Source organism: Micromonospora sp. NPDC049201, assembly GCF_055586805.1.
On the sequence record NZ_JBVJHM010000012.1, the window covers coordinates 1 to 57,089 of the forward strand.

Here is a 57,089-nt window from a genome sequence, read left to right on the forward strand (position 1 = left end):
GCTGCTGGAAAGCCACCGACCGCTGCGCCACCGAGACACCCGCACTGACCACCCGCGACGGCGGCACCCAACTCACCGCCTGCCACCACCCGGAGGCGGGTCCGGTGGCGGTCGGCGTCGCCGACGCCGAACACGCGCAGGAGGTGACGGAATGAGTCTGTCCCCGGTCGAGGGCGTGGCCCTCGCCGAGATCGAGACGCCCGCCGACGGCGGCGAGCGGCGGGACGAGGAGTTCGTCGGCCGCTCGCCGGGCCAGCTCGCCCTGGCACGGCTGCGCCGCGACCGTACCGCCCTGGTCAGCGGCGGTCTGCTCGTCTTCTTCGTGCTTGTCGCGCTGGCCGTGCCGCTGATCGAGGCGCTGTACGGGATGGGGCCGAAGGAGCAGTTCCAGGGCCGCCTCGACGGCTACGGCATGCCGCTGGGCTATGCCGGCGGCGTCACCGGCGAGCACTGGTTCGGGCTGGAGCCCGGTCTCGGCCGGGACATCTTCATCCGGATGGTGCACGGACTGCGCACGTCGCTGTTCATCGCGTTCGCCGCGGCCGTGCTGACCGCCGCGATCGGCGTGACCCTGGGCACCCTGGCCGGCTACCTGGGCGGCTGGCTCGACTCGGTGATCAACTGGATCACCGACCTGACGCTGGCCATGCCGTTCCTGATCATCGCGCTGGCGCTGATGCCGACCGTGGCGTTGCGCTTCTACGGCCAGCGGGAGGCCGTGCCGGCGTACTTCCAGATCGGGGTGCTCATCGCGATCTTCGCGCTGTTCGGCTGGACCAGCACGGCCCGGCTGGTCCGGGGTCAGATCATCGCGCTGCGCGAGCGGGAGTTCGTGGAGGCGGCGCGCGCCAGCGGCGCCGGGTTGGGGCACATGCTGTTCCGCCAGTTGCTGCCGAACGTCTGGGCACCGATCCTGGTGGCCTTCTCGCTGGCGGTCCCGCAGTACATCACCAGCGAGGCGGCGCTGTCGTTCATCGGCGTCGGGCTGACGGACGCGACGCCGAGCTTCGGGCGGATGATCTACCGCAGCCTCGACTACCTCCAGACCGACCCGGCGTACGTCTTCTTCCCCGGCATCACGATCTTCGCGCTCGTGTTCGCCTTCAACCTCTTCGGCGACGCGCTGCGCGACGCGCTCGACCCGAAGTCGTCCCGGTAGGAGGCCGGCCATGACGCGTTTCCTCATCCGCCGGCTGCTGTCCGCCGCGCTCACGCTCTTCGCGGTCAGCGTGCTCAGCTTCCTGATGTTCTTCGCCCTGCCGCGTGACCCGGTGACCGGCATGTGCCCGAAGAACTGCAACCCGGAGCGGCTGGAGCGGGTCCGCCAGGAGTTGGGCCTGCGCGACCCGCTGATCAGCCAGTACGCCGGCTACATGAAGGGCATCGTCACCGGGCGGGACCTGGGCAGCGCCCAGGGCGGCCGGTGCGACGCGCCCTGTCTCGGCTGGTCGTACGTCTCCAACGAGGCGGTCTCGGACACCATCGCCCGGGTGCTGCCGGTGACGCTGAGCATCGTCATCCCGGCGGCGGTCCTGTGGCTGCTGCTCGGCGTCGGCCTCGGCATGCTCTCGGCGCTGCGCCGGGGTAGTTGGCTGGACCGGGCGGCGATCGGCTTCTCGCTGACCGGCGCCTCGTTGCAGCTCTACTTCGTCGGCGCGGTGCTGCTCATCGTGTTCGTCTACAACCTGCGGCTGCTGCCGGTGCCGAGCTACACCTCGTTGTTCGACGATCCGCTCAGGTGGAGCAGTGGGCTGGTGCTGGCCTGGTTGGCGCTGGCCTTCCTCTTCTCCGCCATCTACGCCCGACTGTCCCGGGCACAGATGCTGGAGACGCTGTCCGAGGACTTCGTCCGCACGGCGCGGGCCAAGGGCCTGGCCAAACGGACCGTCTACGGGCGGCACGCGCTACGCGCCGCGATCACGCCGGTGGTGACCATCGCCGGCCTGGACGTGGGCGGGGCGTTGGGCGGCACCGTGATCACCGAGACGACGTTCGGGCTCAACGGGATGGGCCGGACGGCGGTGGACGCGGTCCGCGCCGGTGACCTGCCGACCATCATGGCGACCGTGCTGATCGCGGCGGTCTTCGTGGTGCTGGCCAACGTGGTGGTGGACCTGCTCTACGCGGTGATCGATCCCCGGGTGCGGCTGGGCTGAGTCTCCGGGCTGAGCCTCCGGGCTGAGCCTCCGGGCTGAGCCTCCGGGCCGACGAAATTTATCGAGAACTGTTACACAACTCGTAGTTTTTTTTCTTTACGATCCTCGGGACGTCGGGCGATGCGCCAGGCGTACGGGTGGAGGAGGTAGAAGATGCGACCACGTGCAGCGGCCGCCGTCGGCGGCGCCATCGCACTGGTGGTGGGGCTGGGCGCCTGCTCGGAGAACACGGGCGAAGGCACCAAGGTGGACGGCAACCGGCAGCAGACCGGCGTCATCGCGACCGACCCGAAGGACTCCCAGGGGCCCGCGGCGGAGGTGGACGGCGCGGCCAAGGGTGGCACGTTCACCATCATCCGGGAGACCCCCATCTCCCACCTGGACCCGCAGCGGACGTACTCGTTCGCCGGCCTGATGGCCAACCCGCTCTTCGCCCGCTACCTGACCACCTGGAAGGACGACGGCAAGGGCGGCCTGGTGCTGGTCGGCGACCTGGCCGAGACCCCAGGCAAGAACGTCAACAACGACTGCAAGGTCTGGGAATTCACCGTCAAGGACGGGGTGAAGTTCGAGGACGGCAGCCCGATCACCGCCAAGGAGATCGCGTACGGCATCGCCCGCTCGTTCGACCCGGACCTCACCGGCGGCCCGACCTACCTCCAGGAGTGGCTGGCCGACACCCCGCAGTTCGACACCAAGTGGGACTTCAAGAAGAACAAGACGTCGCTGCCGCCGGGCCTGACCACGCCGGACGACAAGACGCTGCGCTTCGAGTTCGCCAAGCCCCGCTGCGACCTGCCGTTCGCGGTCTCGCTGCCGACCACCGCGCCGCTCAGGCCGGACAAGGACACCGGCGTCAACCTGGACCAGAAGCCGTTCTCGTCCGGCCCGTACAAGATCGCCAAGAACCAGGTGGGTGTCCAGCTCACGCTGGACCGCAACCCGAACTGGGACGCGAAGACCGACCCGGTCCGCCACCAGTACCCGGACCAGTTCGTGTGGACCTTCGGCCCGACCCAGGACGCCGCGAACAACCGGGTGATCGCCGACAACGGCGCCGACCAGAGCGCGCTGGCCTTCAACTCGGTGCCGCCCTCGCTGGTCGCGAAGGTGGCCGGTGACCCGGCGCTGAAGTCCCGGACGCTGCTCTCCCCGACCCCGAGCGCCAACCAGCTCGTGATCAACACGCAGCGGGTCAAGGACCTGAAGGTCCGCCAGGCGCTCAACTACGCGATCGACCGTGAGGGCCTGGTCAAGGCACTCGGCGGCCAGACCATCGCCCAGCCGATGACCACGCTGATGCCGTCGTCGACCATCGGCTACAAGGCGTACGACGCCTACCCGGCGGGTGCCAACGGCAACCCGGAGAAGGCGAAGGAGTTGCTCGGCGGCCAGACGCCCGAGCTGGTCCTCGGCGTCGCCGACAACACCAACGAGCAGCAGATCGCGGTCCAGCTCAAGGGAAACCTGGAGCGCGCCGGCTTCAAGATCACTGTGCGGAACATCCCGGACGACTCGAAGCTGGACGAGGTCAAGAAGAAGAACAACCCCTGGGACCTCTACATCGGCAACTGGGCCGCGGACTGGCCCAGCGGCGCGTCGATCCTGCCGGTGCTCTACGACGGCCGCACCATCAAGGCCGAGGGCAACAGCAACCAGTCGTACTTCAACGACGACGCGATCAACGCCGAGATGGACCGGATCCAGGCCATGCCCCCGGCCGAGCAGGGCCCGGAGTGGGGCAAGCTCGACGAGCGGATCATGAAGGAGTTCGCGCCGGTGGTGCCGCTCTTCGTCGACGTGGCGTACAACGTGCACGGCTCGAAGGCCGGCGGTGTCTTCATCTCCTCCGTCTTCGGCTACCCGAACTTCGTCAACGCGTACGTCAAGCAGTAGCCCTCGGCCCTGAGTAAGGAGGGGCCCCCTCTTAACACGTGAGTGTGAGAGGGGGCCCCTTCTCTACTTGAGGCGTTAACAGGGGGCCCCTCCTTACACCAGGTAGCGGCGGAGGAAGTCCAGCTCCAGGCGGAGCAGGCGCTCGGATGCGCCGCCGGCGGCCAGGTGAGTCGCGCCGGTGAGCGGCAGCACCGCGTGGGGGCGGCCGGTGGCCAGCAGCGCGGCGGAGAGCCGCAGCGTGTGCGCGGCCAGCACGTTGTCGTCGACCAGGCCGTGCACCAGCAGCATGGGTCGGGCGTCGGCCGGGGCGCCGAGCGGCTCGGCGGCCAGCTCCACCAGCGAGTGATGCGCGTAGACGTCCATGCCGTCCTCCGGCATGCCCAGGTACCGCTCGCTGTACGCGGTGTCGTACAGCGCCCAGTCGGTGACCGGCGCGCCCACGATCGCGCACTTGAACAGCTCCGGATGGCGCAGCACCGCCAGGCCGGCGAGCCAGCCGCCGAACGACCAGCCCCGCACCGCCACCCGGTCCAGGTCCAGGTCGGGGTGTTTGCCGGCGAGCGCGGTCAGCGCGTCCACCTGGTCGGTCAGGATCACGTCCGCCACCCGGCGGTGGATCGCCTTCTCGAACGACGGCGCGATGCCGGGCGTACCCCGGTTGTCCACGGTCACCACCGCGAAGCCCTGCTCGGCCCACCACTGCCGCTCCAGCCAGGCGCCGCGCGCCGCGACCACCTCCTGGTGGCCCGGCCCGCCGTAGACGTCCACCAGCACCGGCAGCCGGGTGCCCTTGACGTGCTCGGCCGGGTACAGCACCGCGCTGGGCAGCCGCCGGTCGGTCACCCGCACCAGCGTCGGGCGCGGCGCGTACGAGCAGGTGGCGGCCAGCGAGCGCAGCTCACCCACCTCGCGGTCGCCGTGCCACACCCGCCAGCGGACCCCCGCGTACTCCAGCGAGGCGGTCCCCACCGCCAGCGTGGCCCCGCCGATGGCGGCGGTGTGCCAGCCCGGGTCGCTGCCCATCCGGCGGGCGTCCATCCCACCGCCGATGGTGGTCCGCACCCGGTAGAGGTGGCGTTGGCTCGGTTCGCCCTCACTCGCCTCGACCAGCAGGTCGGCCGCCGTGTCGGGGCCGGCCGGCAGCCGCCCGACCACCCGCCGCACGTACAGCGAGGGCGGGGTCAGCAGCGTGCCGTCGGCGAACAGGCAGCGGGCGTCGTACCCGTCGTGGGCCAGCTCGCCGCCGACCAGCACCCGCCCGTCGGGCAGGTGTGCCGGGGTGCCCGGGACCGGTTCCACCCAGCGCGGGTCGGCCAGCTCGGCGTGCACCTGCGTCTCCCCGGTCCGCGGGTCCACCGCGAGCACCAGCCCGTGCTGCTGCGAGCGGCGCAGCACCGTGATCAGCGGCCCGCCGTCCGCCCACTCCACCGCGCTCAGGTAGGGGTAGGTCTCCCGGTCCCAGTGCACGTCGACCCAGCCGCCGTCGAGGTCGAGCAGGTGCAGGCTGACCTCCGCGTTCGGGCCACCCGCCACCGGGTACGCCAGCGACGTCGGCGGGGTCGCCGGCTCGGCCGGGTCGTGCAGGTACCACCGGGGCAGGCGGGACTCGTCGACCCGGGCGGCCAGCACCGCGCGCCCGTCCGGGGCCCACCAGTAACCCCGGTACCGGTGGAACTCCTCGGCCGCGATGTGCTCGGCCAGCCCCCAGGTCACGCCGCTGTCCTCGCCGGCGAGCAGGTTGTCCGTGCCGTCCGGCTCGACCACCCGGAGCTGACCCCGGCGGACGCCGTCGGCGGCGTCGGTGACGTAGGCCAGCCGCTCACCGGTCGGGTCCGGACGCGGATCGATCACCGGCCCGACGGTGGCCACCTCGACCACGTCGCCATGCCGCAGGTCGGCCCGGAACAGCCGCCCGGCCAGCGCGAACGCGGCCACCCGGCCGGTCGCGTCCAGCGCGTACCCGCCGATGCCGCCGGCGCTGAGCCGCAGCCGCTCGCGCAGCGCCCGCTCGCCGGGGGCCGGTCGGGCCGGTTCCGCGTCCGTGCCGAGCAGCACCGCCGGGTCGGCGACCAGGCGTTCCTCGCCGGTGTCGGCGTCGAGCAGCCAGAGCGCGTCGGCCGGGTCCTCCGGGCCCGCGGAACGCAGGAAGAGCACCCGGGAGCCGTCACCGGCGACGGTCACGGCGCGCGGCGCCCCCAGGCTGAACCGACGGGTACGGGCGGCCAGCTCGGGAAAGTCCACGCCTGCAGATCGTAGGCGGGCACCGGGCGTGATGTGGCCGACCTGGGCGGACGCATGACCGTCGGACGGGCAGGACCGCCGGTTAGAGTGACGGGCGTGACGACGCTGCCCGACCGACGCCTGCTGCTGGTCCACGCGCATCCCGACGACGAGTCGATCGGCACCGGCGCGACGATGGCGCACTACGCCGCCGCCGGCGCCCACGTCACGCTGGTGACCTGCACGCTGGGTGAGGAGGGCGAGATCCACGTGCCGGCGCTGGCCGGGCTCGCCGCGGCCGAGGCCGACCAGCTCGGCGGCTACCGCATCGGCGAGCTGACCGCGGCCTGTGCCGCGCTCGGCGTCACCGACCACCGGTTCCTCGGCGGCGCGGGCCGCTACCGCGACTCCGGGATGATGGGGATGGCCACCAACGAGCACCCGCGGGCGTTCTGGGGGGCCGACCTGGACGCCGCCGCCGGGCACCTGTTGGAGGTGATCCGCGAGGTCCGCCCCCAGGTCGTGGTCACGTACGACCCGAACGGCTTCTACGGCCATCCCGACCACATCCAGGCGCACCGGGTGACGATGCGGGCGGTGGAGCTGGCGGCGGCCGAGGGGACCGCCCCGGCGAAGGTCTACTGGACGGCCATGCCGCGCAGCGTGCTCGACGCCGGCCTGGAGACGTTCACCGAGTCGTCGGACAATCCCTTCGCCGGCATCTCCAGCGCCGACGAGCTGCCGTTCGGCACGCCGGACGCGCAGATCGCGGCGCGGGTGGACGCCACCGAGCAGCACGCCGCCAAGGAGGCGGCGATGCGCGCCCACGCCACGCAGATCCCGGCCGACTCCTGGCTCTACGCGATCGCCGGCAACTTCGGCGCCGAGTTCATGGGGGTGGAGTACTTCACGCTCGCGGTCGGCGAGAAGGGGCCCGGCGGCGGCCGGTACGGCTGGGAGGACGACCTCTTCGCCGGGCTGGCGCTGGACGGGTCGGACCGTGCCCCGGTCGCGGCCGGCGTCCGGTGACGTCGCCCGCCGCGCCCGTGTCGGTCCTTCCTGAGCAGCAGCCGCCCGCACCGCCCAGCGCGGTGGAGCGGGCGCTGGACCGCGCGCTGCGGGTGGCCGGCGGCGTGGTGTCGGTCTGGGCCGGCGCGCTGTTCGCGCTGCTCGATCTGATCTTCGCCACCTGGGCCTGGGCGGCGGTGCAGGGCCGGTCCGGGGGCGCGCAGGCGCTCGTCGGCATCGGCCTGGCGGTCGCCGGGATCGCCGCGGTGGCGGCGTCGACGGTGCTGCTGGGCTGGTTCGCGCACCTGTCGACGGGCAGCCGGTGGGGGGTGGCGCTGGCCGCGCTGCCGTGGTTCCTGGTGATCGTCGTGGGCGGGTTCCGGACCACCGAGGGGGATCTGGCGCTCGCCGGCGACAACGTGCTCGGCCTGGCGCTGATCGTCTCCGGGGCGGTCACCTTCGCGGTGCTCGGCTTCCGGCACGTGGTGACGCCGCCACCGGTGGACCGCTGAGGTGCTGACGCCGCACCGGCGGCGGTGGTAGACATTCCTGCCAGAGGCTCGCCGCCGGGGCGGGCGGTACGTGCGGGAGGCGTGCGATGGGTCAGCGGTGGCGTGCGGTCGGGGTACTGACGGCCGCGTTGTTCGCGGTCAACGTGGTGGCCCGGCTGGTCCTCAGGTTCGCCTTCCCGGACGACGACACCGCCGCCAGCCGGGTCTCGCTGGTGATGTTCCTGGCGATCGGTCTGATCCTGGCCGGCGTGTCGTTCCGCTGGGGTGCCGGCCGGCCGGTCGGGCACTGGGCCGGTGACCTGGCCGTCGCGGTGGTGGCGGCGCTGGCGCTGACCGTCTTCGTCGGCCCGCTGCTGGTCGGCGAGAACCCGTTCGGCGGGGGCGCCGGCCTGTTCTTCGCCCAGATCTGGCTCTACCTCGCGGCCGCAGCGGCCGGGGTGCTGGTCGGCTACCTGACGCTCACCGCGCTGGGCCGTGACTTCCGCTCCCGCCAGCTCAAGCGGTACGCCGAGCTGAAGGCGTCCCGGCCCCGCCGGATCGTCCGCCGCTGACGTCAGGGCGCCACCCGGGTCAGGTAGGTGTGGTGGGTGGTGAAGCCGAGCCGGTGGTAGAGCGCCACCGCGCCGACGTTGCGCTGCTCGACCTGGAGGAACGCCCGGGTGGCCCCCTCGGCCGAGGCCCAGCCGGCCAGTGCGCGGACGACCGCGGCGGCGTACCCGCGCCGGCGGGCCTCCGGCAGCACTTCGAGCAGGCTCACGCCGAGCCATCGTCCCCCGCCGGTGACGGTGCCGCGCCCCACCGCGAGCAGTCGGCCGTCGACCCTCAGCTCGGCGAAGCGGATCCGGTCCACGGCGGTGAGCACGTGCCGCGCGGCCTCCGGGAGCCCGCCCTTGCGGTCGGCGGCGATCGCCAGCCAGTCGTCGGTGGGCGCGACGGCCAGCGCCACCGGCGGCAGGTCGGTGGCGGCCGGCGGGGCGGTCAGGGTGGTGAGCGGCACGGTCTGGACCAGCACCGGCGGGCGGGCCGTCCAGCCGCGCGCGTCGAGTTCCGCGCCGACCGGGGCGGCCAGCGGCAGCGGCGTGTTCACCAGGGCCGGCTGGCCGAGGTCGGCGTACCAGCGCTGCACCGCGTCCAGCGCCGCCGGCAGGGGCCGGTCGGGGTCGCCGATCGGGAGCGCGCTGTTCGCCCGGCCGGTCCAACCGGCCGCGGAACGCAGCCGCCAGTCGCCGAGCCGGCCGCGAATCGGGGCCGGCCACGCCTCATCGCTTGCGCTTTCCAGGTCGACCACGGCGACGGCGGTCGGCCGGCGAGCCGGTGGCACCCGCTTCGCCCGGTGCACCTCACCGACCGGCACGCGGAGCGGCCCACCGTCCGTGACCAGCGTAATGTGCGTCTCACTCAGCTCGACCAGATCGCCGAGCGCGTCGGAGAACAGCGGCCGGCCCTCCCGGATCCCCACGATTCGGCGGACCACGATCCGGTGTCCCACATCCTGCTGTCGGAGCACGATCGACCTCCTCCCCGGCGAGATACTAGGCTCTTACCGTTGCGGATGATCGCGACGAGTCTTGCGGAGGAGAAGACCGGTGACCTACATCATCGCCGAGCCGTGCGTGGATGTGCTCGACAAGGCATGCATCGAGGAGTGCCCGGTCGACTGCATCTACGAGGGCAACCGGATGCTCTACATCCACCCCGACGAGTGCGTCGACTGTGGGGCCTGCGAGCCGGTCTGCCCGGTGGAAGCGATCTTCTACGAGGACGACGTGCCGGAGCAGTGGAAGGACTACACCGGCGCGAACTACGAGTTCTTCGAGGATCTGGGTTCGCCCGGGGGCGCCTCCAAGGTCGGCAAGGTGGAGAAGGACGCCACCTTCGTCGCCGCGCAGCCACCGCGCGGCGAGGACCACTGAGCCGGTCCGCGCCGGTTTCGGCACGGCTGCCCGAGTTCACCTGGGACACGCTGGACGCCGCGGCCGCCACGGCCGCGGCGCACCCGGACGGTCTCATCAACCTCTCCATGGGTACGCCTGTCGACCCGGTGCCACCGCTGATCCGGCAGGCGCTGGCCGACGCGTCGGACGCACCCGGCTACCCACTGACCGCGGGCACGCCCGCCCTGCGGGACGCGATCGCGGCCTGGGTGGCCCGGGCCTGCGGCGCGGGCGTCGACGGGTTGGGTGTGCTGCCGACCATCGGCTCCAAGGAGCTGGTGGCCTGGCTGCCGACGCTGCTCGGGCTCGGCCCCGGTGACGTGGTCGTGGTGCCGACCGTCGCGTACCCGACGTACGAGGACGGGGCCCGGCTGGCGGGCGCCACGACGGTGCGCAGCGACTCGTTGACCGCGCTCGGCCCGGACCCCCGGGTCCGCCTGGTCTGGGTGAACTCGCCGGGCAACCCGACCGGGCGGGTGCTGCCCGCCGCCCACCTGCGCAAGGTGGTCGAGTGGGCCCGGGAGCGCGGCGCGGTGGTCGCCAGCGACGAGTGCTACCTGCCGCTGGGTTGGGACGCCGAGCCCGTCTCGGTGCTGTCCCCGCAGGTGTGCGGCGGGGACTACACGGGCGTGCTGGCGGTGCACTCGCTCTCCAAGCGCTCCAACCTGGCCGGCTACCGGGCCGGGTTCGTGGCCGGTGACCCGGCGCTGGTGGCCGAGCTGCTCAAGGTGCGTAAGCACGCCGGGATGATCGTGCCCGCACCGGTGCAGGCCGCCATGGTGGCCGCACTCGGTGACCAGGCGCACGCCGACGCCCAGCGGGAGCGCTACCGGGTGCGGCGGGAGAAGCTGCGGGCCGCGTTCACCGGCGCCGGCTTCACGGTCGAGCACTCCGAGGCCGGGCTCTACCTCTGGCTGACCCGCGACGAGGACTGCTGGGACACGGTCGACTGGTTGGCCCGGCGGGGCATCCTGGTGGCCGCCGGCGTCTTCTACGGCCCGGCCGGCGCCCAACACGTCCGCGTGGCCCTGACGGAGTCCGACGCGAACATCAACGCCGTAACCGCCCGCCTGAAAGGCGGGGCCCCCGCTTAACGGTTCCGGTAGAGGCGGGGCCCCCGCTTGACACCGTGCGCCCCGCTGGCGTGCCGGGCGATATCCTCGGCGGGACTTCCCGCGGGGCCACCCGGGCTCCGCCGACGACGCGGACCCGAGGTGCACCGATGGTGGGCGAGGCGGGCGGGCTGGCACGCGCGGCGGTGGTCGGCACCGGGCTGATCGGCGGCTCGATCCTGCTCCGGCTCCGCGACACCGGCCTCGGCGTCGCCGGCTGGGATCCGGATCCGGCCGTCCGGGGGCGGCTACGCGAGCGGGGCGTCGCGGTCGCCGACACCGTCGAGGAGGCGGTGGCCGGCCGGGACGTGGTGTTCGTCTGCGGCCCGCTGCCCACGCTGCCCACCACGCTGGCCCGGGTGGCCGCCGCCACCGACGACCGGTGCGTGCTCACGGACGTGGGCAGCGTCAAGGCGGAGGTGGCCACCGCCGCGACCGCGCAGGGGCTCGGGCACCGGTTCGTGCCGGGTCACCCGATGGCCGGCGCGGATCGGGCCGGGCTCGGCGCGGCCGGCCCGGAACTGCTCGACGGCGCGGCCTGGGTGCTCTGCCCGGGGCCGACCGGGCTGACCGCGTTCCGGCGGCTGGCCGAGCTGCTCGTCGACGTCTTCCACGCCCGGGTGGTGCCGATGTCCGCGCCGGAGCACGACGCCGCCGCCGCGCTCGCGTCACACGTGCCGCACGTGCTCGCCGGCGCGCTGGCCGGCACGGTGCAGCGCTCGGCGCTGCGGGACGCGGTGCTGGCGCTGGCCGCCGGCAGCTTCTCCGACGGCACCCGGGTCGCCGGGGGGCCGCCCGAGCGGACCGCGAACATGCTGCTCGGCAACCGGGACCGGGTGCTCGCCGAGCTGACCGGCGTCGGTGACTTCCTGACCGAGCTGACCGCCGCGCTGCGGGCCGGGGACGCCGAGGCGCTGGCCGGCCGGCTGGCCGAGGGGCGGGCGGCGCGCGCCGCGCTGCGCGGCCGGGAGTTCGGCACGCACCGCCGGGAGTTCCCGGCCGATGCGGACCACGCCGGCGAGCTGGCCTACCTGCGGGAGTTGGGCGCGGCGGGCGGCCATCTGACCGGGTGCCTGGTGACGGCCGGCGCGGTCGGGTACACCGCGCACCTGCCGGCCACCCCGCGGTTAGGCTGAGCGGCATGGCGGACGCACCGGTCGTGGCGGTACGCGGCGAGGCGTACCGGGAGGTCGCTCCCGAGCTGGCCCGGTTCACGGTGACGGCGGCGGTGCGGGACCGCGACCGGGAGACCACGCTGACCCGGCTGGCCGAGCGGGCCGCCGCGGTGCGGGCGCTGCTCGACGCCGCCGGGCCGACGGTGGCGCGGCGGGAGACCGGTCAGGTCAACGTCTGGCCGGTGACCAGGCGCTCGGGCGACCGGGTGGTGGCCTACCAGGGCAGCGTGAGCACCACGGTCACCGTCACCGACTTCAGCGCGCTCGGCGAGCTGATGCTCCGCCTGGCCGACCACGAGCAGGTCGAGGTGGCCGGTCCGGTGTGGTCGCTGCGGCCGGACAGTCCGGCGTACCGGGAGGTGCGGCACGCCGCGATCGCGGACGCGCTGGCCCGGGCCCGGGAGTACGCGGAGGCCCTCGGCGCCCGCGTCACCGCACTGCGGGAGCTGGCCGACACCGGCCTGACCGCGTCCCCGCCGATGCTGGCCAAGGCGGCGTACGCCCGGTCCGGCGAGTCCGCGCCGGAGCTGGAGCTGGATCCCGCGCCGCAGCCGGTGCACGCGGCGGTCGAGGCGCGGTTCACCATCAGCGACCCGGTGCTCGGCTGATGCCGCCGGCCCAGGTGTTCCCGCTGGCCGAGCTGGTCGCCCGGGCGCGGGCGCTCGCCGGGGACGGCCCGCGGCAACTGCTCGGCATCGCCGGCGCGCCCGGCGCGGGCAAGTCCACGCTGGCGGAGCGGATCGTCGCCGAGGTGGGCCCGACCGCCCGGCTGGTGCCGATGGACGGCTTCCACCTGGCCGGGGCGGCGTTGAACCGGCTGGGCCGGGCGGCACGCAAGGGCGCGCCGGACACCTTCGACGTCAACGGCTTCGTCGCCACGCTGCGCCGGTTGCGGCGGCTGGAGCCGACCTCGGTGTGGGCGCCGGAGTTCCGCCGCGACCTGGAGGAGCCGGTCGCCGGGGCGATCGAGGTACCGCCCGAGGTGCGGCTGGTGGTCACCGAGGGCAACTACCTGCTGCTGCGGGACGACCCGTGGGAGGAGGTGCGGTCGCTGCTGCACCAGGCCTGGTTCCTCGACCTGGACGCCGAGCTGCGGCTGCGCCGCCTCACCGCCCGGCACCAGGCGTACGGGAGGTCCGCGGAGCAGGCCCGCGCCTGGGCGCTCGGCAGCGACGAGGAGAACGCCCGGCTGGTCGCCGGCACGGCCGGGCACGCCGACCTGGTGGTCCGGCTGGCCGAGCCGCCGCCGGCGTGACGCCGGTCGGGTGACGACGGCGGGCCGTGGTGTCAGCCGACGCCGGGCCGGGGTGACGGCACGCTCCGGCGCAGCAGGCGGGCCACCACGGCTCGTTCGCGGGCGAACTCGACCGCCTCCGGGTAGCCGCTGTGGCTGCGGATCGGCGGGTCGGCCACCTCGCCGCCGGTCGGGTGCAGCGCCTCCGGGTCGGCCACCGCCACGTCCCGCTGCCCGGCGCTGACCTGCCAGCCGAGCGGGTCGGTGTCCCGCCAGAAGTTCGTCCAGGCGACGTGGCCGCCGGGCCAGGTGACCGCCCGGGCCAGCGTGCGCAGCCGCTCCGGCCCGAAGTAGGACGGGAAGACCCGGCCGTAGAGCCGGGTGAGCTGGCAGCCGTAGGAGAAGAACCAGGTCCGCCGCCGCCACCGGCGGGGCAGGTGCAGCAGCACCGCGGCGCAGATGACGGTGCCCTGGCTGTGCCCGGAGAGGATCACGCCGTCCATCCGGTCCGGGTGGTGGGGCGGCAGCGCCAGCAGCCCGGCGACCCGGGTCTGGAGTTCCGGTACGGCGCGTTCGGCGTAGCTGGGCGGGGCGAGCGGGTGTGCGGCCCGCGGCCAGAACGTGCACACGTCCCAGACCACGCCGACCGAGCGGCGGACCGAGTCGGTGCGGTAGACCATCAGCCCGAGCGCGCTCGTCACCACCGGCAGCCAGCCGAGCACCGCGTCGCCGAGTTCGGCGGCCCAGTGGATCGCGGTCTGCCACCCGGCGGGGGAGAGCGGGCTGGGCCGGTGGCCGGAGAGCGCGGCGGTGCAGCACAGGATGATCAGGATCGCGGCCCCGGCCGCGAACCAGCCGATCAGCCGGACCGCGTGCTCGCCCACCAGGCGGTGCAGCGCCCGGTAGGTGCTGACGTCGCGGCAGCGGCGCAGGTCGTGCGCGGAGAGGCCGTCGGCGGAGGTCAGTCGCGCGTACTCGGCGCGGCGCAGCCGGTGCAGCAGGTACGCGGCGCGGACCAGCAGCCCGAGCAGGAGGGCCAGCCCGATGACGCAGGCCAGCCCGGCCCAGAAGACGGCGAGTGGCGGCACCACGCGCCCGGGGCCGGCGGGGTCGACCGGACCGTCGAGCCGCTCACTGACCCAGTAGAGCAGTCCGGCGCAGTACGCGACCGCCATCATCCAGCCGAACCCGGCGATGACGGCCGGCGCGCAGCCGTGCCAGGCGAGCCCGGTGTACGCGCCGAGCGGCTGGGCCGGCACGGCGGGCCGCAGGCGCGGCATGACCAGCCCGGCGACGGCCAGCGCGATGGCCGGGCCGACGAGCATCCAGGTGTGCAGCCCGACCGGCGCGGCCGGCAGGCCGGGCAGGCCGCGTTCGATCCAGGCCACCGCGAGCGGCAGCAGCACGCCGGCGGCGGCCGGCCCGGCCAGGGCCCGCCGGCCGGAGCGGTTCGCCGCGCCGATGGCCACCAGCAGCAGCACCTGGTAGGTGACGAGCCAGGCGAGCGCGGTCTCGTAGCCGGGCAACGGGCGGGCGGCGCGGCAGCCGGCGAGGTCCGGGACCGCCGGGCAGCCGACAGGTGGCCGGTACGTCGCCAGTGGACGGCCGGCCGGGCCGTCCGGGAGCAGCAGAAGGACGAACGTGCCGAGCAGCCCGAGCGCGGTGAGCACCGCCACCGCGATGCTCCACCGGCCGAGTGGGGTGGCGCCCTGGCGACGGGTCAGCCAGGGGCGACCGACCGCGACCACGGCGATCGTCACCACGGCGACGAACAGCACCACGGTCGGCCAGGCGACCGCGGCCCGCAGTCCGCGCGGCGGGTCCATCAGCAGCACCGCGGCGACCGGCACGGCGGCGGCGGTCACCGCCCCGGTGCACAGGTGCAGCACCGCGGCGCGGCGCAGTTGCCCCTCCCCGTTCCAGAACGTCGGGTCCTGCAACGGGTTCTCCAGCGGTTCCGGCGGTTCGGCCCGGTCCGGGCGGGCGCGGGGGTCGGCCGGCATCTCCGCCTCGTACTGGTAGGTGCGCCAGGCGACCAGCCCGATCGCGCCCAGCACGAGCAGCGGCAGCAGCAGCCCGAGGGCCAGCGCCCGGGTGTCCCGGCGCCACCAGGCGTTGCCGAGGAACTCCCACGGGCCGGGGAGCTGGCCCAGGCACTCCCGGCCCACGCACTGCCAGCCGATGAGGTCGACGCCGATCCCGGTCACGGCGATGACCAGGGTGCAGGTCAGGCTGAGGCAGAACAGCCGGATGAGCCAGGCGGTGATGCCGGAGCGGCTGGCCCAACGCTCCCGGTCCGGGTCCGCCGGAATGCCGGCCCGGGCGTGCAGCGCGACGTTCGCCAGCGCGAAGGGCAGCAGCAGCGTCCAGAGCGCGCGTTCGATGTCCCGCCGGGTCCGTGCGCCGGAGGTCAACTTCCCCCAGCTGTACGCCTCGACGCTGATCGGGTCGTCCCGCGCGGCCCGGGACGAACGGTAGAAACCGGTCACCTGTCCGCCGGCGACCAGCTCCGGTTGGGGGCCGTCATCGCCCGGCCCGGGGCCGAGGCCCAGCAACTGATCCGGTGGGGTGTTGGACACCCCGTGCACCCGTAGTTCCAGCACGCGCTCCATCGGGGCCTCCCCAGAGTGAGCATCTCACTACCCAGAGTGCTCGCTCATTCTGGAATCCGCATCCCCCCGAGGGGTTGTTTCGGCAGCTCAGGGCTCAGGCCACCGGTTTGATCGGCCGGGCCGGGTTACCCACCGCCACCACGTTCGCCGGCAGGTCCCGCGTCACCACCGCGCCGGCGCCGACCACCGTGTTCTCGCCGATGGTCACGCCGGCGAGCACGATCACGCCGCCGCCGAGCCAGACGTTGTCGCCGATGGTGATCGGCTTCGCCGCCTCCCACTTGGCCCGGCGCGCCTCCGGCTCCACCGGGTGGGTGGCGGTGAGGAGCTGCACGTTCGGTCCCATCTGGACGTCGGCGCCGATGGTGATCCGGGCGACGTCGAGGAAGACCGCGTTGAAGTTGACGAAGGTGCGCGGCCCGAGGTGGGTCTGGAAGCCGTAGTCGCAGTGGAACGGGGGGCGGATCCAGGCGTCCTCGCCGAGCGTGCCGAGCAGTTCGCGCAGCGCGGCGAGGCGGCCCTGCGGGTCGTCGGCGTCGCTGCGGTTGAAGCGTTCGGTGAGTCGGGCGGCGCGGTCCAGGTCGGCGACGATCGCGGGGTCGTCGGCGAGGTACAGCTCGCCGGCCAGCATTCGGTCCCTCATGGCGCTCATCGGTGGATCATCCCCGGTTCGGCCACCCGAGGGGAACCGGTTCGGTCGGATAAGCGACTTCCGATTGCATACGCGGTATGCAATTCTGATAACCCGCATCGATGTGCTTCCTGTCGATGAAACGCTCACCGAGGAGAAAAGGTTGCCCCAGAACCGCAGAAGACTGGCCGCGCTCGGCCTCACCCTGGGCCTGGCGCTCGGCCTGCCCGTGCCCGCCCACGCCACCACGTCGGCGGCCCCGACCGGTACGCCGGCCCCGGCCGGGTCGTCGACCCGGCCGGCCACCGTCACCCTGATCACCGGTGACCGGGTCACCGTCGCCGCCGGCGGTCGCGCCGCGGTCCGCCCCGGCGCCGGTCGCGCCAAGCTCCAGTTCGTGGTCCGCCGCGAGCACACCGGCCTCAGCGTGATCCCCCAGGACGCGTTGGCGCTGATCCGTTCCGGCCGGCTCGACCGGCGACTGTTCGACGTCACCGGCCTGATCGCGGCCGGCTACGACGACGCGCACCGCGACACCGTGCCGCTGCTGGTGTCGTACCGGCCGGGGGTGGCCCGGCGGGCGGCGGCCCCGCTCGCCGGCACCCGGGTGATCCGCGACCTGCCGGCGATCGGCGGCGCGGCGCTCACCGCGACCAAGGCCGACACCGGCTCGCTCTGGCGGGCGGTCGCCGCGGACCGCTCCGGCGCCCGGCTCGACGCGGCGGGGGGTGTCGACCGGATCTGGCTCGACGGGCGGCGGCGGCTGACGCTGGACCACAGCGTGCCGCAGATCGGTGCGCCGGCCGCGTGGGCCGCCGGATACACCGGCAAGGGCGTGAAGGTCGCGGTGCTCGACACCGGCGTCGACCTCACCCACCCGGACCTGGCCGGCAAGGTCGCCGAGTCGCGCAACTTCAGCGAGGAGGCGGACCCGGACGACATCGTCGGGCACGGCACCCACGTCGCCTCGATCATCGCCGGCAGCGGCGCCGCCTCCGGCGGGAAGTACCGGGGCGTCGCCCCGGACGCCACGCTGCTGTCCGGAAAGGTCTGCGAGCAGTACGGCTGCACCGAGTCGGCGATCCTGGCCGGCATGCAGTGGGCCGCGGCCGAGCAGCACGCCACCGTGATCAACATGAGCCTGGGTGGCTTCGACACCCCGGAGGTCGACCCGCTGGAGCAGGCGGTCGAGTCGCTCACCGCGCAGACCGGCTCGCTCTTCGTGGTCGCCGCCGGAAACGACGGCGCCGACGGCTCGGTCGGCTCGCCGTCCACCGCCGACGCCGCGCTGTCGGTCGGCGCCGTCGACCGCAACGACGACCTGGCCGACTTCTCCAGCCGCGGGCCTCGGGTCGGCGACGGGGCGATCAAGCCGGACATCACCGCGCCCGGCGTGGACATCGTGGCCGCCCGCGCCGCGCACGGCCAGATCGGCGACCCGGTGGGGGACCGGTACGTCTCCCTCTCCGGCACCTCGATGGCGACCCCGCACGTGGTCGGCGCGGTGGCGCTGATCGCCCAGCAGCACCCGGGCTGGAACGCCGGCCGCTACAAGGCCACGCTGATGGCCTCGGCCCGGCCGCACCCCGAGCAGACCGCCTTCCAGCAGGGCGCTGGCCGGGTCGACGTGGCGCACGCGATCACCGAGCAGGTGACAAGCGAACCGTCCTCGGTCTCGTTCGGCGTCGCGGTCTGGCCGCACGCCGACGACAAGCCGATCAGCCGGACCGTCACCTACCGCAACGGCGGCACGACCCCGCTCACGCTGGAGCTGAGCGCCGGGTTCACCGGCCCGGGCGGGCGGTCCGCGCCGGCCGGGATGCTCACCCTCAGCGCCTCCCGGCTCACCGTCCCGGCCGGCGGCACCGCCCAGGTCACCGTCGTGGTGGACACCCGGCTCGGCGGCGCCGACGGGTACTGGACCGGCCGGCTGACCGCCCGGTCCGGCGACACCGTCGCGGTCACCCCGCTGGCGGTCAACCGGGAGGTGGAGAGCTACGACCTGACGCTCACCCACCGCAACCGGGCCGGCGCGCTCACCGGTGACTTCTACACCACCCTGATCGGGCTCGACGACGGCGCGGCCCGGGACGTGTTCGACGCCGACGGCGAGGCCACGATCCGGGTGCCCAAGGGCCGGTACGGCGTGCAGAGCCTGCTCTTCGTGGACGGCGACGAGGGCTGGTCGGAGATCTCCATGCTCACCCAGCCGGAGCTGGTGGTGACCGGGAACCAGCGGCTCACCCTGGACGCCCGGCGGGCGAAGCCGGTCCGCACCACCGTGCCGCAGCGCGGCGCGGCCCCGCTGTTGATCGACTTCACCGCAGCCTGGAACTTCGGTGACTACTACGCCAGCTTCGGGCTCTGGACCGACCGCTTCGACGGCCTCTACTCGGCCCAGCTCGGTCGCAGCGTCTCGGACCAGGTCTTCGTCGGCTCGCTGGCCAGCCAGTGGACCGAAGCGACCGCGCCGGAGCGCAGCCCGTACTTCTACGGGCTGAGTGACGTGTTCCCGGGCCGGTTCCCGACCGGCTTCGTCCGGCACTACCAGCCGGCCGACCTGGCGCACGTCACCAGCCGCTTCGCGAACGGCTACGCGGGGCTGGAGAACGAGCGGATCGTGTACCCGGAGCCCGACTACAACATGGGCGGCTCGGCGGTCGTCGTGCCGGTCCAGGTGCCCGGCCGGCGGATCGAGCACCTGAGCACGGCCCGGACCCGCTGGAACTTCGAGCTGGACTTCGGCAAGCGCGACGAGGAGGGCTGGCTGAACACGCAGGCGGTGCTGGAGTCCGGGCCGACCCGCTACCGGGCCGGTCACAGCTACGCCGAGACGTGGAACGCGGCGCCGTACGGGCCGTCCTTCCCCCCGCCGCGCTGGCCCGAACAGGGCATCACCCGCACCGGTGACACCGTGGTGGTCTCCCTGCCGCTGCACAGCGACGCGGCCGGGCACGGAGGCGGTTCGCTCAACGACACCGAACGCACCGCGCTCTACCGCAACGGCAAGCTGGTCGGCGAGGTCGCCGCACCCGGGTACGGCGAGTTCGAGGTGCCCCCGGGGCTCGCGAACTACCGGCTGGACACCGTCGCGAAGCGTTCCTTCACCGACCTCGGCACCGAGGTCTCGGCGAGCTGGACGTTCCGCTCGAAGCGGGTGCCGGGCGAGCAGCCGGCCCGGTTGCCGGCGATGGCGGTCCGGTTCACCCCGTCGCTCACGGCGGACGGCACCGCGCCGGCCGGCCGCACGTTCGCCGTCCCGGTGGCGGTGCAGCGTCAGCCCGGCGCACCGGCCGGCACGGTCGCGGCGCTCACCGTCGACGTCTCCTACGACGGCGGGAAGACGTGGCGGAAGGCGCCGCTGAAGAAGCAGGGCACCGGGTGGACGGCGACGGTCGTGCACCCGGCCGGTCCCGGCTACGCGTCGCTGCGGGCCACGGCCCGCGACGACGCCGGCAACACGGTCACCCAGCGGATCATCCAGGCGTACCGCCTGCGGTGAGCCGGCCGTCCGGGTCCGTGGCGGTCGCGCCATGGACCCGGACGGGGTGGCTCAGTGCCGACTCTGTTCGCGACTGCGGGGCTCGCAGACCCGGCTCACTCCTCGCGGCGAACGTCAGCTCGCGGCGAACGTCAGTTGGCGTGCAGGGCGGCGTTCAGCTCGATGCCCCGGCCGGTGCGCGGTCGGGCCTCCAGCGCGCCGGTCACCGAGTTGCGCCAGAACAGCAGCCCGTCCACGCCGGACAGCTCGCGGGCCTTGACCACCCGGCCGTCCGGGAGGGTGATCTTGGAGGCCGCGGTGATGTAGCAGCCGGCCTCCACCACGCAGTCGTCGCCGAGCGAGATGCCGACGCCCGCGTTCGCGCCGACCAGGCTCCGCTCGCCGATCCGGACCCGGTCCTTGCCGCCGCCGGACAGCGTGCCCATGAGCGAGGCGCCGCCGCCGATGTCGGAGCCGTCACCGACCACCACACCCTGCACGATCCGCCCCTCGACCATCGAGGTGCCCAGCGTGCCGGCGTTGAAGTTGACGAAGCCCTCGTGCATGACCGTGGTGCCGGCGGCCAGGTGCGCGCCGAGCCGGACCCGGTCCGCGTCGGCGATCCGCACCCCGCCCGGCACCACGTAGTCGGTCATCCGGGGGAACTTGTCCACCCCGTGCACGACCAGGTGGCGGCCGGCGGCCCGCTCGATCACCCGCAGCTCGTCCACCCGCTCCGGCGGGCACGGCCCGGCCGAGGTCCAGGCCACGTTGGCCAGCTTGCCGAAGACGCCGTCGAGGTTCAGCTCGTTGGGCCGCACCAGGCGGTGGGAGAGCAGGTGCAACCGGAGGTACGCGTCGGCAGCGTCCTTGATCGGGTCGTCGAGCGAGCCGATCACCGTGGTCACCTCGACGGTACGCAGGCCGGGCAGCGCCCGCTCGCCGACCGCGCCCGGCGGCAGGTCGAGCACGTCGGCCTGGTCCTCCCCGGGCACCAGGGGCAGCTCGCCGAGGCCCAGCTTGCCGGTCGGGTACCAGGTGTCGAGCACCTGGTCGTCGGCGGTGACGGTGGCCAGGCCGATGCCCCAGGCGGATGGTGCGGACGTCACGGTGTCACCTCTCGTTCCGGCGGCGGCGTCCGCCGCTGCTCGCGGCCGCGGGCGCGGAACGTGTCCCTCGCACCCACCGAGGATGACGGTACCGTGCGAGACATGCAGAACCCGTTGACCCCCGAGGTCCTGGCCGATCCGGTGGCACTGACCCGTGCCCTGGTCGACATCGAGTCGGTCTCCCTCAACGAGAAGGCGATCACCGACTGCGTCGAGGAGGTGCTGCGCGGCGTACCCCACCTGAGCACCCAACGGCACTCGAACACGCTGATGGCCCGTACCGACCTGGGCCGCCCGCAGCGGGTGGTGCTCGCCGGCCACCTGGACACCGTGCCGCTCAACGGCAACTTCCCGTCGAGCATGCGCGGCGACCTGATGTACGGCTGCGGCACCTCCGACATGAAGTCCGGGGTGGCCTTCGCGCTGCACCTGGCCGTGACGCTGCCCGACCCGCGCTACGACGTCACCTACTTCTTCTACGAGGCCGAGGAGATCGAGTCCCGTTACAACGGCCTCACGCTGGTGTCGCAGAGCCACCCCGAGTGGCTGACGGCCGACTTCGCGGTGCTGCTGGAGCCCACGTACGGGATCGTCGAGGCGGGCTGCCAGGGCACGATGCGGGCCGTCGTCACCACGCACGGCGAGCGGGCCCACGCCGCCCGCTCCTGGCACGGGGTGAACGCCATCCACGGCGCCGGTGAGGTGTTGCGCCGGCTGGGCGCGTACGAGGCGCGTCGGGTGACCATCGAGGGCTGCGACTACCGCGAGGGGCTCAACGCCACCGGGATCCACGGCGGGGTGGCCGGCAACGTCATCCCGGACCGCTGCGACATCGAGATCAACTACCGGTACGCCCCGGACCGGGACCCGGCGCAGGCCGAGGCCCACCTGCGCGAGGTCTTCGACGGCTTCGAGCTGACGGTCACCGACGCGGCGGCCGGCGCGGCCCCGGGGCTGGACAACCCGGCCGCGCAGGAGTTCCTGGCCGCGGTCGGCGCCGCCCCGATCGGCAAGCTGGGCTGGACCGACGTGGCCCGGTTCGCGGCCATGGGCATTCCGGCGCTCAACTTCGGCCCCGGCGACCCCAACCTGGCGCACCACAAGGACGAGCACGTCGAGCTGACCAAGATCCGGGACGGCGCGGCCACCCTGCACCGCTGGCTCGCGGCCTGACGTACCGAAGATCCGCAGGCCCGCGCCCGACGTCGCGGGCCTGCGGATGGTCAGGCGCGCGTGGTCAGCGGCGCGTCCGCCTCGTCGGTGTCGGCGGCCGGCTCGGAGCGGTGGGCCTCCACCATCCGGGCGCGGCGGCGCTCGGCCACCACGTCGTGGATCCGCCGCTGCATCTGCCGGCGGATCCGGATCATCTCGCTGTTGCTGATCAAACGCTGGCTCCTCCCCCGAAGGCGCGTCCCCCGGGCATACCGGGTATGTGAATAGTAAGACGTACGAGCGAGCGAATTAGTTGCCTTGATCGCAAAGATTTTCTCCGGCTCGCCGGCCTCCGCGCCGCGTCGCCGTCGCTCCACTACGGTGGCCCCATGAGCGAGAGCACCGGGAGGCCGGCTGAGCAGGGGCCGCGCGTCGAACGCCACCGGGGAGCGGTCACGCTCCGCAACCGGGCGATCCCGAGCAGCACCGCGGACCAGCGGCTGCTCGACTCCCGGGGGCGCAGCGACTGGAAGACCAAGGACGCCTGGCGGGCGTTGCGGATCCTGTCCGAGTTCGTCGAGGGGTTCGACACGCTCGCCGACCTGCCGCCCGCGGTCAGCGTCTTCGGGTCGGCCCGCAGCAAGCCGGACAGCCCGGAGTGCCGGCTGGCCGAGCAACTGGGCGGCGCGCTGGCCCGGGCCGGCTACGCGGTGATCACCGGCGGTGGTCCGGGCGTGATGGAGGCCGCCAACCGGGGGGCCGGCGAGGCGGGCGGCCTCTCCGTCGGGCTCGGCATCGAGCTGCCGTTCGAGCAGGGCCTCAACGACTGGGTCGACCTGGCCATCGACTTCCGCTACTTCTTCGCCCGCAAGACCATGTTCGTCAAGTACGCCCAGGCGTTCGTGGTGCTGCCCGGCGGCTTCGGCACCATGGACGAGCTGTTCGAGGCGCTCACCCTGGTGCAGACCGGCAAGGTGACCCGGTTCCCGGTCGTGCTGATGGGCGCCGACTACTGGGGCGGCCTGCTCGACTGGCTGCGCGCCACCATGGCGGCGGACGGCAAGATCGGCCCGAGCGACCTCGACCTGATCCGCGTCACCGACGACGTCAACGAGGCGGTCCGGCACATCGTGGAGGCCGAGGCGGTGCTCTCCGCCGAGCAGGAGGCGGTACGCGAGGAGGCGGTCGCCCGGGCGGCTGCCGACCAGCAGGCCGCCGCCGAGGCCGCGCCCGAGGGCCCGGCCGGGTCGCGCTGACATGGCCGACGTCTGCGTGTTCTGCGCGTCCTCGCGTACCCTCGACGACCGCTGGCTGGCGCTGGCCACCGAGACCGGCGCGGAGCTGGCCCGGCGCGGGCACACGCTGGTCAGCGGCGGCGGCTGTGTCGGCATGATGGGCGCGGTGGCGGACGGCGCGCGGGCGGCCGGTGGTCGCACGCTCGGCATCATCCCGCAGACCCTGGTCGACCTGGAGGTCGCCGACCTGGCCGCCGACGAGCTGCTGGTCACCGACGGGATGGCCAGCCGCAAGACGTTGATGGTCGACAGGTCCGACGCGTTCGTCACGCTGCCCGGCGGGCTCGGCACGCTCGACGAGCTGTTCGAGGTCTGGACCACCGCCACGCTCGCCCTGCACGCCAAGCCGATGGTGCTGGTCGACGCGGACGGCTTCTACCGGCCGCTGCTCGACTGGCTCGGCACGCTGGCCGAGCGCAACTTCCTCAAGCCGGCCGGCCTCGACCTGCTGATGGTCGCCGACAGCGTGCCCGCGGCCCTCGACCTCATCGACGCCCGCCTCACCTGACCGCCCGCGCCCACACACCCGTACCGATGCGTACGCGCGGTGGGGCGGCGTCGATTTCCGGGTGTCGTACCGGCGTGGTGGGATGTCGGTGATGCAGGCGTACCGGTTGGTGCGCCGGCCCGGCGACGCGGGGGCGGGGGTCACCCACGACGCCGGGGCGGGGCAGGGGGTGGGCCGGTCCGACGGGCCGGCCGTGTCGGAGCCGCGATCCGGGGGGTCGGCGGTCGATGCCACGCACCCGCGCCGGACGGCAGCCAGGCATCCCGACCCGGTGCAGGCCGAGGCGGTCGCGCACACCGACGGGCCGATGCTCGTCGTCGGCGGGCCCGGCACCGGGAAGACCGCCACCCTGGTCGAGGCGGTCGCCGCCCGGGTGGCCGAGGGCGTCGACCCGGAACGCGTGCTGGTGCTCACGTTCGGTCGGCGCGGCGCCACCGAGCTGCGTCGGCGCATCGAGGCGCGGATCGCCGGCGACGGCCACCGGGCGGTGCGCGAGCCGCTGGTCCGCACGTTCCCGGCGTACGCGTTCGGGCTGCTCCGCCGCGCCGCGGCCGAGCGTGGCGAGCCGTCGCCCCGGCTGCTCACCGGCCCGGAGCAGGATCTGATCATCCGGGAGCTGCTCGACGTGGTCGGCGAGGAGCCGGCGGACGACCCGGTCGGCTGGCCGGAGGACCTGCGTCCCGCGTTGCGGACCCGGGCGTTCGCCCAGCAGCTCCGCGACCTGCTGATGCGGGCCGCGGAGCGGGGCGTCGGCCCGGTCGAGCTGGCCCGGCTGGGCGAGAAGCTGGGCCGCGCCGACTGGCCGGCCGCCGCCCGCTTCCTCCGGGAGTACGTCGCCGTCCTCGCGTTGCGCGACGTGAGCAACCGGGGCTCGGTCGCGTACGACCCGGCGGAGCTGGTGCGGGCCGCCACCGGCATGCTGCTCGACGATCCCGAACTGCTCGCCGCCGAACGCCGCCGCCTGGCCCACATCTACGTCGACGAGCTGGCCGACACGGACCCGGCCCAGGTGGACCTGCTCGCGGTGGTGGCCGGTGGCGGCCGGTCCCTGGTCGCCTTCGCCGACCCGGACTCCTCCACGTACTCGTTCCGCGGCGCCGACCCGGCCGTGGTCAGCACGTTCGCTCACCGGTTCCGGACCGCGTCCGGCGCGCCGGCCGCCCAGGTCACGCTGACCACGTCCTACCGGGCCGGGCCGGAGCTGCTGGCGGCGACCGCCCGGCTGGCCCGGCGGCTGCGCGGCCCGGCGGCGCACCGGCGGCTGCGTCCGCTTCCGGACGCGCCGGCCGGGACGGTCGAGGTGCGCACGTTCCGCTCGGCGACCAGCGAGTCGGCCTGGCTGGCCCACGCGCTGCGCGAGGCGCACCTGCTCGACGGCGTGCCCTGGTCCCGGATGGCGGTGCTGGTCCGGTCCACCGGGCGGCAGCTCCCGTCGCTGCGGCGCGCCCTGCACACCGCCGGGGTGCCCACCGTCGTGCACGGCGAGGACCTGCCGCTGCACCTCCAACCGGCGGTGGCCCCGCTGCTGCTCCTGCTCCGCTGCGCGCTCGAACCCGACCGGCTGGACGAGGAGGCGGCGGTGGCGCTGCTGCACTCGCCGCTGGGCGGTGCCGACCCGCTGGCCGAGCGACGACTGCGGCAGGGGATGCGGGCGCTCGCGTTGGCCGGCGGTGACCGCCGCCCCTCCGGTGAGCTGCTGGTGGAGGCGCTGCGCGACCCGGCCGAGCTGGCCGCCGTCGAGCGCCGTTGGGCGGCGCCCGCGCAGGCCGTCGCGCATCTGCTGGCGACCGCCCGGGAGGCCGCCGCCACCCCCGGCGCCACCGCCGAGGACGTGCTCTGGGCGGTGTGGCGGGAGAGCGGGCTGGCCGAGCGCTGGGCCGGGACGATCACCCAGGGGCGGGAGGCCACCGGCGAGCACGAGACCGCCCGGCGGTGGCGGGCCGAGGCCGCCGACCGTGACCTGGACGCCGTACTGGTGCTCTTCGACGCCGCCGCCCGGTTCACCGACCGGCTGCCGGGGGCGCGCACCGAGGTCTTCCTCGACCACGTGCTCGGGCAGGAGCTGCCGGCGGACACGCTCGCCGCCGCCGCCGACCGGGGCGAGGCGGTCCGCCTGCTCACCGCGCACGCCGCCAAGGGACTGGAGTGGGATCTCGTCGCCGTCGCCGGGGTCCAGGAGGGCGTCTGGCCCGACCTGCGGCTGCGCGGCAGCCTGCTCGGCTCGGAGCGGCTGGTCGACGTGCTCGCCGGCCGGGCCGACGGGGCGGGGCTGCGGGCCAGCCTGGTCGGTCAGACGTCCGCGTTGCTGGACGAGGAGCGGCGACTGTTCCACGTCGCGGTCAGCCGGGCCCGGCGTCGGCTGCTGGTCTCCGCGGTCGCCTCGGCGGCGGTCGGTGGCGACGACCACGAGGAGCAGCCCAGCCGCTTCCTGCACGAGCTGGCCGCCGGCGATCCGCCCGCCACCGGCGCCGGCGGCACTGCCCCGCCCGACGGCGAGCCGCCCGGTGACGGACCGGCGGGCGGGGGACCGGCGCCGGACGGGCCGGTGCCGCACGGCGACGACCACCCGTCGGACGCGCCGTCCGGCGCGCTCCCGGTGACGCTGCCGCCGCGCGGGCTCACCCTGTCCGCGTTGGTCGCGGAGCTGCGTACCGCGATCACCGACCCGGCGGTGCCGGTGAGCCGGCGGCGCGCGGCGGCGGGCGAGCTGGCCCGGCTGGCCGCCGCCGGGGTGCCCGGCGCGCACCCGGACGACTGGTGGGGGCTGCGCGGTCTCTCCGACGACCGGCCGCTCGTCGACGACGGCGAGCCGGTGCGGGTCACCCCGTCGGCCATGGAGAGCGCGTTGCGGTGCAGCCTGCGCTGGCTGCTGGAACGGCACGGCGGCAGCGGGCCGGCCAGCGCCGCGCAGGGCGTCGGCAACCTGGTGCACGCCGCCGCGATGCTGGCCGAGGACGCGAGCGTCGACCGGGAGACGCTGCTGGAGTACGTTGCCGCCCGGTTCGACGCGATCGAGCTTGCCGCCCGGTGGATGGTCGGCCCGGAACGGCAGCGCGCCGAGGCGATGGTCGACAAGCTGCTGCGCTGGCTGGCCGGCAACCCGCGTCGGCTGCTCGCCATCGAACACGAGTTCGCGGTCCGCCTCGACGATCCGGCCCGGCCGGTCGAGCTGACCGGCCGCGTCGACCGGCTGGAGGTCGACGCCGAGGGCCGGCTCGTGGTGATCGACCTGAAGACCGGCAAGTCCACCGCGGTCACCGAGCGGGAGGTCGCCGAGCACCCGCAGCTCGGGGCGTACCAGGCGGCCGTGGAGGCGGGTGGGTTCGCGGAGTTCGGCGCGGAGTCCGGCGGGGCCGCGCTGGTGCAGCTCGGCACCGGCGCCCGGGACGCCAAGGAGCAGGCCCAGGCCGCGGCCGGGGAGGGCCCGGAGGCCGGCTGGGCCACCGCGCTGGTCCGCCGGACCGCCGACACGATGGCCGCCGCCACGTTCGCCGCCGTCGCCAACTCCAAGTGCCGGGTCTGCCCGGTACGCACCAGCTGCCCGGTCTCCGGCCAGGGCCGCCAGGTGGTCGAGCCGCCCCCGGAGGATCAGGCGTGACCGCGCGGAGCCGGACGAGGACCGGCCGGTGACGATCCAACCGGCGCTGTTCGGCGCCACCGGCATGCCGCCGCCCACGCCCCGGTCCGCCGACGCCGGGCCCCGCTACACGCCCGTCGAGCTGGCCCGGCTGCTCCGGCTGCCGGCGCCCACCCGGGAGCAGGCCGCGATCATCGCGGCGCCGGTGGAGCCGCTGCTGGTGGTCGCCGGCGCCGGCTCGGGCAAGACCGAGACGATGGCCGCCCGGGTGGTCTGGCTGGTCGCCAACGCGTACGTGCGCCCCGAGCACATCCTCGGGCTCACCTTCACCCGCAAGGCGGCCGGCGAACTGGCGCACCGGGTGCGGACCCGCCTCGACCAGCTCGTCCGTCGGCTGGGGCGACCCCGGCGCGACCCGCGTGAGGATCCGTTCGCGGGCGAGCCGACCGTCTCCACGTACCACTCGTACGCCGGGCGGATCGTCACCGAGCACGGGTTGCGCGCCGGGTACGAGCCGACCACCCGGCTGCTCACCGAGGCGTCCCGCTGGCAGCTCGTCGACCTGCTGGTGCGCAACTACGACGGCGACATGTCCGAGGTGGACCGGATGCCGTCCACCATCACCGACGCGGTGCTGGCGCTCGCCGGCGAGTTGGACGAGCACCTGGTCGACCCGGACGAGCTGGCCGGCTGGACCGGCCGGTTCTTCGCCGAGGTGCAGTCCCGCCCCGGGCGGGTCTACGCCGACGTGCGCAAGGCGCTCCAGCTCCAGCGGACCCGGCTGAAGCTGCTGCCGCTGGTCCGGGCGTACGCCCGGCGCAAGGACGACTTCGAGGCGATGGACTTCGCCGACCAGCTCGCCCGCGCGGCCCGGGTGGCCCGGGACCACCCGGGCGTCGGCGTGATCGAGCGGGACCGGTTCCGGGTGGTGCTGCTCGACGAGTACCAGGACACCAGCCACGCGCAGGTGGTGCTGCTCAACGCGCTGTTCGGCGGCGGCCACCCGGTCACCGCGGTCGGGGACCCGTGCCAGTCGATCTACGGCTGGCGCGGGGCGAGCGCCGGCACGCTGGACCGGTTCCCCGGTGAGTTCGCCCGCGCCGACGGCACCCCCGCCGAGGTGCTCGGTCTCACCACGAGCTGGCGTAACCGGCCGGAGATCCTCGGCGTCGCGAACGCGCTCTCGGTGCCGCTGCGGGCGGCCGGCGCCCGGGTGCCCGAGCTGCACGCCGCGCTCAGTGTCCGCGAGCCGATCCCGCACCGGACGCCGGGCGGTCGGGCCGCCGGCACGGTGCACTGCGCGCTGCTGCCGACGTACGCCGACGAGGCCGACTGGATCGCGGACAGCGTGCTGGCGGCGTGGCGGGGCGCGGCCGGGATGCCGGGCGCGTTGCCCGAGCACATTCCGGCGGACCGTCGGCCGACCACCGCGGTGCTGGTGCGGCTGCGCAGCCAGATCCCGGCGATCGAGGCCGCGCTGCGGGCCCGGGGCCTGCCGGTCGACGTGGTCGGGCTGGGCGGCCTGCTGGACACCCCGGAGGTCCGGGACGTGGTCTGCACGCTGCGCGTGTTGGCCGACCCGACCGACGGGGCGGCGCTGCTGCGGCTGCTCACCGGCGCGCGCTGGCGGATCGGCCCGCGCGACCTGGTCGCCCTGCACCGGCGCGCCCGGGCCATCGCCCGCAGCCGCCGCGAGCTGATCGGCGACGACGGGCCGGAGATCACCGTGGACGTGCTGGACGAGGCGACGCTGGTGGAGGCGCTGGCCGACCTCGGGCCGGCGCAGGCGTACTCGGCGGAGGGGTTCGCGCGGCTGCGCTCGTACGGGATGGAGCTGGCGCTGCTGCGGTACCGGCTGGACCAGTCGCTGCCGGAGCTGATCGCGGACATCGAACGGACCATCGGGCTGGACGTGGAGGTGGCGGTCCGGGCCGGCCGGGACGGCGCCGGCGACGCCGGGCTGGCCCGCGCCCACCTGGACGCGCTCGGCGACGTCGCGGCGCGGTTCAGCGGCGAGACGCCCGGCGCCACGCTTGCCGGTTTCCTCGCCTACCTGGCCGCCGCCGAGGACGAGGAGCGCGGGCTGGCCCCGGGCGAGGTCGAGGTGGTGGCCGGCGCGGTGCAGGTGCTCACCGCGCACGCCGCGAAGGGCCTGGAGTGGGACGTGGTGGCGGTGGCCGGGCTGACCCGGGGCGGGTGGCCGGGGCCGGTGCGCAACTCCGACCACTGGCTGGGCGGGCTCGGCGTGCTGCCGTTCCCGCTGCGCGGCGACGCGGACGGGCTGCCCGAGCTGGCCCTGCCGGAGGCGGCGGACCAGCGTGCGGTGGCCCGTGCGGTGGCCGGGTTCACCGACGACTGGCGGGCGCACGACGAGCGGGAGGAGCGCCGGCTGGCGTACGTGGCGGTGACCCGGCCGCGCCGGTTGCTGCTCTGCTCCGGCTACTGGTGGGGGGAGGGGACGAAGCGGTTCCGCGGCCCGTCGCTGTTCCTGCGCGAGGTGTACGACGTCGCCCTGGCCGGGACGGACGGGCACGTGGTCGACGCGTGGGCGCCGGAGCCGGCCGGGGACGCGGTGAACCCGACCACCGAGACGGTGCTGCGGGCGGAGTGGCCGGCCGACCCGCTGGGCGGGCGTCGGCCGGCGCTGACCGAGGCGGCGGCGCTGGTCCGTCGTCACCTGGCCGACCCAGAGGCGGCCCGTCGCGAGGCCGCGCTGCTGGCCACCGTCGGGTCGACCGCCGTCGGGGCACCCGCGACCCCGCCGGAGGACGCCGACGCGGAGGTGGAGCGCTGGCGGCGGGAGGCCGACCTGCTGCTCGCCGAGCGGGCGGAGCTGGCCCGCCGGGCCGAGGCGGTCGAGGTCGAGCTGCCCGGCCAGCTCTCGGTGACCCAGCTCGTGGCGTTGCGCCGGGACCCGGAGGCACTGGCCCGTGCGCTGCGTCGTCCGATGCCGAGCGCACCCAGCCCGTACGCGCGGCGGGGCACCGCCTTCCACGTCTGGCTGGAGCAGCGCTTCGGCGCCGACCGGCTGCTGGACGTCGACGAGCTGCCCGGTGCCGCCGACGACGGCGCCGCCCCGGACGGGGCGTTGGCCGAGTTGCAGGAGCGGTTCCTGGCCAGCGAGTGGGCCGACCGGGTGCCGGTGGAGGTCGAGGTGCCGTTCGCCACAGTGATCGCCGGCGTGGTGGTCCGGGGCCGGATGGACGCCGTGTTCGCCCGCCCCGGCGGGCGTTACGACGTGGTGGACTGGAAGACCGGCCGCCAGCCCACCGGCCCGGAGGCCGAGGCGGCGGCGGTGCAGCTCGCGGTCTACCGGCTGGCCTGGGCGGAGTTGGCCGGCGTGCCGGTGGAACGGGTCGGCGCGGCGTTCCACTACGTGCGGGACGCGGTGACCGTCCGCCCGGCGGACCTGCTCGACGTCGAGGGGCTGACCGAGCTGGTGGCCGCCGTGCCGGAAATTTCGACGTGATCTCCCCGCCGGGCGAGATCCGTGGTACGTTGGTCTCGTTGCAGTTTTGGTTTCCAGAGACTCTGTGTGCGCCTGGCGGATTGTGGCCCCAGGCGCTCTTTGTTGTGTCCGGAGTTCTCCGGGCGGGGCGACCAGCAGCGACAGGCACGCCACGCAGCCCATGCGTGGTGGGCTCCTCTCCGGCCCGCAACACGTGCGGGCCGACCGTTCCGTCAAGGAGACGAAACACATGGCAATTGGCACCGTCAAGTGGTTCAACGCTGACAAGGGCTTCGGCTTCATCACCCCGGACGACGGCGGCGCCGACGTCTTCGCCCACTTCTCGGCGATCCAGACCTCCGGCTACCGGAGCCTGGACGAGAACCAGCGGGTCGAGTTCGAGGTGACCCAGGGCCAGAAGGGCCCGCAGGCGGAGAACATCCGCCCGCTCTGATCTTCGGATCAACCGGCACCACCACCGCGCCCCGCCGGGCGTGGTGCACGGGCCGGCCCGCCGCGCCGCCCTCCCGTACGCGGGAGCTGGCGCGCCGAGGCGGGCCGGCCCGTCCCTTTCGGTTCGTGCTTGTGATCACCGGCCACGCCGGTGACGCGCCGTCGCTCGGCGCCCTTCCTCGACACGTGCCGCCTCGAGGAAGGCTTTCCGCATGACCACGACCATGCCCACTTTCGCCGCCACCGGTCTGGCGCCGGCGCTCGTCGCCGAGCTGACCGCGCAGGGCATCACCGCGCCGTTCCCGATCCAGTCGGCGACCCTGCCCGACTCGCTCGCCGGCCGGGACGTGCTCGGCCGCGGGCGGACCGGCTCCGGCAAGACACTCGCGTTCGGGTTGCCGCTGCTGCACCGGACGGCCGGCCGCCGGGCGCGTCCCGGCCGCCCGCTCGCGCTGGTGCTGGTGCCCACCCGGGAACTGGCCGCGCAGGTGACCGCCGCGCTCACCCCGTACGCCGGCGTGCTCGGGCTGCGTTGCGCCACCGTGGTCGGTGGGCTCTCCCTCACCCGCCAGGCGGACGCGTTGCGGGCCGGGGCCGAGGTCCTGGTGGCCACGCCGGGCCGGCTGCACGACCTGATCGACCGCGGGTCCGCCCGGCTGGACCAGGTCGAGATCACCGTGCTCGACGAGGCGGACCAGATGGCCGACATGGGTTTCCTGCCGCAGGTGACGAAGCTGCTGGAGCAGGTCGCTCCGGGCGGGCAGCGGATGCTCTTCTCGGCCACCCTGGACCGCGGCGTGGACCGGCTGGTCCGCCGGTTCCTCTCCGAGCCGGTCACGCACTCCGTGGACCCGGGCACCGCCACGGTCACCGCGATGACGCACCACGTGCTGCACCTGGAGGCGGAGGACAAGCCGGCCGCGCTGGCCCACATCGCCGCGCGGGAGGGCCGCACCATCGTCTTCATCGCCACCAAGCACCGCGCCGACCGGGTGGCCCGCCAACTGCTCGCCAAGGGCGTTCGCGCCGCCGCGCTGCACGGCGGAAAGTCGCAGCCGCAGCGCACCCGGATCCTGGAGCAGTTCCGCACTGGCCAGGTCACCGCGCTGGTGGCCACCGACGTGGCGGCCCGCGGCATCCACGTCGACGGGCTTGACCTGGTGGTCAACGCCGATCCGCCCACGGAGGCGAAGGACTACCTGCACCGGGGCGGCCGGACCGCCCGGGCCGGGGAGTCCGGCACCGTGGTCACGCTCGTCCTGCCGGAGCAGCGTCGGGACGTAGCCCGGCTGATGACCACCGCCGGGATCAAGGCGCAGACCACCCGGGTACGCGCCGGCGACGCGGAGCTGGGCCGGCTGACCGGGGCGCGCGAGCCCTCCGGTACGCCGGTGACCATCGCCGTCCCGCCGCCGGTCGCCGCGCACCCCGCCCCGGGGACCCGTCCCCGCCGTCGCCCGCGCCGCCGCTGACCGGACGTTCCGTGCGGGGCCGCTGACCGGCCGTCATGCGGCGCCTCGCTGAGTCGGGGATCAGCGAACGTTCAGTCGGGTGGCCGACTGTCCGCTGTCGTCGGGACGACGATGCTGGGGTCCGTGGGCCGGTCGGGGGACCGGCCGGACACGGGAGGGGCGACCATGGCGGGTGACGCCGGCCCGGGTGACGGGGCCCGGGAGGTGCTGCTGGTGCTCGCGGTGGCGGGTGCCGGTCTGGCGCTCGCCGTGGTGGCCGCGTTCGGCCCCTGGCATCCGGCGGCGGGCGGTCCGCCGGACCGTGGCGCGGCCCGCACCTTCAACCCCGGCTGATCCGTACGCTCGCCGGGCCCGACGGGGTCACGCAGGGTGACGTCGGCTGATCGATGTGCGGCGCAGACGGATATACCTCAGCGGTATAAATATGCCGCTCGGTCATATTGCTTCAGGGATGCCTTCTCGGCCGGGCCCCCACCGAGCCGTTCGGTCGGCTCTCGGCACCAGCCGCCATCACCGCCCGGGCGCGAGCAGCCGGGCGGGGCCCCGGCACCGGGCCCCGCCCGGCCTCGGGCGCCCCGCACCAGCCTTCGGGTGACGGGGCCCGAGCCACCGGCCGGCGGACTCAGGGCGCCGGGGCGCGGTCCGCCAGCAGGTCGGCCAGCGTGGTGCGGTCCACCACCAGCGCGATCGCGCCGTCCACCGCCAGCCAGACGTCCCGCAGCCCGGTGGCCACCCCGTGGTAGCCGGTCCGGTCCGCGGGCATGCCCCGGACGCTGGTGAGCGCGCCGCCGACCGCACGCAGCACGTCCCCGACGCTGATCTCGGCCGGGGGCCTGCTCAGCGCGTACCCGCCCTCGGTGCCGCGGTGGCTGTGCAGCAGTCCGGCCCGCCGCAGGTCGAGCAGGATGCCCTGGAGGAAGCTGAGCGGGATGTCCTGGCGTTCGGCCAGGCTCGCGGCCTTGACCAGCTCGCCGCCGGGGTCCCCGTCGCCGGTGGATCCGGCGTCGGCGACGGCGAGCATGGCCCGGAGCGCGTAGTCGGCGCGCGCGGAGATGTACACGAGGTCAGTTGCCGGCCTGGTCCAGCACGCCCCAGCGGCGGCGGATCGCCTTGTCGGCCGCGCCGAACGCGGTGTCCACCAGCAGGCCGACCACCAGGATCACGATCATGATGGCCATCAGCCGGGGCGCCTCGCTCAGCTCGCGGGCGTAGGTGAGCTGCGCGCCGATCGAGGTGCGGGTGGCGATGACCACCAGCAGCTCGCCGGCCATCAGACTGCGCCAGGCGAACGCCCAGCCCTGCTTGAGCCCGGCCACGATGGCGGGCAGCGCGGCCGGGGCGATCACGTACCGGTAGAGGTTGAGCCCGCGGGCGCCGAGGTTGCGGCCGGCGCGGACCAGCAGCGGCGGCACGTAGTCCACGCCGTGGATGACGCCGTTGGCGACCGACGGCGCGGCGCCGAGCACCACCACGAAGAAGATGGCCTGCTCGCTGAGCTGGAACAGGAGGATGGCCAGCGGGAACCAGGCGATCGACGGCATGGTCTGCAACGCGGTGATCATCGAGCCGAGCGCGGCGCGGAGCACCTTGACCCGGGCCACGCCCAGGCCGAGCAGCAGACCCACCGCGACCGCGGCGGCGAACCCGACCGCCGCCCGGCGGGCGGTGGTGGCCAGGCCCTCCCAGAGCGCGGAGCTGACCAGGTAGTGGCCGAGATCGCCGAAGACCACCATCGGGCCGGGCAGCGCCCAGGGCTCCTTCCACCCGCTCCAGACCACGGCCTGCCAGAGGGCGATGGCCATCGCGAGCGCGGCGAACTTGGGCCAGGTGGCGGACCAGAGCCGGCGCAGCCGGGACGGGCCCTTCTCCTGGCCGGCGATCTCCAGCGCGTCGAGACCGGAGATCTCCGCGTCGGTACGCGCCGACCCGGTGAGGGTGTCACTGGCCATGCCGGCCCACCTCCTTGCGCAGCCGGTCGGTGACCTCGGCGGCGATGGCCGAGACCTCCGGCGAGTCGATCCGCCGGGGTCGCGGCACGTCGACCCGGGTGGAGTAGATGATCCGGCCGGGCCGGCTGGAGAGCAGCACGATCCGGTCGGCGAGCCGGGCCGCCTCGCGCACGTTGTGCGTGACGAACAGGACGGTGAGCTTGCGCTCGCCCCAGATCCGCTCCAACTCGTCGTGCAGGATGTCCCGCGTCATCGCGTCGAGCGCGCCGAACGGCTCGTCCATCAGCAGCACCGGGGTGTCCAGCGCGAGCGTGCGGGCCAACGCGACCCGCTGCCGCATACCACCGGAGAGCTGGTGCGGGCGCTTACGGCCGAAGTCGGACAGGTGGACCGTGCGCAGCAGCTCGGCCACCCGCTCCCGACGCTGGTCGCGGGGGAGCCCGCGCAGCTTCAGCGGCACCTCGACGTTGCCCTCGACGGTCGACCACGGGAACAGCGCCGGCTCCTGGAACATCAGGCCCGGGTTGACCCCCTCGCCCAGCTCGATCGCGCCGCCGCTGAGCCGGTCCAGGCCGGCGACCAGGTTCAGCAGCGTGCTCTTGCCGCAGCCGGACGCGCCGACCAGGCAGACGAACTCGCCCGGGGCGACGTCCAGCGACACCCCGTCCAGCGCCAGGACGGCCTGCTCGCCCTGGCCGTACACCTTGGTCACGCCGCGCAGCGCGACCGAGCCGGTCGCGCTGCGCGGGGTCGTCGTGGTCGACGTCACGGCTGGGTGACCTCGGGCTTGCCCTCGGCCTTCAGCACCTCGTTGAGGTACTTCAGGTCGTAGAGGCCGTTCAGGTCGACCGGCTGGGTCAGCCCGACCGCGACGGCGTGGTCCAGGCCGGCCTTCAGCGAGGCCGCGATCGGGTCGTTGGTGAACTCCAACGTCGGCCAGGCCTGCTTGATCAGCTTGATGTCCAGCGGCTTACCGGTGATCTTGCCGATGTGCTCGGAGACGGCCTGCTGCGCCTCGTCCGGCTTGGTGTTGACGAACTCGTTCGCCGCGACCTGACCCTCGACCAGCTTCTTCACCACGTCCGGGTGCGCCTTGAGGAACTTGGTGCTGACCAGCAGGTTCGTGATGACGAACTTCTTGTCCGGCCAGAGGTCGCGCTCGTCGACGAGCACCTTGCCGCCGGCGTTGACCAGCCGGGACACGAACGGCTCCGGCACCCAGGCCCCGTCGATGGCGCCGCTGCCGAACGTCTCGACGGTCTGCGCGTTCTCCTGGGGGACGACCTTGACGTCGCCGCCGCCCTCCTTGGTGGTCGCCAGGCCCTTCTCCTTGAGCCAGTAGCGCAGCGCGACGTCCTGGGTGTTGCCGAGCTGCGGCGTGGCGATCTTCTTGCCGCGGAGCTGCTCCACCGAGGTGATGCCGGGCTTGACCACGAGCGCGACGCCGCCGGACGCGGCGCCGGAGACCACCCGGACCGCCTCGCCCTTCGACTTGGAGAAGGCGTTCACGGTCGGGTTCGGACCGATGTACGTGGCGTCCAGCGCGCCGGAGAAGACCGCCTCGATGGCTGCCGGGCCGGCGTTGAACGTCTTCGTCTCCAGCGTCACGTCGCCGCCGAGCTTCTCCTTGAAGATCCCCTTCTCCACGCCCACCACGGCGGGCGCGTGGGTGAGGTTGGGGAAGTAGCCCAGGCGCAGCGTCACCGGGCCGGAGTCGCCGGCGGCGTCGCTGTCGTCGCCGCAGGCGGCGGTGGTGCCGAGCGTGGCCGCGCCGACCACGGCCAGGGTGGCCAGCGTGACCAGGCGGCGCAGGGGGAGCCGTCTCATCGAAAGTCCAATCCGCAGTATTCCTATTTAGTTGGTAGGAAGAGTGGGGCAGGGTGCCGGGCGGCGTCAAGACCCGTCCCGCATCTGTCCACCGTTCGGCCACGGCACACCGCCGGTGTGGCCGGTACGGAGGCGCTAGTGTCGATCTCGTGCCGACCAGGAGAGCGAAGATCCCAGCGACGAAATACCCGGTCGAGCGGTTCGCCCTCGACAACGGCCTGCGAGTGGTGCTCACTCCCGACCGCAGCGCCCCGGTGATCGGGGTGGCGGTGGTCTACGACGTCGGCATCCGATCCGAGCCGGAGGGCCGCACCGGCTTCGCCCACCTCTTCGAGCACCTGATGTTCCAGGGCTCGGAGAACCTGGAGAAGCTCGCCCACTTCCGGCACGTGCAGGGCGCCGGCGGCACGTTCAACGGCTCCACCCACTTCGACTACACCGACTACTTCGAGACGCTGCCGAGCAACGCGCTGGAGCGGGCGCTCTTCCTGGAGGCGGACCGCATGCGCGGCCCCCGGCTGACCGAGGAGAACCTGCGCAACCAGGTCGACGTGGTCAAGGAGGAGATCCGGGTCAACGTGCTCAACCGGCCGTACGGCGGGTTCCCCTGGCTGACACTGCCTCCGGTGATGTTCGACACGTTCCCGAACGCGCACGACGGCTACGGCTCCTTCGACGACCTGGAGTCCGCGACGGTGGCCGACGCCGCCGACTTCTTCCGCCACTACTACGCCAGCGGCAACGCGGTGCTGGCGGTCAGCGGCGACATCGACGTGGCCGAGGCGACCGCGCTGATCGAGCGGCACTTCGGCGACGTGCCGGCCCGTCCGGCCCCGGAGCGACCCGACTTCGCCGAGCCGGACCTGACCACCGAGCGGCGCTGCACCTACACCGACGCGCTCGCCCCGCTGCCGGCGGTGGCGAGCGCCTGGCGGGTGCCCGACCCGATCACCGACTTCGCCGGCTACCTGCCCTTCGTGGTGCTCGCCGAGGTGCTCACCGACGGCGACGCGTCCCGGCTGGTCGAGCGGCTGGTGCAGCGCGACCGCTCGGTCACCGGCCTCGGCGGCTACCTCAGCTTCATGGGCGACCCGTTCGACGTGCGCGATCCCACCGCGCTGCTGCTCGAGGCCCACCTGCCGCCCGGTGGCGACGTGGACAAGGTGCTGCGCACGATCGACGAGGAGCTGGACCGGCTGGCCACCGACGGGCTGGCCGACGGGGAGCTGGCGCGTACCCAGGCCCGGATGGCCACCCACCTGCTGCGCGAAACCGACGCGGTGCTCGGCCGCGCGCTGCGGATGGCCGTGCTGGAGCAGCAACGCGGCGAACCGGGGCTGCTCAACGAACTGCCCCGACTGGTCGGCGCGGTCACCGAGGAGCAGGTCCGCGCCGCCGCCGCCACGCTGCGGCCCGAGCGTCGCGCATCCGTCGAGGTCGTGGCCGGAGGTGCCAAATGACCACCACCACCACCACCGTCCGTCCGCTGCCGGCGCTCGGCCCGAACCGGCGGCTCACCGTGCCGAAGCAGGCGGAACGCACGCTCGGCAACGGCCTCACCGTGATCGCGGTACGCCGGCCCGCCGTACCCCTGGTCGAGCTGCGGCTCTGGATGCCGTTCGGGCGGGCCCACCTGGCCCGTGGCGCGATGCTGGCGCAGACCGTGCTGGCCGGCACCGAGGCGCACAGCGCCACCGAGATCGCCGCCGAGCTCCAGAAGGTCGGCGGCGGGCTCTCCGCCGGCGTCGACCCGGACCGGCTGATGCTCTCCGGCGCCGGCCTGGTGACCGGGCTGGACCGGATGCTGGAGCTGCTCGCCGAGGTGCTCACCGGCGCCAGCTACCCGGCCGACTGGGTGGCCACCGAGCGGGACCGTCTCGTCGACCGGATCCAGGTCGCCCAGAGCCAGCCGTCCCACCTGGCCCGGACCGCGCTGCTCACCCGCGTCTACGGCCGCCACCCGTACGCGACGCAGACGCCCGAGCCCGACCAGGTCCGGGCGGTCCGCCCGGCCGCGCTGCGTCGGCTGCACGCCGAGCGGGTGCACCCGGCCGGGGCGGTGCTGGTGCTGGTCGGCGACGTGCAGCCGGCGCGTGCGCTGGACGCGGCCGAGGCGGCGCTCGCCGGCTGGCGGGGCGACGGTCACGTCGCCGAGCTGCCGCCTGCGCCGCCGCTGGAGCCCGGCCCGCTGCTGCTCGTCGACCGGCCCGGCTCGGTGCAGTCCTCGCTGCGCCTCGCGCTGCCGGCGGTGCCCCGCACCCACCCCGACCACGCCGCGTTGCAACTGGCCAACCTGCTCTTCGGCGGCTACTTCTCGTCCCGCTGGGTGGAGAACATCCGGGAGGACAAGGGCTACACGTACGGGCCGCACTCCGTGGTCGAGCACTCGGTGGCCGGGTCGGTGCTGGTCGCCGGCGCCGAGGTGGCCACCGAGGTGACCGCGCCCGCGCTGCTGGAGACCAGCTACGAACTGGGCCGGCTGGCCACCGTGCCGCCGAAGCCGGACGAGCTGGAACAGGCCCGCCAGTACGCGCTCGGCACGCTCCAGCTCGGCATGTCCACCCAGGCCGGCCTGGCGTCGCTGACCAGCGCGTACGCCGGCAACGGGCTGCGGCTGGACTACCTCGCCGAGCACGCCGCCCGGCTGGCCGCCGCGACCGTGGACGACGTCGCCGAGGTGGCGGCCCGGTACCTCGCCCCGGCGAAGGCGGTCACGGTGGTGCTCGGCGACGCGGCCCGGGTGGCCGACTCGCTCGCCGCGCTCACGCCGGTGCGTACGGAGTCCGCGTGAGGGCGGGGCCCCGATGAGCGGTGGTCCGGCCCGCGGCGAGTCGGCGCCGCCGCTGGCCCGGTCGACGGTGGACCGGGCCGCGCACCGGCGTACCGACCCGGCCTGGCTGGCCGAGGCGTGGGAGCAGGCCCGGGTGCTGGTGCTGGACTCGACCGACGAGGGTCGCGCCCTGGTCCGGGGCGAGGCGGCCCCGCCGGAGCTGGTCCTGGTCGGCGCCGGTGAGCTGCCCGAGGTGCCCCGCTCGGTGCCGATGTTCCTCGGCGTGGAGCCGGACGGGGTGCCGGTGTTCGCGGTGGACAGCCCGCTGCCCGCGCTGCCCGGCACCCGCCGGGCGCACCTGCGTGAGGTCGGTCACCTGATGACCGACCGGGACGCGGGCCTCTTCACCACCGCGTTGGCGCTGCTCAACTGGCACCTGCGGCACGGCTACTCGGCGTCCACCGGGCAGCCGACGCAGGTCGACGAGGCCGGCTGGTCCCGGGTCGACCCGGGTGGCCACCGGACCTGGCCGCGTACCGACCCGGCCATGATCGTGCTGGTGCACGACGGGGTGGACGGCCCGGAGGGCCGCTGTCTGCTGGGCAACAACGCCGCCTGGCCGAGCACCCCGGGTCGGCGCCGCTACTCCTGCCTGGCCGGTTACGTCGAGCCCGGCGAGTCGGCCGAGGCCGCCGTGCTGCGCGAGGTCCGCGAGGAGGTCGGCGTCGCGGTCGGGGAGATCGCGTACGTGTCCAGCCAGGCCTGGCCGTTCCCCGGCTCACTGATGCTCGGTTTCCTGGCCCGGGCCGACGCCGACGAGCCGATCCGGGTCGACCCGACCGAGATCGCGCACGCGCGGTGGTTCAGCCGCCGGGAGATCGGCGCCGCGCTGGCCGGCGAGCCGGTCCGGCTGGACGACGGGGACCGACTGCTGCTGCCCCCGCCGTCGTCGATCGCGTTGTTCCTGGTGCACCGCTGGCTCGACGGCCACTGCTGACCGGGGCGGCCGGACCCGGACGCTGCCCCGCCGCGGCGAGCCGCCAACCCCGAGCCGGTGCGTTGGGAAGGGGCCCCGCCTGTGCCGTAGGCGTTGAGCGGGGGCCCCTCCTTACGCGGTCCCGGGCCCGGACCGTCGTTGCCGCGGCGGTCCGGGGCCGGGAACACGGGCCGTCGTGGCCGGGTGAGGCGTGGAGCACGGCGGGGGAGCCGGTCCGGCCACGACGGACGTCAGCAGCGGACGGTCATCCGCCGTCCCACCGGTAGGGGCGGCCGGGGGTGGGCTCCTCGATGGGCAGCACCTTGACCCGGTGCCGGCCGGCGCGGACCGCCCCGACGGCGGACAGGGCGCGGGCGAGCAGGAGGGCGGCGTCCCGGTTCTCGGCGTGCACGACCTGACGACGTGGTTCCGGCGTACGGGTCTCGTCCCGCAGCCGTCCCCCGCCGGCCCAGGCGGCGGCGATGTCGGCGTCGCCGGCGCTGCGGATCTCGGTGCGGACGATCAGGAACCGCATGGTGTCCCCCGGAAGTGGACGGATACGCGGTGGAACTTCCACGTCACTCAAGCGACATCGTACGCCGGCAGGTCGTCCCAGCAAGTGAAACGAGGCGGCTCAACCGTTCGGAGGATGGCAGGTCAGGACGGTTGTCCGGGGTGGACGTGCGAGGGGCCGCCGGCGTGACGCCGACGGCCCCCGGGCCCTCGCCGGATCAGTTCAGGTCGAACTGGCCGTTCTTCGCGCCGGCGATGAAGCCGAGCCAGCCGGCCCGGTTGAACAGCAGCACCGGCCCGCTCGGGTCCTTGCTGTCCCGCAACGCCATGGTCGCCGGCCCGGTGCCGAGCGGCGCGACCTCCACGCAGTTCGAGGTCTGGCTGCGGGTGCTCTTGCGCCAGGCGGCGCCGGCGAGAGAGGTCGTGCTGGTGTGGATCTGGTTCATGGTGTCCTGCTCCTGGTGAGGTGCTCCGATGGGGACGAGCGACGCCGACGTCGGCGCGGGGATCACCGTTCCGACGTGAGGTGCCCCGAGTCACGGCGGCGCTGGGTCGGCGCCGTTGCCGGCCCGTACGCCGCGGTGGACTCGACTGCCGTGCCGGTCGGCCGTCCGGTCGCCTCGGTCAGCCAGGAGAGGGTGTCCGATGCGGAGAGTGCCGACTTGCATAGCCACTCGAACACCACTTTATAGCGATTTAGGGTGTTCACCTCGGTCGACATGACGTCGGTGAACCCACTTTCGATGGCCAGCGTCTCCGGATCGAGCGGGTCGGCGAACCGGTAGAGCGAGAACGCGGTCGGCGGGACGTACCAGTCGCCGACCCGGGTGTCCCGCAGCAGCAGGCGCAGCTCCACGTTCGGCATGTCGGCCAGCTCGCACAGGTGGACGAGCTGGTCCCGCAGCACGTCCGGCGGGCCGGCGCGCCGGTCCAGCGCGGCCTCCTCGAACACGGCGGTGTACCGGGGCACGTGGACCAGCAGCGACTGGCGGGCCTGCCGGGCACCCACCTCGGCCTCCGGGTTCTCCGACTCCGGATCGCCCGCCTCCTCGGCCACCCGGGCCGCGGACAGGATCCGGTGCCGGGCGTAGCCGGGGGTCTGCAACAGCCCCGGCACCAGCACCGGGTTGTACTCGGAGATCTCCGCGCAGCCCGCCTCCAGCTCGGCGAAGGCGCGCTGCTGCTGGGTCATCACCGGGAAGTTGCGTAGCCAGCCGCGCATGTCGCCGGCCTCGTGGGCGATCGCGGTCAGCTCCGCGCGCAGCCCGGCGGCGACACCGTAGAGCGTGAGCAGCGCGTCCACGTCGTCCGGGTCGGGCCGGCTGCGGCCGTTCTCCAGGCGGGACAGTTTGGAGGCGGAGGCCCAGCCGATCCCCTCGATGACCTGGTCACCGGTGAGACCGGCCTGTTCGCGGAGCCGGCGCAGCTCGATGCCGAGGCGGCGGCGGCGCAGAAACGGGCCTGGCGCGGCAGGAGGCACGGCGTCCTCTTTTCCGTCGACCGTCGCGAGACGCGACGGTAACTGTATGGAATTCGCCCCCCACGGTCAGTATGGACGGCGCGACCGGTGTCGGCAGGTCCGGCGAGGGCGTGTCACGAGAGACAAAAAGAGGACTGTGGAGAGCGCCTTCGCCGGCGCCCGCCCCGACGCGCCCACGGGCGCACCTGCCGGAGGGAAACCGATGCGCACCGTCCTGCGCCGCCCCGACTTCCGCCTGCTCTTCGCCGCGATGGTGGCGAGCCTGGCGGCGGAGTCGATCCTGCTGCTCGCGCTCGCCGTCTGGGTGAAGGACCTGACCGGCTCGGACAGCATGGCCGGAGCCACCATCTTCGCCGTGATCGCGCCGATGGCGCTCGCCCCGCTGGTCGGCTGGGTGGTCGACAGCTACCGCCGCCGGCCCTTCTTCATCGCCGCCAACCTGCTCGCCGCCGTGCTCCTCGGCCCGCTGCTCACCGTGCGCGACCGCCGGGACGTCTGGGTGATCTACCTGGTCGCGGCGCTCTACGGCCTCTCCTCGATCACGCTGACCGCCGTGCTCAACGGGCTGATCCGGCACCTGGTGCCGGCCGACCTGCTGGCCGACGCGAACGGGGCCCTGCAGACCGTCCGGCAAGGGCTGCGGCTGGTCGGGCCGCTCGCCGGGGCCGGCATCTACGCCGCCGTCGGTGGCTGGCTGCTGGTGCTCCTGGCCATGGCCGGTTTCCTGGTCGCCGCCGCCGTGGTCGGGCTGCTCCGGGCGGAGGAGAGCGCACCGACCGGGCCCGGGAGCCGCTGGCCGGCCGGACTGGGCGCCGGGCTGCGTCACCTGGCCCGGGAGGCGGCGCTGCGCCGGGCCCTGGTCGGCTACGGCGTCGCCTCGCTGGTGATGGGCTTCACCGAGTCGCTGATCTTCGCGTACGTCGACCTGGGCCTGCACCGCGACGCGGCGTTCGTCGGTGTGCTGGTCATGGTGCAGGGGGTGGGCGGTCTGGTCGGCGGGCTGCTCTCCGCCGCCGTGGTCCGCCGGCTCGGTGAGCTGGGCGCGCTGGCCACCGGCGTGACGTTCTTCGGCCCGGCCGCGCTGGCGCTGGCGTACCCCCGGCTCTGGCTCGGGGTGGTGGCGCTGCTGCTGGCCGGCGTCTCGCTGCCGCTGACCATGGTGGGGTTGTACACGCTGGTCCAACGACGGACCCCGCCGGGGCTGCTGGGCCGGGTCACCGCAGCGTCCCGGGCGCTGGTCAGCGGGCCGCAGGCGGTCTCCATCGGCACCGGCGCGCTGCTCGTCGGCGTCTTCGACTACCGGCTGCTGTTCGTGCTGGTCGGAACCGTCACCACGGGCGGCGGACTCTACCTCTGGCGGGGTCGTCGACTCACCCCGCCGGGGCCGGCCGGCCCGGCCCGCGTCCCGACGCCCCGCCGGCCGCTCGACGACGAGCTGCTCGCCGCCAGCCGCCGGCGCCGGACGCCCTGACCGGCGCCGGTCGGCCGCACCCGGAATCCGGGCACGGCCGACCGGGGCGGGTGCGGGCAGGTCAGCCGGGCAGGGCGGCGAGGTGCTGCTTGACCTGGTTGATCGAGGGGTTGGTCAGGGCGCTGCCGTCGGCGAAGCGCAGCGTCGGCACGGTCTGGTTGCCGCCGTTGACGCCCATCACGAACTCCGCCGCCGTGGTGTCCTGCTCGATGTCGACCACCTCGTACGCGATGCCCTCCCGGTCGAGCTGCGACTTCAGCCGGTGGCAGTAGCCGCACCACGTGGTGGAATACATCGTCAACATGGTCTGGTCCTCCAAGAGTGGGCCCGCGCCCGGTCCGATCAGGCCAGGCTAATCGCTGCAACGTCGGACGGGGCTGGGATGATTCCCTGTCGTGGGGGTTCACTCAGCGGCGGAACGGGTGCTGGCCGGGCTCGATCCGGAGCAACGGTCGGCGGTGACCGCCCCGGCCGGCCCGGTCTGCATCCTGGCCGGCGCCGGCACCGGCAAGACCCGGGCGGTGACGTCGCGGATCGCCTACCGGGCGCTGTCCGGCGACATCTCCGCCCGGCACGTGCTGGCGGTCACGTTCACCGCCCGCGCGGCGGCCGAGATGCGAAGCCGGCTCGGCGTGCTCGGGGTGCAGGGGGTGCAGGCGCGCACGTTCCACGCCGCGGCGCTGCGCCAGGTCCGCTACTTCGCGCCCCGGCTGCTGGCCGGGCGGGCCATGCCGGAGCTGCTGGACAGCAAGGTGCGGGTGGTCACGCTGGCCGCCGCCAAGCTGGGCCTGCGCACCGACCGGGCCGCCGCGCGGGACCTCGCCGCCGAGATCGAGTGGGCCAAGTCCTCCCTGGTAGAGCCGGACGAGTACGTGGTCGCGGCGGCCAAGGCGCGGCGCGAGACGCCGTACGAGCCGGCGCGGGTGGCGGAGGTGTTCGTCGCGTACGAGCGGCTCAAGCGCGGCAACGGGGTGATCGACTTCGAGGACATGCTGCGCGCCGCGGTCTGGGGGATCGAGGAGCACCCGGACGTGGCCGAGCAGGTGCGCAGCCAGTACCGCCACTTCGTGGTCGACGAGTACCAGGACGTCAACCCGCTCCAGCAGCGGCTGCTGGACGTCTGGCTCGGCGGGCGCGACGACCTCACCGTGGTCGGCGACGCCAGCCAGACGATCTACTCGTTCACCGGCGCGACCTCGTCGTACCTGGTCGACTTCCCCCGCCACCACCGTGGCGCGACGGTGGTGCGGCTGGTCCGCGACTACCGCTCCACCCCGCAGGTGGTGGGCCTGGCCAACGCGGTGATCTCGCAGGCCCGGGGCGCCGAGGCGCGGCTGCGGCTGGAGCTGCACGGCCAGCGCCGGCCCGGCCCCGAGCCGGAACTGCGGATCTTCACCGACGAGCCGGCCGAGGCCACCGCCGTCGCGGCCCGCTGCCGGGCGCTGGTGGCCGGCGGCACCCCGGCCCGCGAGATCGCGGTGCTGTTCCGCACCAACGCGCAGTCCGAGGCGTACGAGAAGGCGCTCTCCGAGGCCGAGGTGCCGTACGTGCTCCAGGGCGCGGAGCGGTTCTTCGAGCGGCCCGAGGTGCGCCAGGCGATGATCGCGCTGCGCGCCGCCACCCGGTCCATCCCCGGGGAGACGCCGTTGCCGGCCGCCGTGGTGGAAGGGCTCGCCGCGGTCGGCTGGGCACCCGACGCACCGCCGGCCGGCGGCGCCGCCCGCGAGCGCTGGGAGGCGCTCGCCGCCCTGCTCCAGCTCGCCGAGGAGTACGCGGCCACGCCCGAGGTGCTGCCGATCGGGGAGGCCGCCACGGTCGAACGTCAGGTGACGCTGGCCGACTTCACCGAGGAGTTGGCCAGGCGGGCCGCCCAGCAGCACGTGCCCACCGTGGACGGCGTGACGCTGGCCTCACTGCACTCGGCGAAGGGCCTGGAGTGGGACGCGGTGTTCCTGGTCGGGCTGGCCGAGGGCACGCTGCCCACCACGTACGCGAAGACGCCCGAGCAGGTCGAGGAGGAGCGGCGGCTGCTCTACGTGGGCATCACCCGGGCCCGGGAGTGGCTCTGGCTGTCGTACGCGGCGGCGCGCTCGCCCGGCGGCCGGGCCCGGCGGCCGTCCCGCTTCCTGCCGCAGCTCGACCGCTCGGGCGGCGGTGAGCGGGCCGGCGCCGCCGGCCCGGCCCGGCGGGCCGAGCGGCGACGACCGCAGGTGGTCTCCTGCCGGATCTGCGGCGCCACGCTGCTCGCCGGCGCGGACCGCAAGCTGGGCCGTTGCCCCACCTGCCCGTCGGACCTGGACGAGGAGCTGTACGAGCGGCTGCGCGACTGGCGGCAGCGGGTGGCCGGCGTGCAGCGGGTGCCGGCCTACGTGGTCTTCACCGACGCCACGCTCACCGCGCTGGCGGAGCGGAAGCCGGGACGCACCGAGGACCTGGTCGCGATCGCCGGGATCGGGCCCCGGAAGGTGGGGCTGTACGGCGACCCGGTGCTGGCCCTGGTGGCCGGCGCCACCGTGGACGACGTTCTGCCCGCAGAAAACTTTGGAAATCAGTCCGTAAATCGTTTGCCCTCCCCCGAGGGCGAGGAATAGCCTCAGGACACACCACGCGAGCGGCGCCGTTCTGGCTGCTCACGGGGGATGAGTCCATGGTCGGCACGAGGAGAGTCAGGGAGGTGGCACCAATGGAGATTTACACCTACGAGCGTCCGGCGGCGATGCCAGCTGCCTGCGCTCCGCTGTCGGCCGTCCGGGTGGCCCTTGCCGCTCGACCGTCGGCTCCGCAGGTGCACCAGGCCCAGGTTCAGGCCGAGCTGAACCTGACCGTTGCACCGCTGCGCGGAGTCGAGGGGACCAGTGGCTTCACGGGCATGGGCATCGATGGCGGCAAGAAGCGCACCGATGTCCGCGGCGTTCCACCTCGAGGTAGACCGGTCTGATCCATCAGACACCGGCTCACCTCGAGGCCGCGGAACCCGCTACCGGGATCCGCGGCCTCAGTTTTTTGCCCCGCCGAAGTACCGAATGCGATCCACGAGATCGAAGTGAGAGAGAGGTGACCGGAGGATGAGTCTGGCGTTGGCCCCACTCGACGTGAGCGTCGAGGTGGAGGCGAACCTGCCCTGCCGGAAGTTCGACCCCGACCTGTGGTTCTCCGACCAGCCCGCCGAACTCGAACTGGCCAAGTCGCTCTGCGGGGACTGCCCGCTGCGCGTCGAGTGCCTGGCCGGGGCGGTGGAGCGGGCCGAGCCCTGGGGCGTCTGGGGCGGCGAGATCTTCGAGCGTGGCGCGGTCGTCCCGCGCAAGCGGCCCCGTGGCCGTCCGCGTAAGGAGGACCTCGCCCGCGACGCCCAGCTCCGGGTCGAGGCGGAGGCGCGACTGGCGGCCAGCGGGCTGTCCGAGTCGCGTAGCGCCGTCCGGCTGGCAGCCTGACACACCTACGTTCCGAAGCCGACCGACGCCGGTGTCCCTCCACCGGCCGAACGAGAGAGAGAAACCAGTGCTGCACCTGCCGAACGGAACCGAGATGCAACTACTCCACGAAGCGTTGTCCAGGGCTCGAATGCGCCGGCCTCAGGCCGGTCGCACCACCACGAGCACTGAGGCAGCCCGTTCCGCCCGTACCGTCGCCATGCGGAGTCGCGGCCAGTCGGCTCGCGACCTGGGCGTTCTCTAGATCGAACAACTGAGGAAGGGGCGGTGACCCGATGGTCACCGCCCCTTCGACGTACCCGAGTCGTCAGGCCACCGCCGCGAAGCCGGGCAGCCAGCGTTCCAGGATGGCCCGGTAGGACGCCTTCGCCTCCAACTGGCAGAGCACCCCGATCGACCCCAGCGTCACCCGATGGATCATCAGGTACGACGGCGGCAGGTTGAGCTGCCGGCTGAGCTGGTACGCGGGGGAGCGAGGGCTGGCCAGCCGACCTGCCTCTCCCCGCAGCCAGGCCCGGGTGAAGCGGAACTCGTCGGCGGCGATCGGCTCCAGCATCGGGCGGAGGAAGTCGAGCACCCCCTGGGCGTCGATCGGCTCGGTCCGGCTGACGAAGCCCTCGTCGCGCAGCCCGTCCACCACCCCGTCGGCGTCCCCGCGCAGCGCCAGCGCGGCGATCCGGCCGATCGGCTCGGGCGTGCCCTCCGGCATCCGGGCCACCGCGCCGAAGTCGATCACACCGAGCCGGCCGTCGGGCAGCAGCCGGAAGTTGCCCGGGTGCGGGTCGGCGTGCAGCAGCCCGGCCCGCTCCGGTGCGGAGAGGTGCAGCTCGGCCATCAGCCGCCCGGCCTCGTTCCGCTGCTCCTCGGTGCCCTCCCGGATGATCGTGGACAGCGGGATGCCCTCCACCCATTCGGTGATCAGCACCCGGGGCGCGGCGTCGAGCACCTCCGGGATGAAGATGTCCGGGTCGTCCGCGTACGCGGCGGCGAAGGCCCGCTGCGACTCGGCCTCCAGCTCGTAGTCCAGCTCCTCGGTGATCCGCTCGCGCAGCTCGGCCAGGAGCGGCTTGACGTCCAGGCCCGGTTGGATCGCCCGGAACATGCCGCCCAGCCGGGAGAGCTGCTTGAGGTCGGCGAGCAGGGCCTCGCCGGCGCCCGGGTACTGGATCTTCACGGCCACGTCCCGGTGCAGCGGGCCGCCGTCCGGCCCGTAACCCGGGTCGCGCCAGACCGCCCGGTGCACCTGGCCGATGCTGGCCGCGGCGGCCGGGGTGTCGTCGAAGGAGACGAACCGGTCCCGCCAGTCCGGCCCGAGCTGCTCAACCAGCACCTTGTGCACGGTCGCCGCGGGCAGCGGCGGGGCGGCCTCCTGGAGCTTGGTGAGCGCCTGCCGGTAGGGCGCGGCGACCTCCTCGGGCAGCGCCGCCTCGAAGACCGACAGGGCCTGACCGAACTTCATCGCACCGCCCTTGAGCTGCCCGAGGACGCTGAACAACTGCTCGGCGGTGCGCTGCTGGATCTCGGCGGAGATGACGTCGGACGCGAGGCCGGTCACCCGCTTGCCCATGCCGAGGACGGTTCGACCGGCGAATCCGAGCGGCAGGGCGGCGAGTTTGGCGGTGCGGGACACGGCGCGGCGCGGGATGTCGGTCACCCGGCCATTGTTACCGACGCGAGGGGCTCGCTGCTGCCGTGCGCCCGGGAGCGGGTAGGGCCGACCGGATCGGGCGACGCCCGCAGCAGCCGCAGGAGGGGTGCGGGGGCCACCGGCGGTGCCGGAGACGACCGGCCCCCCGCACCTCCACCGCCGCGCCGAGCGTCTCCGGGGTGCCGCCGTCGAGCTGGGCCAGCACCTCGGCCGCCGCGAACGCCACCGCGGCGAGCCGGGTGGTGGCCGCGCAGCCCGGCTCGCCCCGGTCGGTCGCGAGCTGGGCGGCGAGCGCCGGCCAGTCCGGATCGCGGTCGGCGCGGTGCAGGTCGAGGCAGCGCAGGCAGGGACCGGCGGGCGGGCGGACCAGCGGCCCGACCACGGGTACGCCGCCGCGCAGGTCGAGCAGGAGGTGGGGTTGTCGTCGGTGGGCGTACCCGATGGCGAGCGCCTCGGCCGGCCGACCGACGCCGAGCTGTACCACCAGGTCGGGGCGGCCGGACCGCAGCGGTCCGGTGGCCGTGCCAGGCGCACAGCGGCCCAGCGCCGCGCACACCGCCGCGGCCAGCGGTCGACCCAGCTCCGCGCCGGGCAGGCCGGTCCCGACCAGGTCGCCGGCGCGGACCGGGCCGGACAGCTCGGGTACGACGTGCCCCACCCCGGCCTGGGCCAGCGCCACGGCGACCGCGGCGCCGAGCCGGCCCGCACCGGTCACCAGCACCCGGGCGGCCCGGCGGCGGCGCAGCAGCCGCGCCGGCGTGCCGGGCAGGTCGCGCGCGGCCAGGGCCAGGGCGTCCGCCTCCGCGGTCAACCGGGCCCGGACCGGCCCGGTGAGGTCGCGGGGGAGGAGCGTCTGCGCGGGTACGACCAGGCCGGCGTCCCGGAGCGCGTCGAGCAGGGCACGCGCCTCGCCCGCCGGCACCCGGGCGGCGGTGGCGGCGGCCAGGACGGCGCGTTCGCTGCGGGTGCCGTCGAGCAGGTCGAGCAGGTGGGTGGTCCCGGGGGTGGCCACCTCGACCAGCACCGCCGGGCCGGGCTCCAGGCCCAGTTGGAGCGTGCGCCGGTCACGCCACAGCCTGGTCAGGCCGGGTAGCAGCGTGGGGCGGGGGAGTGGAGTTGGATGCGTCACGCCACGGATGGTGACCGTGTCCGTGCGCTCAGTCGCTCGTTGTCCACAGGCTCGGCGTGCCGCGGCCAGCGTTGTCCACAGGAGTGCGCCGGTTTTCCACAACTCGCCGGTAGTGATGTCGGATACGCGACGGGGAGGGGCGGCCGTGGCCACCCCTCCCCGGACGACCCGGACGGGTCAGACCTTCGCCTTGCCCAGGATGCGGTTCACTGTTGTGCCGCACACCGGGCACTTGCCCTTGGCCATGTTCATGCCGGTCTTCGAGACCTCCACGTGCCCCTCGAAGTCCCGCTTCTCCTTGCACTTGACGCAGTAACCGTTGTAGGTCTGGGCCTGCTCGGCCACGGTAGCCTCCTCGTCTCGTCCGCCGGAGGTGTCCCGGCGGGTTATCCCTGCGACGGACCACACGTGGACCGGCGCCGGGGGTTCTCCGTGATCAGTCTCCTGATCACTGGTTGGCGGACCCTACCCAGGTCTGGGTGGTTCCATGTCAGCTGTACGCCGACTCTGTGAGCAAGTCGACGACGAGAGTGTGCACGTCGAGTAACGTCTGATAAGTGAGTTTCGGGGGGACACGCCGGGTAAATGCGCTCAGATCCCCTTCGAGCGCCCCCGCCGCCACCGGCCCGTCGTAGATCACCTAACGTGAGCGACGGCCGGCGGGTGATGGTTACCTACCGTCGCAAAGAAATTTTTCAGGACTCCTGACAACCAATCGCCATTTTCCGGGCGCGTGTCGTCTTGTTTACTCTTGCGGAGCCCTGGTCAGTACGCATTACCTTTCCCTCGTGACAGTCAACCGAGGCTGCGCGGCCCGGTAATGGCCGGGACGCGGAAGCCCGTCGTCGAGGTGCGGCGCAGCCAGCGCCGGCGACGCACGGTGTCCGCGTACCGGGACGGGGAGCGCGTCGTCGTGCTCATCCCCGACCAGTTCTCCCGGGCCGAGGAGAGCGAGTGGGTCGACCGGATGCTGGCCCGGCTGGCCGCCCGGGAGGGCCGGTTCGCCCGCTCGGACGCCGAACTGCTCGCCCGGGCCGCCCGCCTGATCGGCCTCTACCTGCCGGAACACGGGTCGGCCGCGGAGCCGGCGAGCGTCCGCTGGGTGACCAACCAGAACGGCCGCTGGGGTTCCTGCACCCCGGCCGACCGCACCATCCGGATCTCCCACCGGATCCAGGACATGCCCGACTGGGTGATCGACTACGTCCTGCTGCACGAGTTGACGCACCTGATCGTGCCCAGCCACAACGCCCAGTTCTGGGCCTTGGTCGCCCGCTATCCCCGCGCCGAACGGGCGCGCGGCTACCTGGAGGGCGTCGCCGCCACCGCCGGCCTCCCCTGACCCGCCCCTCCCTCGCCCCACCCCGCCGCCGCCCGCCGCCCCGCCCCGCCGCCCGCCGCCCCGCCCTCCGTCGCCCCGCGCCCTGATTCACGGAAAGTGGCGCTATCCAGGCCCGGATAGCCCCACTTTCCGTGAAAGTGCGGCCCGGCGCGTCGCGCGGCGGCGGTGTGGGCGTGAGGGGCGTGGTGGGGGATGTGCCGCGCTGCGGAGAGGTGGTGGGGGCGGGATGGTGGGGGGCGGGGTTAGGGTCGGCGAATGGTCCGACGTGTGGTGGTGGCGTTGCTCGGTCCGGTGACCTGGACGCCGCCGGGAATCGAGCCGGCCCGGTGGCGGACCGCCCTCGCCGAGGACGTGGTGGACCTACTGGCCACGCTGAACGAGGTGGAGACCGCGGTGGCGGTCACCCCGGCGGACCGCTGGCTGGCCGACGCGGTGGTCTGGCCCGGCACCTCCGTGCACGAGGTGCCCGAGCCCACCCCGAACGCCGTCTTCGCGGCGCTCACCAGCTACGACCAGGCTGCCGTGGTCGCCGCCGACGCGCCCGACGTGCCCGGTCTGACCCTCGGCAAGCTGCTCCGGCCGCTGTCCAGTCGGCCGGTGGCCGTCGCGCCGGCGGAGGGGATCGGGCCGGGCCTGCTCGGGGTGGCCGCGCGCCTGCCCGTACCGAAGTGGGTGCCGGCGCTGGACCTCGACACGACCGTGCCGGGCGAGGTGCGGGCCGCCGCGCCCCGGCCCGGCGACGTGGCGGTGACCGCCGGCTGGCGACGCCTGCGCGGCCCGGCCGACCTCGGCGCCCTGGATCCGGCGTTCGAGGGGTGGGACGCGACCCGGGCGTTGCTCTCCGGCCACCCGAGCTGACCGCCCGCTCCGGCCCGCTTGCCCCCTCGGCTCGCCTGCCGCTCGGCTCGCCTGCCTGCTCGGCTCGCCTGCCGCTCGGCTCGCCTGCTCGGGCCCGCTCGCCCGCTCGCCCCGCCTTGCTCCGGCCCGCCCTGCTCTGGACCTCGCCAGCCGGCCTCGCTTGGTGGCCGGAACGGGCCGGGGCTCTGGGCGTCGTCCGCACGGTGCCTGAGCGGTCGGAGCATCCCTTCTCCGCACCTACCACCTTGAGGGCGTGGACGGGTCAAGCGTGGTGGCGAGGGCGCGTCGCGGCCCGGCCGGCTCGCGGATCGACAGCGGCCTCCGCGACCGCTGCCACGGTGAGTCGGTTACGCCATCAGGTCCGTAGGCACCCGGGGTATCTCCACTCGACCGGCAGCGGTCGAGGTCGTCGACGGGACGCGCCCCGGACACCCGTCCGCGACGGCTGCGCCGCGCGCTCCGACGGTGCGCGGTGAGGCGTGGCAGGCGGGCGCACGTGAGGCGTGGCGGACGGCGCACGGTGAGGCGCGGCGGGGGACCCGCAGGACGGGCAAGGGCCCGCACGGACGTCCGTGCGGGCCCCTGTCGACGTGTGGCGTCAGGACCTGCCGTCGTCCTCGCCCGGGGTCGGCTCCTCGGGCGCGCCCGGCGCGGAGAAGTCGAAGTTGGCCAGCTCCTCGTCGAGGTCGCTGCCGGTCGCCGCGAACGCCTCGGGGGCGGCGAAGTCGTCGTCCGAGGGCAGCAGGTCGGGGTGGCCCCAGATCGCGTCCCGGCCGGCGATGCCGCGCTGCTCGGTCAGCGCCGCCCAGAGCACGGTCGCCTCGCGCAGCCGACGCGGTCGCAGTTCGAGGCCGACCAGGGCGGCGAACGTCTGCTCGGCGGGGCCACCGGCGGCGCGGCGGCGGCGGAACGCCTCGCCGAGGCGTACGACGTTGGGCAGGCGGTCACCGGCCGCGCTGTCCACCACGTGGCACACCCAGCCCTCGACCAGGGCGAGGACGGTCTCCAGCCGGGCCAGGGAGGCCTTCTGCGCCGGGGTGTCCTCGGGGGTGAAGATGCCTTCCAGGGCGATCGCCTGCATCGACTCCGGGTCGGTCGGGTCGACCCGGCCCATCGCCTCCTCGATCGCCTCCCGGTTGACCCGGATGCCGGCGGCGTAGTTCTCCACCGCCGTCAGCACGTGCCCGCGCAACCACGGCACATGCTGGAAGAGGCGCTGGTGGGCGGCCTCACGCAGGGCCACGTAGAGGCGTACCTCGTCCTCCGGCAGCTCCAGGCCCTCGCCGTACGCCTTGATGTTGGCGGGGATGAGCGCGGCGGCGCCGGCGGGGCCCAGCGGCAGGCCGATGTCGCCGGCGGAGAGCACCTCGGCGGCGAGCGAGCCGAGGGCCTGGCCGAGCTGGCCGCCGAAGAGCGCGCCGCCCAGCGTGGCGACCATCGACTGCATCGGGCCGAGCTGGGCGCGGGCCTCCGGCGGCACCAGGTCGCCCATCGCGCCGACCATCCGGCTGGCCACCGGGTCGCAGAGCTTGCGCCACACGTCGAGCGTCTTGAAGATCCACTCATTGCGGTTCCAGGCGACCGACGAACGGATGCCGGAGGGCCACGAGGTGGCCGGCTCCAGCCAGAGGTCGGCGATGCGGAGCGCATCCTCCACCGCGTTGCGTTCGAACGGCGAGACCGCCGGGTCGCCGGTGGCGGCGAGCTGGCTCGCGGCGACCTGTCGGGCGAGGTCCCAGTTGACCGGCCCGCTGCCCGGCGCGGACAGCAGGTGCTGCAACTGCGACATGAACTGCTGCATCTGCGCGGGATCGTTGGGGTCTGGTGGTTGCCCACCCGGGAGCGCGAAGCCGAACGGAATATCAGGCACGACGTCTACGGTACGCGGGCCCCGCCGCAGGTCGGGCCCGTCGGCGTTGCGCTGAGGGCGAAGTCCGCCGGTCACCGCGCCGGACGGTGGGGGACGGATCGGTACGCTCTGGCGCATGAGACGTCGCGGCATGACCGTCCTTCTCGGTGCCCTGCTCACCGCCCTGCTCAGCGTCGGCGTGCTGAGCGTGCCCCTGCCGTACGTGGTGCTCGGCCCCGGCCCGACCGTGAACACGCTCGGCAGTGAGAACGGCAAGGAGATCATCCAGGTTTCCGGCCGCGCGACGTCCACCTCCGCCGGGCAGCTCCGGCTCACCACGGTCGGTGTGCAGCCCACCGTCCGGCTGCGGTCGGCGCTGGCCGGCTGGTTCTCCTCCGAGGAGGCGGTGGTGCCCCGCGAACTGGTCTATCCGCCGGGGGAGTCGCAGGAGGAGGTCGAGAAGCGCAACGCGGAGGACTTCCAGAACTCGCAGACCAGCGCCGAGACGGCGGCGCTGCGCGAGCTGGGCTACCCGATCAGGGTGCTGGTCAAGACCGTCACGCCGGGTGGGCCGTCGACGGACGTGCTCCGCGCGGACGACGTGCTCACCTCGGTCGACGGGACGCCGGTGACCAGCGCGGCCAAGCTCACCGAGTTGATCCGGGCCAAGCCGGCCGGCACCGCGCTGACGATCGGCTACACCCGGGGCGGTACGCCGGGCACCGCCACGGTGACCAGCCGCGAGCAGGACGGCCGGCCGCGCATCGGAGTCGAGATCGACCAGCAGCAGCCGCACCCGTTCACCCTGAAGATCGACCTCGGGGACATCGGCGGGCCGAGCGCCGGCCTGATGTTCACGCTGGGCATCATCGACAAGCTGGAGCCGGCCGACCTGACCGGTGGGAAGATCGTCGCCGGCACCGGGACCATCGACGACGAGGGCCGGGTCGGCCCGATCGGTGGCATCGCGCAGAAGCTGGTCGGCGCGAAGGACGCCGGCGCGAAGGTCTTCCTGGTCCCGGCGGACAACTGCGCCGAGGCGGTCCGTAACCCGCAACCGGATCTGCCGTTGCTCAGGGTGGCGACGCTCGACGACGCGCTCAAGGCGCTGGAGACGCTGCGTGCCGGGGGGCAGCCGACACGCTGCTGAGCAGGACCGGTCACCGGCCCCGGGGCGATCGTGACGTGACCTTGACCCGACGTGTTCAGGAACACCCCGTACTCTTGGGTGCCTGGTCGGAGCCGATCACATCAACCGTGCGGAGCCAATAGTGGTCATGCGTAGCAGTCCCCTGCCGAGGATGAGCCGACGCGGACGCGTCACCATCGGGGTCCTGGTCGGGGTGTTCGTGTTGTTCACCCTGCTCGGGTGGGGGGTCAACGCCTGGACCGACTGGCTCTGGTTCGACGAGGTCCGGTACACCCAGGTCTTCACCGGCGTGCTCGCCACCCGGCTGCTGCTGTTCCTGGTGGTCGGCGTGGGGATGGCGGTGATCATCGCCGGCAACCTCTGGCTGGCGTACCGGCTGCGGCCCCGGATGCGTCCGCACTCGGCCGAGCAGGCCACGCTGGAGCGCTACCGGATGCTGCTGAGCCCTCGGCTCGGCACCTGGATCGCGCTGGTCTCCGCCGTCGTCGGGCTCTTCGCCGGGCTTTCCGCGCAGACCCGGTGGGCCCAGTGGCTGCTGTTCCGCAACGGCGGCAACTTCGGCGTCAAGGACCCGGAGTTCGGCGTCGACGTCGGCTTCTACGTGTTCCAGCTTCCGTTCTGGCGTTACGTGCTCGGCGTCGGCTTCACCGCGGTGGTGCTGGCCCTGCTCGGCGCGCTGGCCGTGCACTACGTCTTCGGCGGGGTCCGCCTCCAGGGCGTCGGGGACCGGATGACCAACTCCGCCCGCGCCCACCTGAGCACGCTGGTCGCCGTCTTCGTCCTGCTCAAGGCCGTCGCGTACGTGCTGGACCGGCGCGCCATGCTGCTCGAGTACAACGAGGGCGCGAAGCTCTACGGCGCCGGCTACGCCGACGTGAACGCGCTGCTCCCGGCGAAGGAGATCCTCGCCTGGATCTCCGTCCTGGTGGCCGTCGCGATCATCGTGTTCTCCAACGCGGTGATGCGGAACCTGGTCTGGCCCGGCATCTCGCTGGCCCTGCTCGGCGTCTCCGCGGTGGCGATCGGCGGCATCTACCCGTGGGCGGTGCAGACGTTCGAGGTGAAGCCGAGCGCCCGGGACAAGGAGGCGCCGTACATCGAACGCAGCATCAAGGCGACCCGGTCCGCGTTCAGCCTCGACGGCACGAAGACCACACCGTACGCGGCCAGCAACCTCGTGCCACCCGCCAGCCTGTCCACCGACACCTCGGTGGTGTCGAACATCCGGTTGCTCGACCCGCAGCTCGTCTCCGAGACCTACACGCAGCTCCAGCAGGTGCGTGGCTTCTACGACTTCGGCTCGAAGCTGGACATCGACAGGTACGCGGTCAAGGAGAAGACCTCCGACTACGTGGTCGGCGTCCGGGAGATCAACTACGGCGAGCTGACCGACCAGCAGAGCAACTGGATCAACCGGCACACCGTCTACACCCACGGGTACGGCCTGGTGGCCGCGCCGGCGAACCAGGTGGTCTGCGGCGGACAGCCGTACTTCGTCTCCGGCTTCCTCGGCGAGAAGGCGCAGGAGGCGTGCTCCTCGCCGACCGAGGAGATCCCGGCCCAGCAGCCGCGGATCTACTACGGCGAGCGGATGGAGCCCGACGACTACGCGATCGTGGGGCAGAAGGGCGAACGCAACGTCGAGTTCGACCGGCCCACCCAGACCGGCGGCGAGCAGTACTACACCTACACCGGCGAGGGCGGCGTCAAG

At 74.0% G+C, this 57,089-nt stretch carries 48 protein-coding genes and 1 pseudogene (1 of these 49 running past the window's edge); 31 read left to right on the forward strand and 18 right to left on the reverse strand.

All coding sequences use genetic code 11. The features are described 5' to 3' along the window. Window positions 1-151: 151 nt before the first annotated feature. The 3 genes from ACZ6O5_RS24595 (at window position 152) to ACZ6O5_RS24605 (ending at window position 4,052) form a co-directional block, all read left to right on the forward strand. Complete coding sequence (locus ACZ6O5_RS24595; RefSeq protein ID WP_465980143.1) at window positions 152-1,159, forward strand: ABC transporter permease; 1,008 nt, start codon at window positions 152-154, stop codon at window positions 1,157-1,159. A 10-nt stretch (window positions 1,160-1,169) separates the two neighbouring features. After that, window positions 1,170-2,156: an ABC transporter permease gene (locus tag ACZ6O5_RS24600; RefSeq protein WP_281937876.1), complete on the forward strand. Its 987-nt coding sequence runs from the start codon at window positions 1,170-1,172 to the stop codon at window positions 2,154-2,156. A 153-nt stretch (window positions 2,157-2,309) separates the two neighbouring features. Further along, window positions 2,310-4,052: an ABC transporter substrate-binding protein gene (locus ACZ6O5_RS24605; protein ID WP_465980144.1), complete on the forward strand. Its 1,743-nt coding sequence runs from the start codon at window positions 2,310-2,312 to the stop codon at window positions 4,050-4,052. Between the two features lie 93 nt (window positions 4,053-4,145). On the opposite strand, the gene ACZ6O5_RS24610 is transcribed toward ACZ6O5_RS24605, so the two are convergent. Beyond that, the gene (locus tag ACZ6O5_RS24610) at window positions 4,146-6,293 is read right to left on the reverse strand and encodes a S9 family peptidase (protein WP_465980145.1); all 2,148 of its coding nucleotides are present in this window, start codon (window positions 6,291-6,293) and stop codon (window positions 4,146-4,148) included. Between the two features lie 87 nt (window positions 6,294-6,380). Between ACZ6O5_RS24610 and mshB the strand changes: the two genes are divergently transcribed. The 3 genes from mshB (at window position 6,381) to ACZ6O5_RS24625 (ending at window position 8,343) form a co-directional block, all read left to right on the forward strand. After that, window positions 6,381-7,301 carry an N-acetyl-1-D-myo-inositol-2-amino-2-deoxy-alpha-D-glucopyranoside deacetylase gene (gene mshB, locus ACZ6O5_RS24615; protein WP_465980146.1) on the forward strand — a complete coding sequence of 307 codons (921 nt, stop codon included), beginning with the start codon at window positions 6,381-6,383 and terminating at the stop codon, window positions 7,299-7,301. Between the two features lie 17 nt (window positions 7,302-7,318). Next, entirely contained in the window at window positions 7,319-7,792 is a 474-nt protein-coding gene (locus tag ACZ6O5_RS24620) for a hypothetical protein (RefSeq protein ID WP_281937868.1), read from the forward strand. Between the two features lie 86 nt (window positions 7,793-7,878). Continuing rightward, window positions 7,879-8,343 (forward strand): hypothetical protein, encoded by a 465-nt coding sequence (locus tag ACZ6O5_RS24625; RefSeq protein ID WP_465980147.1) that lies wholly within the window; start codon window positions 7,879-7,881, stop codon window positions 8,341-8,343. A 2-nt stretch (window positions 8,344-8,345) separates the two neighbouring features. Here the strand turns inward: ACZ6O5_RS24625 and ACZ6O5_RS24630 are convergent, their stop codons facing one another. Beyond that, window positions 8,346-9,299 (reverse strand): GNAT family N-acetyltransferase, encoded by a 954-nt coding sequence (locus tag ACZ6O5_RS24630; RefSeq protein ID WP_465980148.1) that lies wholly within the window; start codon window positions 9,297-9,299, stop codon window positions 8,346-8,348. 79 nt (window positions 9,300-9,378) lie between these two features. Between ACZ6O5_RS24630 and fdxA the strand changes: the two genes are divergently transcribed. From fdxA to ACZ6O5_RS24655, 5 genes are all read left to right on the forward strand, one after another. Further along, a complete protein-coding gene (fdxA, locus tag ACZ6O5_RS24635; RefSeq protein WP_465980149.1) occupies window positions 9,379-9,705 on the forward strand; it encodes a ferredoxin in 327 nt (108 codons plus the stop codon). Continuing rightward, a complete protein-coding gene (gene dapC / locus ACZ6O5_RS24640; RefSeq protein WP_465980287.1) occupies window positions 9,702-10,820 on the forward strand; it encodes a succinyldiaminopimelate transaminase in 1,119 nt (372 codons plus the stop codon). The genes fdxA and dapC overlap by 4 nt, the downstream gene beginning before the upstream one ends. 128 nt (window positions 10,821-10,948) lie before the next feature. After that, on the forward strand, window positions 10,949-11,974 hold the full coding sequence (locus ACZ6O5_RS24645; RefSeq protein ID WP_465980150.1) for a prephenate dehydrogenase: 1,026 nt from the start codon (window positions 10,949-10,951) through the stop codon (window positions 11,972-11,974). Between the two features lie 5 nt (window positions 11,975-11,979). Continuing rightward, on the forward strand, window positions 11,980-12,621 hold the full coding sequence (locus ACZ6O5_RS24650; protein ID WP_465980151.1) for an SIMPL domain-containing protein: 642 nt from the start codon (window positions 11,980-11,982) through the stop codon (window positions 12,619-12,621). Next, window positions 12,621-13,268, forward strand: a complete 648-nt coding sequence (locus ACZ6O5_RS24655) for a nucleoside/nucleotide kinase family protein (protein ID WP_465980152.1) — start codon at window positions 12,621-12,623, stop codon at window positions 13,266-13,268. The genes ACZ6O5_RS24650 and ACZ6O5_RS24655 overlap by 1 nt, the downstream gene beginning before the upstream one ends. 32 nt (window positions 13,269-13,300) lie before the next feature. Here the strand turns inward: ACZ6O5_RS24655 and ACZ6O5_RS24660 are convergent, their stop codons facing one another. Continuing rightward, entirely contained in the window at window positions 13,301-15,859 is a 2,559-nt protein-coding gene (locus tag ACZ6O5_RS24660; protein ID WP_465980153.1) for a hypothetical protein, read from the reverse strand. Window positions 15,860-15,953: 94 nt separating this feature from the next. Beyond that, window positions 15,954-16,511, reverse strand: coding sequence for a sugar O-acetyltransferase (locus ACZ6O5_RS24665; RefSeq protein ID WP_465980154.1), 558 nt, complete (start codon window positions 16,509-16,511; stop codon window positions 15,954-15,956). A 142-nt stretch (window positions 16,512-16,653) separates the two neighbouring features. Between ACZ6O5_RS24665 and ACZ6O5_RS24670 the strand changes: the two genes are divergently transcribed. Continuing rightward, window positions 16,654-19,992 carry a S8 family serine peptidase gene (locus ACZ6O5_RS24670; RefSeq protein WP_465980155.1) on the forward strand — a complete coding sequence of 1,113 codons (3,339 nt, stop codon included), beginning with the start codon at window positions 16,654-16,656 and terminating at the stop codon, window positions 19,990-19,992. 131 nt (window positions 19,993-20,123) lie between these two features. On the opposite strand, the gene dapD is transcribed toward ACZ6O5_RS24670, so the two are convergent. Beyond that, entirely contained in the window at window positions 20,124-21,080 is a 957-nt protein-coding gene (dapD, locus tag ACZ6O5_RS24675) for a 2,3,4,5-tetrahydropyridine-2,6-dicarboxylate N-succinyltransferase (protein WP_465980156.1), read from the reverse strand. Between the two features lie 102 nt (window positions 21,081-21,182). Between dapD and dapE the strand changes: the two genes are divergently transcribed. After that, window positions 21,183-22,253, forward strand: coding sequence for a succinyl-diaminopimelate desuccinylase (dapE, locus tag ACZ6O5_RS24680; RefSeq protein ID WP_405091104.1), 1,071 nt, complete (start codon window positions 21,183-21,185; stop codon window positions 22,251-22,253). A gap of 50 nt (window positions 22,254-22,303) precedes the next feature. On the opposite strand, the gene ACZ6O5_RS24685 is transcribed toward dapE, so the two are convergent. Beyond that, window positions 22,304-22,465, reverse strand: a complete 162-nt coding sequence (locus ACZ6O5_RS24685; RefSeq protein ID WP_396778826.1) for a hypothetical protein — start codon at window positions 22,463-22,465, stop codon at window positions 22,304-22,306. A 156-nt stretch (window positions 22,466-22,621) separates the two neighbouring features. On the opposite strand from ACZ6O5_RS24685, the gene ACZ6O5_RS24690 reads away from it, so the two are divergent. The 7 genes from ACZ6O5_RS24690 (at window position 22,622) to ACZ6O5_RS24720 (ending at window position 33,318) form a co-directional block, all read left to right on the forward strand. Next, window positions 22,622-23,488: an LOG family protein gene (locus tag ACZ6O5_RS24690; protein WP_465980157.1), complete on the forward strand. Its 867-nt coding sequence runs from the start codon at window positions 22,622-22,624 to the stop codon at window positions 23,486-23,488. Between the two features lies 1 nt (window position 23,489). Next, a complete protein-coding gene (locus tag ACZ6O5_RS24695) occupies window positions 23,490-24,035 on the forward strand; it encodes an LOG family protein (RefSeq protein ID WP_425786256.1) in 546 nt (181 codons plus the stop codon). Between the two features lie 91 nt (window positions 24,036-24,126). Next, window positions 24,127-27,633: an ATP-dependent helicase gene (locus ACZ6O5_RS24700; RefSeq protein ID WP_465980288.1), complete on the forward strand. Its 3,507-nt coding sequence runs from the start codon at window positions 24,127-24,129 to the stop codon at window positions 27,631-27,633. 64 nt (window positions 27,634-27,697) lie between these two features. Then, window positions 27,698-31,081 carry an ATP-dependent helicase gene (locus ACZ6O5_RS24705; RefSeq protein WP_465980289.1) on the forward strand — a complete coding sequence of 1,128 codons (3,384 nt, stop codon included), beginning with the start codon at window positions 27,698-27,700 and terminating at the stop codon, window positions 31,079-31,081. A 229-nt stretch (window positions 31,082-31,310) separates the two neighbouring features. Further along, window positions 31,311-31,514 (forward strand): transcription antiterminator/RNA stability regulator CspE, encoded by a 204-nt coding sequence (gene cspE / locus ACZ6O5_RS24710; protein ID WP_013288421.1) that lies wholly within the window; start codon window positions 31,311-31,313, stop codon window positions 31,512-31,514. Between the two features lie 211 nt (window positions 31,515-31,725). Then, on the forward strand, window positions 31,726-32,985 hold the full coding sequence (locus ACZ6O5_RS24715) for a DEAD/DEAH box helicase (RefSeq protein ID WP_465980158.1): 1,260 nt from the start codon (window positions 31,726-31,728) through the stop codon (window positions 32,983-32,985). Between the two features lie 165 nt (window positions 32,986-33,150). Then, window positions 33,151-33,318 (forward strand): hypothetical protein, encoded by a 168-nt coding sequence (locus ACZ6O5_RS24720; protein WP_281937840.1) that lies wholly within the window; start codon window positions 33,151-33,153, stop codon window positions 33,316-33,318. A 289-nt stretch (window positions 33,319-33,607) separates the two neighbouring features. Here ACZ6O5_RS24720 and ACZ6O5_RS24725 read toward each other — a convergent pair whose 3' ends face one another. From ACZ6O5_RS24725 to ACZ6O5_RS24740, 4 genes are read right to left on the reverse strand one after another with little or no spacing between them, the layout of a single operon-like run. Next, window positions 33,608-34,045, reverse strand: coding sequence for an RrF2 family transcriptional regulator (locus ACZ6O5_RS24725; protein WP_405091097.1), 438 nt, complete (start codon window positions 34,043-34,045; stop codon window positions 33,608-33,610). Between the two features lie 4 nt (window positions 34,046-34,049). Continuing rightward, window positions 34,050-34,934, reverse strand: a complete 885-nt coding sequence (locus ACZ6O5_RS24730) for an ABC transporter permease (RefSeq protein WP_281937836.1) — start codon at window positions 34,932-34,934, stop codon at window positions 34,050-34,052. Then, the gene (locus ACZ6O5_RS24735) at window positions 34,924-35,703 is read right to left on the reverse strand and encodes an ABC transporter ATP-binding protein (RefSeq protein ID WP_465980159.1); all 780 of its coding nucleotides are present in this window, start codon (window positions 35,701-35,703) and stop codon (window positions 34,924-34,926) included. Before ACZ6O5_RS24735 ends, ACZ6O5_RS24730 begins: the two co-directional genes overlap by 11 nt. After that, window positions 35,700-36,761: an ABC transporter substrate-binding protein gene (locus tag ACZ6O5_RS24740; RefSeq protein ID WP_465980160.1), complete on the reverse strand. Its 1,062-nt coding sequence runs from the start codon at window positions 36,759-36,761 to the stop codon at window positions 35,700-35,702. Before ACZ6O5_RS24740 ends, ACZ6O5_RS24735 begins: the two co-directional genes overlap by 4 nt. 149 nt (window positions 36,762-36,910) lie before the next feature. On the opposite strand from ACZ6O5_RS24740, the gene ACZ6O5_RS24745 reads away from it, so the two are divergent. From ACZ6O5_RS24745 to nudC, 3 genes are read left to right on the forward strand one after another with little or no spacing between them, the layout of a single operon-like run. After that, entirely contained in the window at window positions 36,911-38,221 is a 1,311-nt protein-coding gene (locus ACZ6O5_RS24745) for a M16 family metallopeptidase (RefSeq protein WP_465980161.1), read from the forward strand. Next, on the forward strand, window positions 38,218-39,552 hold the full coding sequence (locus tag ACZ6O5_RS24750; RefSeq protein ID WP_465980162.1) for a M16 family metallopeptidase: 1,335 nt from the start codon (window positions 38,218-38,220) through the stop codon (window positions 39,550-39,552). Before ACZ6O5_RS24745 ends, ACZ6O5_RS24750 begins: the two co-directional genes overlap by 4 nt. Window positions 39,553-39,565: 13 nt before the next feature. Beyond that, the gene (gene nudC, locus ACZ6O5_RS24755; protein WP_465980163.1) at window positions 39,566-40,528 is read left to right on the forward strand and encodes an NAD(+) diphosphatase; all 963 of its coding nucleotides are present in this window, start codon (window positions 39,566-39,568) and stop codon (window positions 40,526-40,528) included. Between the two features lie 244 nt (window positions 40,529-40,772). Here the strand turns inward: nudC and ACZ6O5_RS24760 are convergent, their stop codons facing one another. From ACZ6O5_RS24760 to ACZ6O5_RS24770, 3 genes are all read right to left on the reverse strand, one after another. After that, window positions 40,773-41,042, reverse strand: a complete 270-nt coding sequence (locus ACZ6O5_RS24760) for a hypothetical protein (RefSeq protein WP_465980164.1) — start codon at window positions 41,040-41,042, stop codon at window positions 40,773-40,775. A 196-nt stretch (window positions 41,043-41,238) separates the two neighbouring features. Further along, on the reverse strand, window positions 41,239-41,466 hold the full coding sequence (locus ACZ6O5_RS24765; protein ID WP_107162043.1) for a DUF397 domain-containing protein: 228 nt from the start codon (window positions 41,464-41,466) through the stop codon (window positions 41,239-41,241). A 62-nt stretch (window positions 41,467-41,528) separates the two neighbouring features. After that, entirely contained in the window at window positions 41,529-42,500 is a 972-nt protein-coding gene (locus tag ACZ6O5_RS24770) for a helix-turn-helix domain-containing protein (protein WP_465980165.1), read from the reverse strand. Window positions 42,501-42,702: 202 nt separating this feature from the next. On the opposite strand from ACZ6O5_RS24770, the gene ACZ6O5_RS24775 reads away from it, so the two are divergent. Continuing rightward, entirely contained in the window at window positions 42,703-43,971 is a 1,269-nt protein-coding gene (locus ACZ6O5_RS24775; RefSeq protein ID WP_465980166.1) for an MFS transporter, read from the forward strand. Between the two features lie 61 nt (window positions 43,972-44,032). Here ACZ6O5_RS24775 and ACZ6O5_RS24780 read toward each other — a convergent pair whose 3' ends face one another. Continuing rightward, window positions 44,033-44,275, reverse strand: a complete 243-nt coding sequence (locus tag ACZ6O5_RS24780) for a mycoredoxin (RefSeq protein WP_465980167.1) — start codon at window positions 44,273-44,275, stop codon at window positions 44,033-44,035. Window positions 44,276-44,366: 91 nt separating this feature from the next. Here ACZ6O5_RS24780 and ACZ6O5_RS24785 point away from each other — a divergent pair. The 3 genes and pseudogenes from ACZ6O5_RS24785 (at window position 44,367) to ACZ6O5_RS24795 (ending at window position 47,402) form a co-directional block, all read left to right on the forward strand. After that, window positions 44,367-46,530, forward strand: a pseudogene (locus ACZ6O5_RS24785) (ATP-dependent DNA helicase UvrD2). Window positions 46,531-46,654: 124 nt separating this feature from the next. After that, window positions 46,655-46,909 carry a hypothetical protein gene (locus ACZ6O5_RS24790; RefSeq protein ID WP_107162032.1) on the forward strand — a complete coding sequence of 85 codons (255 nt, stop codon included), beginning with the start codon at window positions 46,655-46,657 and terminating at the stop codon, window positions 46,907-46,909. 127 nt (window positions 46,910-47,036) lie between these two features. Then, complete coding sequence (locus tag ACZ6O5_RS24795) at window positions 47,037-47,402, forward strand: WhiB family transcriptional regulator (RefSeq protein ID WP_107162030.1); 366 nt, start codon at window positions 47,037-47,039, stop codon at window positions 47,400-47,402. 307 nt (window positions 47,403-47,709) lie between these two features. Here ACZ6O5_RS24795 and ACZ6O5_RS24800 read toward each other — a convergent pair whose 3' ends face one another. The 3 genes from ACZ6O5_RS24800 to ACZ6O5_RS24810 all read right to left on the reverse strand — a co-directional run bounded on the left by ACZ6O5_RS24800 (window position 47,710) and on the right by ACZ6O5_RS24810 (window position 50,524). Beyond that, entirely contained in the window at window positions 47,710-49,056 is a 1,347-nt protein-coding gene (locus ACZ6O5_RS24800; RefSeq protein WP_465980168.1) for an ABC1 kinase family protein, read from the reverse strand. 10 nt (window positions 49,057-49,066) lie between these two features. Beyond that, window positions 49,067-50,179 (reverse strand): TOMM precursor leader peptide-binding protein, encoded by a 1,113-nt coding sequence (locus ACZ6O5_RS24805; RefSeq protein WP_465980169.1) that lies wholly within the window; start codon window positions 50,177-50,179, stop codon window positions 49,067-49,069. A 177-nt stretch (window positions 50,180-50,356) separates the two neighbouring features. Further along, a complete protein-coding gene (locus ACZ6O5_RS24810) occupies window positions 50,357-50,524 on the reverse strand; it encodes a DUF5679 domain-containing protein (protein WP_396856698.1) in 168 nt (55 codons plus the stop codon). A gap of 475 nt (window positions 50,525-50,999) precedes the next feature. On the opposite strand from ACZ6O5_RS24810, the gene ACZ6O5_RS24815 reads away from it, so the two are divergent. Both ACZ6O5_RS24815 and ACZ6O5_RS24820 read left to right on the forward strand, forming a co-directional pair. Beyond that, window positions 51,000-51,521: a M48 metallopeptidase family protein gene (locus ACZ6O5_RS24815; protein WP_465980170.1), complete on the forward strand. Its 522-nt coding sequence runs from the start codon at window positions 51,000-51,002 to the stop codon at window positions 51,519-51,521. Between the two features lie 255 nt (window positions 51,522-51,776). Beyond that, window positions 51,777-52,379, forward strand: a complete 603-nt coding sequence (locus ACZ6O5_RS24820) for a hypothetical protein (protein WP_465980171.1) — start codon at window positions 51,777-51,779, stop codon at window positions 52,377-52,379. A 598-nt stretch (window positions 52,380-52,977) separates the two neighbouring features. Here the strand turns inward: ACZ6O5_RS24820 and ACZ6O5_RS24825 are convergent. Beyond that, on the reverse strand, window positions 52,978-54,180 hold the full coding sequence (locus ACZ6O5_RS24825) for a zinc-dependent metalloprotease (RefSeq protein ID WP_405094327.1): 1,203 nt from the start codon (window positions 54,178-54,180) through the stop codon (window positions 52,978-52,980). Window positions 54,181-54,364: 184 nt separating this feature from the next. Between ACZ6O5_RS24825 and ACZ6O5_RS24830 the strand changes: the two genes are divergently transcribed. Then, window positions 54,365-55,378, forward strand: a complete 1,014-nt coding sequence (locus ACZ6O5_RS24830; RefSeq protein WP_465980172.1) for a YlbL family protein — start codon at window positions 54,365-54,367, stop codon at window positions 55,376-55,378. 127 nt (window positions 55,379-55,505) lie between these two features. Further along, window positions 55,506-57,089 carry the 5' portion of a UPF0182 family membrane protein gene (locus tag ACZ6O5_RS24835; protein WP_465980173.1) on the forward strand. 1,404 nt of this gene lie beyond the right edge of the window, so the window shows 1,584 of its 2,988 coding nt (coding positions 1-1,584); its start codon is at window positions 55,506-55,508; its stop codon lies off the right edge, out of view.

Bases quoted from the DNA above. Each gene is read 5' to 3' on its own strand.
- ACZ6O5_RS24645 (WP_465980150.1), top strand. From the start codon at position 10,949: ATGGTGGGCGAGGCGGGCGGGCTGGCACGCGCGGCGGTGGTCGGCACC.
- ACZ6O5_RS24705 (WP_465980289.1), top strand. From the start codon at position 27,698: ATGCCGCCGCCCACGCCCCGGTCCGCCGACGCCGGGCCCCGCTACACG.
- nudC (WP_465980163.1), top strand. From the start codon at position 39,566: ATGAGCGGTGGTCCGGCCCGCGGCGAGTCGGCGCCGCCGCTGGCCCGG.
- dapE (WP_405091104.1), top strand. From the start codon at position 21,183: ATGCAGAACCCGTTGACCCCCGAGGTCCTGGCCGATCCGGTGGCACTG.
- ACZ6O5_RS24665 (WP_465980154.1), bottom strand. From the start codon at position 16,511: ATGAGCGCCATGAGGGACCGAATGCTGGCCGGCGAGCTGTACCTCGCC.
- ACZ6O5_RS24655 (WP_465980152.1), top strand. From the start codon at position 12,621: ATGCCGCCGGCCCAGGTGTTCCCGCTGGCCGAGCTGGTCGCCCGGGCG.
- ACZ6O5_RS24795 (WP_107162030.1), top strand. From the start codon at position 47,037: ATGAGTCTGGCGTTGGCCCCACTCGACGTGAGCGTCGAGGTGGAGGCG.
- ACZ6O5_RS24595 (WP_465980143.1), top strand. From the start codon at position 152: ATGAGTCTGTCCCCGGTCGAGGGCGTGGCCCTCGCCGAGATCGAGACG.
- ACZ6O5_RS24700 (WP_465980288.1), top strand. From the start codon at position 24,127: ATGCAGGCGTACCGGTTGGTGCGCCGGCCCGGCGACGCGGGGGCGGGG.
- ACZ6O5_RS24625 (WP_465980147.1), top strand. From the start codon at position 7,879: ATGGGTCAGCGGTGGCGTGCGGTCGGGGTACTGACGGCCGCGTTGTTC.
- ACZ6O5_RS24830 (WP_465980172.1), top strand. From the start codon at position 54,365: ATGAGACGTCGCGGCATGACCGTCCTTCTCGGTGCCCTGCTCACCGCC.
- ACZ6O5_RS24695 (WP_425786256.1), top strand. From the start codon at position 23,490: ATGGCCGACGTCTGCGTGTTCTGCGCGTCCTCGCGTACCCTCGACGAC.
- ACZ6O5_RS24650 (WP_465980151.1), top strand. From the start codon at position 11,980: ATGGCGGACGCACCGGTCGTGGCGGTACGCGGCGAGGCGTACCGGGAG.
- ACZ6O5_RS24660 (WP_465980153.1), bottom strand. From the start codon at position 15,859: ATGGAGCGCGTGCTGGAACTACGGGTGCACGGGGTGTCCAACACCCCA.
- ACZ6O5_RS24825 (WP_405094327.1), bottom strand. From the start codon at position 54,180: ATGCAGCAGTTCATGTCGCAGTTGCAGCACCTGCTGTCCGCGCCGGGC.
- ACZ6O5_RS24780 (WP_465980167.1), bottom strand. From the start codon at position 44,275: ATGTTGACGATGTATTCCACCACGTGGTGCGGCTACTGCCACCGGCTG.
- ACZ6O5_RS24790 (WP_107162032.1), top strand. From the start codon at position 46,655: ATGGAGATTTACACCTACGAGCGTCCGGCGGCGATGCCAGCTGCCTGC.
- ACZ6O5_RS24720 (WP_281937840.1), top strand. From the start codon at position 33,151: ATGGCGGGTGACGCCGGCCCGGGTGACGGGGCCCGGGAGGTGCTGCTG.
- ACZ6O5_RS24765 (WP_107162043.1), bottom strand. From the start codon at position 41,466: ATGAACCAGATCCACACCAGCACGACCTCTCTCGCCGGCGCCGCCTGG.
- ACZ6O5_RS24740 (WP_465980160.1), bottom strand. From the start codon at position 36,761: ATGAGACGGCTCCCCCTGCGCCGCCTGGTCACGCTGGCCACCCTGGCC.
- ACZ6O5_RS24750 (WP_465980162.1), top strand. From the start codon at position 38,218: ATGACCACCACCACCACCACCGTCCGTCCGCTGCCGGCGCTCGGCCCG.
- cspE (WP_013288421.1), top strand. From the start codon at position 31,311: ATGGCAATTGGCACCGTCAAGTGGTTCAACGCTGACAAGGGCTTCGGC.
- ACZ6O5_RS24600 (WP_281937876.1), top strand. From the start codon at position 1,170: ATGACGCGTTTCCTCATCCGCCGGCTGCTGTCCGCCGCGCTCACGCTC.
- ACZ6O5_RS24815 (WP_465980170.1), top strand. From the start codon at position 51,000: ATGGCCGGGACGCGGAAGCCCGTCGTCGAGGTGCGGCGCAGCCAGCGC.
- ACZ6O5_RS24775 (WP_465980166.1), top strand. From the start codon at position 42,703: ATGCGCACCGTCCTGCGCCGCCCCGACTTCCGCCTGCTCTTCGCCGCG.
- ACZ6O5_RS24730 (WP_281937836.1), bottom strand. From the start codon at position 34,934: ATGGCCAGTGACACCCTCACCGGGTCGGCGCGTACCGACGCGGAGATC.
- ACZ6O5_RS24715 (WP_465980158.1), top strand. From the start codon at position 31,726: ATGACCACGACCATGCCCACTTTCGCCGCCACCGGTCTGGCGCCGGCG.
- ACZ6O5_RS24760 (WP_465980164.1), bottom strand. From the start codon at position 41,042: ATGCGGTTCCTGATCGTCCGCACCGAGATCCGCAGCGCCGGCGACGCC.
- ACZ6O5_RS24690 (WP_465980157.1), top strand. From the start codon at position 22,622: ATGAGCGAGAGCACCGGGAGGCCGGCTGAGCAGGGGCCGCGCGTCGAA.
- ACZ6O5_RS24605 (WP_465980144.1), top strand. From the start codon at position 2,310: ATGCGACCACGTGCAGCGGCCGCCGTCGGCGGCGCCATCGCACTGGTG.
- ACZ6O5_RS24820 (WP_465980171.1), top strand. From the start codon at position 51,777: ATGGTCCGACGTGTGGTGGTGGCGTTGCTCGGTCCGGTGACCTGGACG.